We start from the raw sequence: 57,036 nt of genomic DNA on the forward strand, positions 1-57,036 counted from the left end.
GTGAAACAACTTTGGTTAACGCACTATTCACCAGCCATGCCATTTCCGAAAATGTATGAAGATGAGTTGAAAGCAATTTATTCGAATGTAAAAATAAGTGGGGATGGACAAAATTGTATCCTTAGATTTGAGGAGGAATAGGCTTTGTGTATTATGTGATTGTAAATCCCGGTTCAGGATCGTACCGAAATAAAACATGGCTGTATGTAGAAAATGAATTTCAGAAAAGAGGTATTTTATATCAAGTGTTCTTTTCGACGAAAAACCATGATGTCAACGATATTTTAAAAGGTTTACAGCATGGACAAGTGATGGATGTCATTATTATTGGTGGGGATGGTTCGATGAATTTAGCGGTCAATGCCATTCGCGATTTCACAAAGGTTCGTTTGGGGTATATACCAAGTGGATCGGGAAATGATTTTGGTCGGGGAATGAATATTACGCGTGATGCACAAGTGGCTTTAGAGGCTATTTTGAAAGAGGGATATCGGCAAGTGGATGTTCCGGAAATTCAAATTTTACAAGGGGATTATCCACAAAGACGTCGTTTCTTGATTTCTTGTGGAATTGGCTATGATGCTTTGGCTTGTTACCATGTATCCAAAAGTCATTGGAAAACGCGATTGAATAAGATTGGTATGGGACATTTGGTTTATCTTGCCTATGGTGCTTTATCCATGTTTGAATATAAACCATTTTCTTTAAGCGATGAAAAGGAAGAAATTGCCTTTATTGCGGTGATGAATCAACGCTATGAGGGTGGTGGTTTCTTATTTAGTCCTAACGCTAGTGCGGAAGATGGTTTATTGGATTTTGTTAAAATTTCTAAGATTAAGCGTTTTCGTATGGTGAGCTTGATACCAAGTGCTAGGGATGGTAAGCATGTGAATACACCCTATGTACATATTGAACAAAAAGATCAGGAACACTTTAAGTTTAATCAGCCTGTTTATATTCATGTGGATGGGGAAACCTTAGGTAAAGCAATTGAAGTAAAATTTTTGTTTTCATCAGGAAAACTTATTTTATTGAATAATTAACTACACAAAAAAGCTTGTTGAAATCCGTATAAAATACAATCAACAAGCTTTTCTAGTGTGCTCGATGAGATTCGAACTCATAACCTTTTGATTCGGAATCAAATGCGCTGTCCACTTGCGCCACGAGCACATACCTTCACCATATTATATCATGATTTGTTAGGTTCATAACAAAGATTCAATATAAAATTTATGTGCTGAGACAAGATTAAAGTTTATATCAAAATCCTAAAAGTGCTTTGTTTTAAAGGATGAATTCATACCATTCATCCTCTGTTTTTTGAAAACCAAGAATTTGAAAGAGGTATTGACTTTGTCTGTTGAAAGAATAGATATTGGCAATAACTTTATACATACCTTTTTCCTTCGCTAGTTTTATTATTTCTAACAAGCATTTTCTACCAATGTGTTTTCCTTGATATGGTTTGGATATAACAATGGCTATTTCGGAATTATCTCGCAAAGAAATATCACCTATTAAAACACCTTTGTATTCAATGTAGTAGCATTCACCATGTGTGTTTAGGTAATTGTACATACGATGTAAGCTTTCTAAATCATATGGTTTATTTCGGTTATCAACTTGTTTACAGATATCTAAATCTTGATACCAAGCAAGGGATACTTCATCATTTTGGTAATAAGGTATTAGTTTAAGGTCTTGATGAATAATCCTTTCTTTCATGAAATCACCCCTTGGAAAATATAGCAGATTTAAAAAGAATTGTAACTGTTTTTTGACTTTAGTACAATGATTGTAGGAAAAGTAAGGGGATAGAAATATCTAGTTCATTTATCGATAATGCGAAAGTGATGGTAAAGGGATAAGTTATCACAAAAATTGGTATATTCTTTCGTGGTGAATCAGAGGATTATTCAAAAGAAGACCTTACTTACTATTGGTCGGATGCAGAGGAAGACATCGTCTAAATAAAACCCGTTCATCTTTTGAAATGAATGGGTTTATTTTTGTTTATCCCGATGTATCTTTTCTTGATAAGAATAGACGCAACCGCAATAATCTTGGCGATAGATATGATATCTTTGAACAAGTTCATTCGCTTTTTTAGCGCCATCGGCTTTCTTGAAATCCGAGAAGAAATACTTAGTTTTAGAAAAACGCTCTTGTAAAGAAGCCCCAATTTGATTGATTTTTTGCGAGTTCTTTTGGCGTGAAAAGGTCATAACTGTTGTGAAATAATCAAAGCCATGTTCTTCACCATAAAGATAAGATTCACCCATACGATCCTCATAGCACATAAAACAACGTTTCCATCCTTCCGGATCACTTGCTCTAGGTCTTAATTTTTCAATAAATTCAGCTTGTCGATAAGGCAATTCAATGATTGGTATTTCGTCCTTGTAACGCTCATGAAGATACCGTTTAACTTCATTAAAACGTTTATGATATTCACTTTCAGGATAAATATTAGAATTATTGAATACAATCGTTACATTAAAGTGTTCACGAAGAAATTCCAAAGGCCAACAAGCACAAACAATACAACAAACATGCAAGAGTAAACTTGGTTTATGACCGGGTTTTTCTTTTTTATTCTTTTCAATCTCTTTTAAAGACTGTAAATAATAGTTGGTTTTAAAAGAATGGCGAATGCCTTGGATGTATTCGATATATTCTTTCTTTTCTTCTTCAGTCATTATCAATCAACATGCAATCGCCAAAAGAGAAGAAACGGTATTTTTCATCCACCGCATGGCGATAGGCTTCTTTCGTAAATTCATAGCCCATAAAAGAAGAAATCATCATTAACAAAGTGGACTTTGGTAAGTGAAAATTCGTTAGCATTACATCACAAGTGTGCCATTCATAACCAGGATAAATGAACAAAGTTGTTTCACCATGGCATTCTTGAAATTGACCAAAGCGATTCCAAACGGTTTCTAAAGTACGAACGGAAGTGGTTCCAATCGCAACAATACGTCTCTTTTCTTGTCTTGCTCGGTTTAAAATAGAAGCTGTTTCTTTAGACATTTCATAGACTTCTGAATGCATGACATGATCATGGACATCTTCAACATCCATTGGTCGAAAAGTACCTAAGCCAACATGAAGCGTCACTTCTACAATTGTGATTCCTTTAGCTTTTAATTGTTCATCCACTTCTTTGGTGAAGTGTAAGCCGGCGGTTGGAGCGGCGGCTGAGCCTTCTACTTTTGCGTACACGGTTTGGTAGCGCTCTGGATCAGCTAGTTTTTCCTTAATATAAGGTGGTAAAGGAACTTGTCCTAATTCATCCAGTATCTCTGTAAAAATACCTTCATAAATCATCTTCATTTGACGAAGTCCTTTTTCTTTGATAGAAAGACACTGTGCCTTTAAACATCCATCACCAAAAGAAACCATTGTGCCAACTTTAACCACTTTAGCATTACCGATTAAACATTCCCAAACGTCCTTTTCGTTTTGTTTCAATAATAATAATTCCACATGAGCACCGGTTTCTTCTTTAATACCAAATAAACGGGCTGGGATAACACGAGTGTTATTTCTCACAATGACATCCCCGGGTTTTAAAATATCCACAATATCATGGAAATGTTTGTCTTCATACTGTTGACTTTGCTTATGAATCCATAACATTTTAGAAGTTGCTCGGTCTTTTAAAGGACTTTGAGCAATGAGTTCATGGGGCAAATCATAATCAAAATCACCGGTTTTCCAATCTGTTTTCATCTAAAATCCTCTTTCATCAAAGCCCATATTGGCTAGGGTTTCATTCATAAAGTCCAAATAACGATCTTCTTTAATCGCCTTTCTTGCCTTTTCCATTAAACGAATTAAGAAACGAATATTATGAATCGACATTAAGCGAGTTCCAAAACCTTCTTTGGTTTTGAAAAGATGGTGAAGATAAGCACGACTATAATTTTCACAACAATAGCAATCACATTTCTTATCCAAAGGACGAAAGTCATCCTTGTAAATTGCTTTATGAATATTGATACGACCTTCACTGGTTAATAAAGTACCATGACGAGCAATACGAGTTGGTAGGACACAATCGCACATATCAATATTTCTTAAGACCGCTCCTAATAAATCATTCACCGCTCCAACCCCCATTAAATACCTTGGTTTATCTTCCGGCAGATAAGGGATACAATAATCCACCATACGCATCATCGTTTCTTTATCTTCACCAACGGAAGTACCACCAATCGCATAACCGGAAAAGTCCATTTCGACTAGTTTCTCAGCACAATAACGGCGTAAATCCTCATTATCCCCACCTTGAACAATACCAAATAAAGCTTGTTCATCAGGGCGCTCATTGGCTTTTTTACCGCGCGCCGCCCAACGAAGTGTTCTTTCCATGGACTTTTTAGCGTAATCATACGTGGCGGGGTAAGGGATACATTCATCAAAAGACATCATAATATCGGCACCGATTTTATTTTGGATTTGAATGGATTTTTCGGGAGATAAGAATAAAGAATCCCCATTGAAGATATTCTTGAAGTAAACACCTTCTTCAGCAATCTTTCTTGTATCCGAAAGAGAGAAAACCTGAAAGCCTCCTGAATCTGTCAACATGGGTCCTTTATAATTCATAAATTTTTGAACACCCCCAGCCCTAGCAATAATATCTTCACCGGGTCTTAGCCATAAATGATACGTATTGGCTAAAACAACACCGGTGTGCATCGCATAAAGTTCTTCCGGAGAAATGAATTTAACAGTAGCTAAAGTGCCGACAGGCATAAACATGGGCGTTTCCACATCACCATGAGGCGTATGAAGGATACCGGTTCTAGCTGCTGATTGTTTACAAATATGTGTAATTTCAAAATTGATAGGGCTTTTCATAGAACCTCTTTTCCAATTTAGTATTATAACAGGAAAATAGAAAGTGCTATAATATTTCCATGAAATCGCATGTGATAGCGGTGGCTAATTTGGATAGCCGACGATTGATTGAAAAACGTTTTTATGCTAAACCGAAATTTGTGCTATATATGGTATTATTTTTATCATTGGCTTTGTTTGCGGTAAATGTGGTCTGGGGATTGATGGGTCTTGTGATAGCGGCGTATTGTTTAATTTGTCTATTCCAGTTTCCTGATATTCCTTTACTAGAAGTAACGAAAGATTATTTGGTCTTATATCAAAAAAGAGAAGAAGTCTTTTTATTGTATTGGGATGAACTGTATCGTTGGTCCTATGAAAAAGATTGGGAACAAGATCGAATCCGTTTTGTGTTATGTGATGATTCCATTCAAGTGATACCATTTTATAATAAAAAAAGGATTCAAGTGTATATGGATAGATATGCGCTAAAGAAAGAAGGAAAAGCATGAGTATTGTAGACGAAAGAGCAGTTGCGAAAGCGAAGATGGCAATGATTACAGAGGAAGATATTGCCGGTATGTCGATGATTTTTTCAATGTTTGCGGATGGAACTCGTTTGAAAATTATGTCGGCCTTATTTGTTTCAGAGATGTGTGTGGGTGATTTAGCTATTTTATTGAATATGAGTACATCAGCCATTTCCCATCAGCTCGCTTCTTTAAAGAAAACAAAATTGGTGCGTATGCGTAAAGAAGGTAAGAATGTTTTTTATTCAATGGATGATGAACATATTGAAAAAATCTTCCAAGTCACGTATTTACATGTGAAGGAAGACCATGACTAGAGTTATTGCAGTGGATGTCGAAACCGCCAATTCTAATCATAAAAGTATGTGTGCAATTGGATTAAGTGTTTTAGAAGATGGGGTATTAGAAGAAACTTTTTATAGTTTGATTAAGCCGGCTAAAAACGCCAATCACTTTGAATACTTCAATATGAAGGTACATGGTATTCACCCTAAGGATGTACAGGATGCACCAACTTTGCCGGAGGTTTATCCAAAGATTAAAGACTTGTTGGAAAGTGGAATTGTCGTAGCCCATAATGCTTTGTTTGATATGTCGGTGATACGAGATTGTTGCTTGAATACAGGTTGTCCTTTACCAAAGGTAGTTTATTTTGATTCGGTTCCTTTATCCAAAAGAGCCTTTCCTTTATTGGTCAATCATAAATTAAATACCGTAGCACAGTATTTGGATGTTCCTTTGAATCATCATCATGCCGGTTCGGATGCTTATGCTTGTTTAGCGATTGTGGCAGCGGTAATGTCGAAATATGAAATCTATGATTGTGAAGCTATGTTGCAACATTTAAAAATCCCATTGAAACACATGTAAAAAGTTTCAAAATGTTTCGTAATTATTTACATTTTCTTTTGAAAATAGTAGAATGATAAAGATGTTCAAGGGGAATCGTATGGAACTACAAAACAGTGCTTATTTTTGGCAAAAGGTTGATACACTATTTTTATCAAGTGGATATACCATTCTAAGAAAAAAAGGGGAAAGACATCCCCAATTTCCAAATTTAATTTATCCGGCTGACTATGGTTATGTAAATGAAACTAAGAGTACCAATGGTAATGGTGCTAGTCTTTATGCCGGTAGTGAAAATCGGAATAAGATTACTTCTTTAGTGATAGCAGTTGATATTCTTAGTCGCGAAATGGATGTTAAGATTTTAGTGGGCTGTAGTCCTGAGGAAGAGGAAGCCATCCTTCGTTACCTCAATCAAACGGATTACCAAAAGACTATCTTAGTTCGTAAGGGTGAAGAATTGCCAAGCTGGGCACAAACAGACGATTAGTCGTTTGTGTCTTTTTTTATTGGTCGACCATTGAAGTCACAAAGCAAGTAAGGATCTAAATGTTCGTTCATAATCGAAGCTGCGACAACACATGCTTTACCATAAACTTCAGGATAACTTAGTTTACTGACACCCAATTCTGTTTGGATGGCTTCATGCTGTAAATTTAGAAAATCTAAAGCTGAGTCCTGTTTTAGCATCATCGAAGATATAAAGGGATTTAAGCCATAAAACTTTTCAATACGCCTTACCCATTTGAATTTGGTCGCATTTGGTTTTAAAAGCAGTAAACCAATCTCAAAGTCTGCCAAACAAGAAATAAGTTTCTTGACCTTTACATCCACATGAAAGATTTCTTTGAATAAACACTGATACATTGTAGCGACTAATTCTTTATTGACATGGTTTAGATGGACGTGTTTATGCACTCGATAATCTTGAATTTTCAATCCTTGTTGAGACAAAGACCAAGTATCAATCTGTGATTCAATTTCAATATGAGCATTCTTATGATTTAGCTCTTTCGCTTTGGCATCAATAAAGGGATGTGAGAAAGCGTCTAATACATAATGAGAAATAAAACCTGCTACATAGGGCTTTAAACGTGGATTTAGTTGCTGATACGATGTAAGAAATTCTAATGTTTCTTTTACTTTCTCCCGATGCAAACGCCTGCCTAATTGATTAAGTTGACCAAAAGAAGTGGAGGAGAAGAAAAGAAAGTCCGGACCTTGAGAGCCTAAAAGATAAAGCGCATTAAAAGGAATTTCTTGACGAACAGATGGTGAATATAAGCGATACACGGCCTTCGCAAAGATGTCATGAGTTGTAGCGGCTGGCATTATAATTCTCCTTGTATTTCTTTTAAGCGTTTGGCTAGACCATCTATTTTCACTAATGGTAAGGAACAAAGGGCAATACGAATTCCCTTTGGAACAAGAGCACAATAAATATGGTGCTTGATAAGAGCTTGATGATAAGCTTCTCGTTTTTCATCACAAACCAAGGTCAAGAAGAAACCTTCTTTAAAAGGATAATAGCGTAAACCACAAGCATCAGCTTGTTGCATAAATAAGTCAGCTCTTTTTTTCAATAATTGAACGGCTAAGTCTTTTTCTTTTAAATAAGCTTCCGGATGAATTAAGATGTTGGCAATATTTTCCATACCGGAATTGGATATATTTGACCACAAAGAACGTGCTTGTTTATCCATGACATGTAGCACAGCATCCACAACTTCTTGTTTTTGATGGAGCATAAGTAAAGCACCAAGACGCATACCGTAAGAGGTAAAGCTCTTAGAACAACTATAAGCAATCAAAGCTAAAATGTTATGATCTAATTCATTCCAAACTTCTAAGAAAGCACGACCATCACTATGGAAAGTATAATCCATATAAGCCACATCATTTAATAAAATGATGTGCTTATCTTTAGGTAAGCTATTTAGAAAAGAAACCAGTTCTTGCCATTCGGAAAGACTTAAGCTATAACCAGTTGGATTTTGACATGGATCATTGATGACAAGCAGGAATTTATCATTGGATGGAAGCTGTTCTAAAATAAGTTTTTTAAGACCATTTAAATTAAAATGATTTTCTTCAAATAAGGAATAACAAACAGCTTTTAAATTATGTTCACTAGCCATTAACTGATACACAGGCCAAGCAATCTCAGGGATTAAAACCGTTTGACCTGCTTCTAAGAAATTTGAAAAAGCTAGGGCGACAGCTCCTGTACCCCCCGGTGTCGCAATGACTTCTTTTTTAAGTTGAATTTTTTTATCTTGAAAAACCCATTTTAAAATGGCTTGACGATAATTTTCATTTCCTTTAAAGGCTGAAGCGTAAGCGGCTTTAACCGTATGGGGAATTTCATCATATGGCGCAAAGACGCTATCAAAAGCAAATAGTTGACCATTTTCATCATACAAAGTACCAATTGTCGCATTAACGGTTGTTGGATCGAAATCCTTCTTTGCTGTTTCGGATAACGAAAAAACCGTATCCACCAGTTCATCTGTATTTTTTGTTTTCTTTAAAAAGCTCATATACATAATCCTCTTTTCACCATTATACTCCAAAACAAAAGGCATTTTGAAAAGCCTAGAAACGCAATGGAAAGTCATTTTTGACTGTACGTAGATGTTTGGCATTAAGAATAGGAATTAAAGCATTGAATAATAGAAGGAGAAGAATAACTTCCAGTGGGAATAAACTTGTGTTTTTAATGGCTGAAGCAGTCATATAGCCCCAAAGTGTTTTTTTGGTATAAAGCATAGAGGACCAAAGACTGTTTAAGAAGATATTGGTAAAGATGGAGTTGCACATTTTAGCTAGAATTAAATGACGAACTTTAATTTGATTGCCATATAAGAAGATGCCGTAAAAGAAACTACCTAACATAGCGGTTAAGATATAGCCTGGAAAGTAAGTCCCATTTGGTTGCAACATAAAACCAAGGGTATCGGTAATAGCTGCTGACAGCATGCCGGCCACAGGACCTAAGATACTAGCTTCAACTGCCACTAAAACAAATCCAAATCCAGCTCTTAAATTATGGGATACAGTGATGTGAAGATAGTTGGTAGCGATAATTTTTAAAGCAATGAAAATAGCCATGATGGCAAGATAACGGACATCTTTTAAGTTTTTAGCACTGTTTGAAAATCGTTCTTTTAAATTCATCAAATTCTCTATCCTTTCTAAATTAGACCTATCTAAAATAGCATAGACCTAACCATAAGACAATTAAGAACAAGAGTATCGTATATCATCAAATGGATGGCTATCGTGTATAATGGTTCTATGACTTATTTATCCATCACAATAGACAACTTAGAAGATGTAGAAAGCTTTGAAAAGGCAGGGGCTGAAGAGTTTATCTTTGCTTTTCAAAATAGTTGCTTTAGTTCCGCTCACTCTTTTCTGAAAGAAGAGTTGATTCATTTAAAAAAAAGAATGATGAAAGAACGGAGAATGGCGGTTTTAATGAATCGCTTATTTTCCCAGTTTGAAATTAAACAAGCTCAAAAGGATTTACAGGATTTGTTAGAAGCGGGAATAGAAAGCATCTTGTTCGCTGATTTAGCTTTGTTACAGAAAGCAAAGGAATTAGGTAGAATGAAGCAATTGATTTATTCGCCGGAAACACTAGTTACTTCTTCTTTAGATGCTGAAATATGGATGAGCCTTGGTCTTCAAAGAGCCGTTATTTCACCTTTATTAACGGAAAGGGAAATCATGACAATTTCATCGATGGTTCCGCATCTTTCTTTACCCATTCATGGCTATCAGATGATGTCTGTTTCCAAGCGTCATTTGTTAAGTGCGTATCAAAATTACAGCCATTTAGAGCACAGCTTGGTCCGTAATCAAAAACTTTGGATTCAAGAAAGCCATCGCGATGGACATATGCCTATTTATGAGGATGAATTTGGAACCGTGATTTATACGGATTTTGTTTTACAAAGTTTTAAGTATATTCAAAAGTTTGTTGAAAGGGGAGTTGAACGCTTGGAAATGAATTCTCATTATTTAAGTAAAGAAGAAAATGAACAGGCTATTCAATCTTATAGTAAGATTTTAAATGGAGCCAACTATGAAGAAGAGGAAATGAAGTATAGAAAGGCATTTTCCAATCTGCCGTTGGAAGATGGTTATTATGGTCAAAAAACGATACGGTGAGGGTATGAAAAAACCGGAATTATTAGCGCCGGCCGGTGATTTAGCCAGAGCGAAAACAGCTATTCTATATGGGGCGGATGCCATCTTCCTAGGTGGACAGAATTTTTCATTGCGTTCTCGAGCTTCAAATTTCAGCTTAGAAGATATTCAAGAAGCTTGTGTTTTTGCGAAAGAACATGGTTCCAGAGTGCACGTGACGGTTAATGTGATACCGCATGAGGAAGATTTTGATGGTTTAAAAGAGTATTTGAAAAGGCTGGAGGACTTTGGTGTAACAGCGATTATCGTCGCTTCCCCGGCGATTATGCGTATTGCTAAAGAGGTGGCACCGAAACTAGAGCTACATTGTTCTACACAAATGTCGATTACTAATGTGGAAACAGCGAAATTCTTAGTGAATGAATTTCATTTAGACCGCGTTGTTTTAGCTAGGGAATGTTCTATTGAAGAAGTAAGAGCTATCACAAAAGAATGTCCGGTGGAAGTGGAAGCCTTTATTCATGGTGGTATGTGTGTAAATTATTCGGGGCGTTGTACTTTATCTAATCGTATGACTCTAAGAGATGCCAATCGTGGTGGATGCGCACAATCGTGTCGTTGGGAATATAAGTTGTTTGATGGAGATGAAGAATTAAGTCAGAGACAATTATTTACCATGAGTTCAAAGGATTTAATGGCAGCTGAATACATTCATGATTTAATGGCGGCGAATGTGTCTTCCTTTAAGATCGAAGGAAGAATGAAGACGGAATATTATGTAGCGAATGTGGTGCGTGCTTATCGTGAATTGATTGATGCAATTTGTTTGAAACAAGCACCATTAACGAAGGAAGAAATGGCAGTTCATTTAAAAGAGATTGCCCGTGTGGAAAATCGCGAAACAGCGAGCGGTTTGTATTCGGGTGAAAATGATATAGAAACAATTCTTTATCATCCAACGACCAATCATGATGTTAATCATGATTTCATTTCAACCATTATGGAATATAAAAATGGGACTGCTAAAATGCAGGTACGGAATGCGTTTTGCCTTGGGGAAACACTGGAAGTATTATCACCAGGCATGCCAAAGCGTTCTTTCGTGGTAAGCCATATTCAAAACATTGATGGTGAGGTTATGGAAAGAGCGAAAAGACCAATGGAAATTGTTGAAATTCCAGTTCCCTTTGCATTGAAGAAGGATGATATTATCCGTCGAGGTAGAGTATGATTTTAGAAGGAGCAACTTCCATCAAAGCGGCTTTGGAAGCCAAAAAAAGAGTTATCAAGGCTTTGTATGTGGATAAAAAGAAAAGAGACCGAAATTTAAATTATATTTTATTTAAAGCTCATGAAGCCGGTGTTCCTATTCATCGGGTTCAACGAGAAGAGATTGATGCTTTAGCATTGGGTAAAACCCATGGTGGTCTTTTAGCGGATGTCAGTGAAAGAAAAATGGATGAATTGGATATACAAAATAGCTCTTTTCTTTTAGTGGTAGAAGGAGTTGTGGATCCATTTAATTTTGGTTATATTGTTCGGACTGCCTATAGTGCCGGGGTGGATGGCATTTTAATGCCGGAGTATCATTGGCATGATTTAGAATCGGTTATTTTAAAGTCTTCGGCAGGAGCTTTTGACCATTGCCCCATCATTCAATCCAAAGATTTAGCTGGTGATTTAAAGCTTTTGAAACAAAAAGGCTTTACTGTTTATGCAGGCTATCGTCATCAGGCGATTGTGTATGATGAAGCCGATTACACAAAACCATCTATTCTATGCGTTGGTGGTGAACTAAGAGGTTTATCCAAACAGGTGTTGGAACAGGTGAATCAAGCGGTTTATATTCCTTATGCGAACGGCTTTAAGAATGCTTTAAATGCGGCGAGCGCTTGTTCGGTATTCTGCTTTGAAGTATTACGACAAAGGAGGCATCATTAATGGAAAGGATTACTTCTTTACAAAATAAGAAAGTAAAAATATGGACTTCTTTACAAACGAAAAAGGGTCGGGATGAACATCAGCTTTTCCTAGTTGAAACGGAACATTTGATAGAGGAAGCGAATAATGCTCATGTTTTAAAAGCCATTCTTTCGGATGAGGATGGGGATATTCTTGTCACAAAAGAAATCATCCGGAAATTAAAAACATCGCAATCCACCATTCATAAACTTGGTTTATGTGCAATACCTCATTTTGAAAAAAAGAGATATAAGAAAGTTATTTTGTTAGATGAAGTACAGGATCCAGGTAATCTTGGAACGATTATTCGAACGGCTAAATCGTTTGGCTTTGGAGCTATTTATTGTAGTGAGAATTGTTGCGATGCTTTTAATGCGAAGTGTGTGCAATCTTCACAAGGGGCTATTTTTTCAATGCCTATCTTTCGCCAGGATTTAAAGAGTGTGATTGCTTTTTTAAAGAAGCAAGGTTTAAAAGTTTTAGGCACCAGTCTAAAAAAATCCATTCCATTAAAAGAAGTTCAGAAAATAAATGACATCGCTATCCTTTTAGGTAATGAAGGACAAGGCGTTAAGGATGAATTATTGGCCTTATGTGATGAAATCACACGCATTGAAATGGATGGTTTTGAGAGTTTAAATGTGGCAATAGCGGGAGCTATTTTAATGTATACCTTGCAATAGGATAAAATGGGTGTCAATGTTCAGTGAAAATGTCCCAAAAAATTTGTAATATAAGCGGGGAATCTTGATGAAGTGCCCCCGAAAGTTAGACACCAATCCAACTTTTTGGAGTTATATTTTTTTATCCAAAAGAAAAAGTGGTATTGTTGAAATACCACTTTTTAGATTAGTGTTGATTGTAAGTGATTACTTCACCAGTATAAGCGGCCTTCATAATATCCATCATATCTTGAATCATAGGCACACGAGGATTTGCTGGTGAACATTGATCTTCATAAGCTAAGTAAGCAATCTTCTCACGGTTTTCATCCCAAGTCTTTTCATCAATTCCTTGTGACTTGAAATTCATTTCCATACCAACATCAATTCCTAAGTCATAAACAGCTTGGGCAAACTTTTGAACACCTTCTTGAACCGTATCAAACTTCAAACCAATGGCACGAGCTAATTCACAATAGCGTTCATCAGCATTGTAGTATTGATATTTAGGCCATAAACCTGGTTTTTCCGGCTTTGTGCCATTATAACGAATGACATAAGGTAAGAAAGTAGCACAAGTTCTACCGTGAACTGTATGGAATTCGGCTCCAACTTTATGGGATAGTGAGTGACACATACCCAAGTAAGCATTTGCGAAAGCCATACCAGCCATGGTGGACGCATTATGCATCTTTTCACGAGCTTCTTCATCTTTAGCGCCATTATGAACGGCACGAGATAGGTATTCAAAGACCATTGTAACGGCTTTAAGTGCTAAAGCATCGGTATAGTCCGTTGCCATGACAGATACGTAAGCTTCACAAGCGTGAGTTAAGACGTCCATGCCGGAGTCGGCAGTTACTTTAGATGGTAAGTTCATCACCAAGGCAGGGTCAACAATCGCAACGGTTGGGGTTAAGGAATAGTCAGCTAATGGATATTTTAAGTTTTTTTCTTTATCGGTAATAACAGCGAATGGAGAAACTTCAGATCCAGTACCGGAAGTGGTTGGGATACATACTAAGTTAGATTTCTTACCTAGTTCAGGATATTGGAAAGCACGTTTACGAACGTCCATGAATTTCTGTTTCAAGTCAGCGAAATCAACTTCTGGATGTTCATAGAATAACCACATTCCCTTAGCGGCATCCATGGCGGATCCACCCCCTAAAGCAATGATAGTATCCGGTTTAAAGGATTGCATCAATTCCCAACCTTTTTTAACCGTTTGTAAGCTTGGATCAGGCTCAACATCACAGAATAATTGCACTTGGACAGGATTTAAACGAGCCGTTAATTGTTCACGAATGCGTTGTACATAGCCCAAGTCAACCATGGTACGATCGGTTACGATGAAGGCACGAGTGATTTCACGCATATCGCGTAGGTAAGTAATGGAGTTTTGTTCGATGTAAATCTTGCTTGGAATCTTGAACCATTGCATAGTATTTCTTCTCTTTCCTATCTTTTTGACATTGATTAAATTGATTGGACCAACATTACCGGATACAGAGTTATGTCCATATGATCCACAACCTAATGTTAAGGATGGAATAAAGGAATTATAGATATTACCAATACCACCAAAGGTTGTAGGGGAGTTCCAAATCAAACGACAAGCTTTCATACGCTTACCAAAATCTTTTGCGAGCTTTTCATTTCTAGTATGAATGGCGGCAGTATGACCAATCCCATTTAACATAACCGTCGCTTCTGCTTTATCAAAGCCATCCGCAATACTATCTGCTTTTTCCATAGCTAGAACAGGGGATAGTTTTTCACGAGATAATGGTTCTTTCACACCCGGTTCTTTTACTTCAGCAATTAAGATAGAAGTCTTAGGATCCACTGTAAAGCCTGCTTGTTCAGCTATCCAAGCCGCCGCTTTACCAGCAACAGCGCTATTTAATCTTGCTTGTTCAACATTCTTGTCGTTGGCTTCACAACCAAACATGTATTTTTCCAATAGCTTCTTTTCTTTAGCGTTACAGAAGTGTACATTGTAATGCTTGAATTCTTCTTTGACATCGTTGTAAATTTCTTTATCCACAATAACCGTTTGTTCTGAAGCACAAATCATACCATTATCAAAGGCTTTGGACATAGCAATATCATTAACAGCTTGTTTGATGTTGGCGGTTGCTTCAATATAAGCGGGAGCGTTACCAGCCCCTACTCCCAAGGCAGGTTTTCCGCAACTATAGGCTGCTTTGACCATCGCATTACCACCGGTGGCTAAGATGGTTGAAACACCAGGATGGTTCATTAAAGCTGTTGTAGCATCCATGGATGGATGTTCAATCCATTGAATACAGTTCTTAGGAGCACCAGCCTTTAGAGCCGCCTCATAAACAATGCGAGCAGCTTCAGCAGAAGACTTTTGTGCATTTGGATGGAATGCAAAGATAATTGGATTTCTTGTCTTTAAGGAAATAAGACTCTTAAAGATAGCGGTTGAAGTGGGGTTGGTTACCGGGGTTAATCCAGCTACCACGCCAACCGGCTCGGCAACTTCGGTAATACCTGTTACTGAATCTTCACTGATGACACCAACTGTCTTTAGGTTACGCATGTAGTTCACCATGTATTCACAAGCAAATAGGTTCTTTGTGGCTTTATCTTCAAAGACCCCACGACCTGTTTCTTCTACGGCTAAACGAGCTAAGGTACCATGTTGATCCAAAGCGGCAACAGTAGCTTTCGCTACAATGTAGTCGATTTTTTCTTGATTGTAGCCAGCGTAATCATCTAAAGCAATTAAGGCTTTTTCAACCAATTCGTTGACTTCTTCTTGTGGACTTAAATTTTTTTCAGACATAACTTTCTCCTTCGTTATTGTTTTCACAAGTTCTATTCTACCTGCTTAAAAGGGGATTGCAATAGTATTTATTATTTTTTTCACATGTAAGCGATTTCAAATTGTTTTTTGATTCACAAATTCATTTTTAAGAAGAAATTGAAAATAATATGGTGACACTTACAGAAGTTCCAATATATGAATCTCCGTGTTTTTGGGCATTATTAACATTGACACGAACATAAGCAAAAAAAGTAGTGACAACGGTTATGAAGAATTAAAGTCAGAAATTGAACGATATATAAGGTACTACAATGAACAACGAATTAAAGAAAAACTAGGATGGATGCCACCTGTACAATACAGGATAGCATCCATGTGTTCCGCCTAGTTTATAAATATGTGTCCGGGATTCCGGGTACATATCAAAGTCTAACTTTTAGGGGTCGGTACACTTCCAGCAACCAAGAGAGATTAATAATAGGAAAACTTTTTCTCATTAGGAACTAAGTCAACTTCTTTGACTTGATAATCTTTAACTTGAATAAAACGACCATCCCCCTGTTGAATTTGATCTAAGAAAACCATTAGTCTTGTTTCGTCACCTTGCACATAAAATTCCACATTTCCATTATCTAAATTTCTAACTAAGCCAGTCAAACCTAAACGTAGGGCATTAGATTGACAAAAATAACGAAAGCCGACGCCCTGCACACGACCACTTACAACTCCATAATAACGTTTCATACTACAAACATTATGAATTAAAAGTTATACTAGTGGCAAGGAGTTCTTATGAAACAAATCATTTTATCCACTGCTTCTTTGGCTCAATCTTGGCTAGCCGATGACCTTTTGCCTCTTCTTCATAGTGAAAGTCGAGTTCTTATCCTAACCTGTATTCGAGAAGAATTTCATGTGATTGGTGAAAGCTTAGAAGCTTCAACTCAAAAAGAAATTGCTCGTTCACTTTTTTATTATGGTGTCCCAAAAAACCAAATGTGTTTTTGCCGTTTGTTTGAACAGAATATTTCTAAAATCCGTCATGCTTTGGAGAATTGTGATGTAGTTATCTTTGTCGGTAATGATGCCTTATTGGCACATCATCGTCTACTGGATTTTGATTTAATGGCAGATATTCAACGATATAAAGGGACAGAAATTTTAATTGGACCAATGGCTTATTTGTTTATTGGGAATAGTCAATTTTATCCTCTCAAAAGTGACATTCAGAATATATCCGGTTTGGATGTATTGTTTCATTATGTGGAAAGTGAAGAAAGTTTACGGGCTATTTTAAATGTATTAGAGGATCAAGCCTATGCAGTCATTGCTTTGAAGGAAAGTGCCGGTTTTATATATGAAGAAGGAGAGCTTATTCCGTTAGGGGATGCCTATTTATTTCAACCGAGTCAAATAGATGAGCTTTATGAAGCTTATTTGACTTATCAAGAGAATTAAATAATGGCGTTACAACTTTTTCTTGAATTCAGAACTATACTTAGCCATAAAATACCAACCTCCAATCGTTAGATTTTTAGTCTAACGCCATTGTGATATTGCTTCTAATTTTATGTTTCGCATTAAATATCAGAAGAGATATAAAGAAGTAAAAAATCTAATTTATGTTATTTGCGTAAATTGCAATAATAAGTTGAACATTGACAGTTAAGAAAACCGTCGTATTGAAAAGGACTAAACACTTGAAAATAAGCGTGTTTATCTCTATAATTTAAACAATACGATGATAAAAGAGTAGTAACTTTCACTTGTATTAGGTAGAGAGATTCCGGTAGCTGAAAAGGAATTCTAATCAAGAAAGCGAATTCACTTTTGGAGTGAGATTAACCCTCTCCGCTAACGCCCGTTAAGCGTAATCAAGTTGCGTATGAAATACATGCGAAACAGGATGGTACCGCGTATATTTACGTTCCTGCAATTGTCAGGAACGTTTTTTATTGCAAGAAAGGAAGATTATGAACGAATCCATTAAACATTTACAAGAAAAAGCTTTGCAAGTTATTCAAGAGGCTAAAGATTTAGATATTTTAAATCAACTAAGAATTGATTATTTAGGAAAGAAAGGTTCTATCCAAGCATTAATGAGCCAAATGAAAGACTTACCAAAAGAAGAAAAGCCGGCTTTTGGTCAAGAAGTCAATGCCTTAAAACAAAGTGTTACGAAGGCTATCGAACAAGTTCAAAAGATTCTTGAAGAGCAACAACTCTTCGCCCGTTTAGAAAAAGAAAAAATTGATATTAGTTTAAATGGTCACCAAAGAAAGTTGGGAACAAAGCATCCACTATTAGCCATTCAAGATGATATTGAAGAACTATTCTTAGGTATGGGCTATACCATTGCGGATGGACCGGAGGTCGAACTAGACCATTACAATTTTGAGCTGGCGAACATCCCTAAGGACCATCCAGCTAGGGACATGCAGGATACCTTCTATATTGATCCAAACACCTTATTAAGAACACACACCACTGCTATGCAGATGAGAGAATTAGAAAAAGCTAATGGTCAAGGAACGATTAAGTTAATTTGTCCGGGAAAGGTGTATCGTCGTGATGATGATGATGCGACACACTCTCATCAATTTATGCAATGCGAAGGATTGGTTGTGGGTGAAGATATCCGTTTATCCGATTTAAAGGGTACTTTATTAGCCTTGGCAAACACTATGTTTGGTAAAGGTAGACAAATTCGTTTCCGTCCTTCCTATTTTCCTTTTACAGAGCCTTCAGTAGAAGTGGATGTGTCTTGTCCGTTTTGCGAAGGAAGTGGTTGTCATGTTTGTAAGCAATCCGGCTGGATTGAAATTTTAGGAGCTGGTATGGTGCATCCGAAAGTTTTAGAGATGAGCGGCTTTGATTCTAAAAAATACAACGGCTTTGCGTTTGGGGTTGGTTTGGAAAGAGTAGCTATGTTGAAGTATGGTATTGATGATATCCGTCATTTCTATACCAATGACACCCGTTTCTTAGACCAATTTCAAGAACTGGACTAGGAGGGAAGAAAGATGAAATTAAGTTATAAATGGTTATCACAATATGTGGATTTAAAGGGTATTTCAGCCCAAGAATTAGCTCAATCTTTAACCCGTTCCGGTCATGAAGTTGAAGGACTAGAAACCTTAGCAAGTGCAACAGGCTTGGTGATTGGTGAAATCATTGAATCAGAGCCTATTCCAAAAACCCATTTGAATAAAGTTCAAGTACGTATTTCCGATACAGATATTAAACAAATTATTTGCGGAGCTCCAAATTGTCGAACAGGACTAAAAGTAATCGTCGCTTTACCGGGAGCTAAGTTACCAATGGGTGAAATCAGTGCCAAACCAGTTCATAATTTAGAATCGAATGGTATGTTATGTAGCTTAAAGGAATTAGGTGTTGATACCAAATTACTCAGGGATAAACAAATCAATGGTATTGAAGAATTAAATCAGGATGCTCCAGTTGGTGAAACGAATGTGTTAGCCTATCTTGGTTTAGATGATACGATTTTAGATATTTCTTTAACTGCTAACCGTTCGGACTGTTTATCAATGTGGGCAATGGCTAGAGAAGTAGCGGCGATTGTAAATAGAAAGGTAACACTGCCAACATTACAAGAACATAGGGAAGTGCCATCTTCCTTTCAAATTCACTTAAAGACTGAAAAAGCATCGTATTATTTAGGAAAAGTAATTGGTAGAGTGAAAGTTGGTCCTAGTCCAAAGTGGTTAAAGGAAGCCCTTATTTCTTCCGGCATCAACAGTATTAATAATGTTGTCGATATTTCCAATTATGTTATGTTAGAAACAGGTCAACCCCTTCATTTTTATCAACTTAGTAAATTAAAAAACCATTCCATTGAAGTGGTAGATGGTCATCAAGAAAAAATTAGAGCCTTAGATGGTGTGGAATTCCAATTAGAACCAGAAGATATTGTTATTGAAACAAGTGGTCATTTTGCGGGCATTGCCGGTGTAATGGGCGGAGAAGAGTCCATGATTGATGATGAAACAACTTCGATTTTCATGGAAGCGGCACATTTCTCAACTGTACAAATTCGTCATACCGCAACGCGCTTGAATTTAATGACAGAGGCGGCTTCTCGTTTCATAAAGGGAATGGATCCATTAGCGGCTCAACAAGCTATTCAAAGGGCAACGGATCTTCTGGTTGAACTAGCAGAAGGTGCTGAGATTGAAGAAACGGTTGAAGCAGGACAGGATGGCTATACCGCTATTGAAATCAAAGAGACACTAAGTCATTTAAATCAAGTTTTAGGCACTAAATTCACCTTAGAACAAGTTTCTTCCATTCTCGAAAGATTGAATTTTACACCATTGGTGCAAGGAGATGAAATCACTTGTTATATTCCAAGCTATAGAAGAGATATGGAATTAGATGCGGATGTACAAGAAGAAGTGATTCGTTTGTTAGGATACGATGATTTAGATACAACCCTACCACGCATGGAAGCAACCGTCGGGGAAAGAAACGAACGCCAAATAGCCAAGCGTAAGACAAGAGAAACACTTATCTCTTTTGGTTTACAAGAGATTGTGACTTATACGTTACAATCCAAAGAAGAAAGTGAAAAAGCTTTATGGCCTTTGGGAGAAGCGATTTCTTTATCCATGCCGATGTCAGAGGCGAGAAGCCATTTGCGTACTTCTTTAATGACATCTGTATTAGCCAGTGTTCAATACAACATAGCCCATAAGAATTATCCATTAGCTTTCTATGAAATTTCAAAAGTGTATGCGAAGGGATTGGAACAAGAACGCTTATCCATTTTCTTAGAAGGAAATTATCAAGAGGATAAGTTATTTGGTTTAGAAGAAAAAAGTGATTTCTATACCTTAAAAGGTATTTTAATGGCTTGGTTAAAGAAATTTGGTATTCAGCAAGATCACATTGAAATCAAGGAAAACAATGAATATATAAGCCACTTTCATCCATACCGTTCGGCTTTGGTTTACTTGAATCATCAACTCTTAGCTATTTTTGGTGAAGTTCATCCAACGCTTCAAAAACAATATTCCTTAAAAGAAGCTTTCTATGCGGAAGTAAACTTAGAAGTTTTCTATCAAGTGAAAAGAAAGCGTCTTCACTTTAAGGAATTAGACCGCTATCCTTCAGTGGATCGTGACATTGCCTTGGTTGTTAAGAAGGAAATACCCGCGCAAAAGATTGTTGATACCATTCGTCAAAATGGGAAGCAGTTAGTTCGTCAAGTGGATATTTTTGATGTTTATGAAGGAAAACACGTTGCTAAAGAAGACAAGTCCATTGCTTTAAGAATTCGTTATCAAGATAGTGAACATACATTACAAGAAAGTGAAGTTAATGAGATTCATGAAAGTATTTTGCATGAATTAAAAGAAAAGTGTCAAGCGGTTTTACGTTCGTAAAAAGAAAAGGAAATATTTTTGGAATTTTCCTTATTCTTGAATTGTCAAGCTGAGTGCAACACAGTTGAATAATAGGCTTCATAGGGTGTTTTGAAACCAAGTCATCCCGTCGTGCTTTTTAGTTTGAGTGTGGTGTATAGCTTGATGATGTCTTATTTTTAATTCTTAGAACAAAGCAGTATCAAAGGTTTATATCAAGCCACAACGATGCGTGCTTGTGTCTTTATTCTGCTTTAAAGTGTTTTATAAATACTTATAGTGAATGAATTGACAGGGAAAGATATTGTGCTAAACTACTAATTAGCACATAACAGGCAAGAGTGCTAAAGGAGGTAATTATGTTAAAACCATTGCGAGATTATGTTGTGTTGGAAAAAGTAAAGGAAGAAACCGTTACGGCATCCGGAATCGTTTTGAAGACAAAAGAAGCTGGCGATGAACCAAGTCATGCGTTAGTCTTAGCGGTTGGTCCGGGTTTAACCGAAAATGGAAACTTAATTCCAATTGATTTAAAAAAAGGTCAACATGTCATCTATAAGAAGTATAGTGGTACAGAAGTAAAAGATAATGACGAAGAATATTTATTGATTAAGGCTGAAGATATTTTAGCCATTGTTGAATAGGAGGTTTTTATGGCAAAAGAATTAAAATATGCAAAAGAAGCACGTGATTTAATGGTAGAGGGAGTCAATCAATTAGCCGATGCAGTTAAGATTACTCTTGGTCCAAAGGGAAGAAATGTGGTGTTGGAAAAGTCATTTGGTTCACCGGTGATTACCAATGATGGTGTCACCATTGCCAAAGAAGTGGAATTAGAGGATAAGTTTCAAAATATGGGGGCGAAGTTGGTTTATGAAGCGGCGAATAACACCAATGAAGTAGCAGGAGATGGAACCACCACTGCCACTATCTTGACACAAGCCATGATTAACGCTGGCTTAAAGGCAGTGGATAAAGGAGCTAATCCGGTTTTAATGAGAGAAGGAATGGAAAAAGCGGCTAAGGAAGCAGCGAAGGCTTTATTAAATTCTTCTAAACAAATCACCACTAATGAAGATATTAAAAACATTGCGACGATTTCTTCGGGAAGTGAAGAAGTAGGTGAAATCATTGCTCAAGCGATGTCTAAAGTTGGTAATGATGGTGTTATCAATGTGGATGAATCTCGTTCTTTTGAAACAGTATTAGAAATGACGGAAGGTATGCAGTACGATAAGGGATATGTTTCTCCATATATGGTTTCTGATCGCGATAAGATGGAAGTTTCTTTAGATAGCCCTTATATTTTAGTGACAGATCAAAAGATTAACACCATTCAAGAAATTCTTCCTTTGCTAGAAGAAGTAGTGAAAGTGAATAAGCCATTGGTCTTGATTGCGGAAGATTATGATAATGAAGTGATGAGTACTTTAATTATCAATAAGCTAAGAGGAACCTTTAATGTGGTCGCAACGAAGGCGCCGGGTTTTGGTGATAACTCGAAGAACCAATTAGCAGACATTGCCGTTATGACTGGTGCTTCTTTCTGCTCAAAGGATTTAAATCAAAATTTAGCAGACTTAACTTTAGCTGATCTTGGTTCAGCGAAGAAGGTGGTTGTATCGAAAGATAAGACAACGATTATTGATGGTGCTGGTGATAAAGAAGAAGTTTCAAATCGTGTTTCGGAAATTAAGAAGACGATTGAAAATACAACATCTGATTATGATAAGAAAAAACTTCAAGAACGCTTAGGTAAGCTAACCAATGGTGTTGCTTTGATTAAGGTTGGAGCAACCACAGAAACAGAATTAAAAGAAAAGAAATTGAGAATCGAAGATGCCTTGAATGCAACGAAAGCCGCTGTTGAAGAAGGTGTTGTGTCTGGCGGCGGCTTAGCGTTGATTGAAGCTTATAAGGAAGTGAAGTCTAGTCTTAAGGAAGATGTAGTGGATGTACAACGTGGTGTAAATGTTGTGCTAGAAGCTTTAAAAACGCCAATTTGTCAGATTGCTGAAAACGCCGGTTTTGATGGCAATGAAATTCTTGAAAGACAATTAGCGGAAAATAAGGGGATTGGTTTTAATGCTAAGAAAGGTGAATGGGTAAATCTCTCTAAGACAGGTATTATTGATCCAACTAAGGTGACTCGTTCAGCTTTACTCAATGCGGCCAGTATCTCTGGTTTATTCTTGACAACGGAAGCGGCGATTGCGGATTTACCAAGTAAAGAAGCTCCTGTTCCACAAATGCCTCAATATTAAAAACATAGAGTAACGAAGTAAAGCCAATTTCAAATTAATATATAAGGATTGATTTCTGTATTCTACAGGGGTTAATCCTTTTAATTTTGTGGTAATTCTTTGATCATTATCAACATCAATACACTCTTCCATCCCCTTTTGTAATTCATCTAATGAACGAAATGTATATTCAACTCCATAAAACAGTATTATTCCGATAAGATGGTATAATGATGTGACCCCAAAAAGTTAGACTTTTGTTTTTGGACAAGAAAAGAAAAGTCCATTAAAATAGTAAAGGTGAATGGGAGACTAGTATGGTACTAGGAATTTTAGTAAGCGTTGCGTCTGTTGTCTTATGGGAAGCCTTAGGACACTGGGTTCAACATGTGCTTCATTTTAGTAAAAATAAAGAATATGGCTTTCCACTAGGAATTGTGGCTAGCTTTGGTATATTGGAATTTCTTTTCTTAATTGGTATCGGACTTCACTTCGGTCGTGGTTGGTTTGTGTTTTGGACCATTGTTCTAATTGCTTTTATGTTGTTTACGCTATGGTCACAACATACTAAGACATTTCATTCTTTGTTTCGTTGGCAATCCTTGGTTGTCTTGGGTAGTTGTATCTTAGGTTTTTTTCTTGTGAAACAATACGCTAGTTTGGATATCAATTTCGTTGATGGTTCTTTACTACAAGGCTTTCCTCTTTGGCAACAAGCTCTGCAATATTGTTTGCGTTATTTTCAAATTTCCTTTGGCTTATGGATTATTGTTATGAGTCTTTGGTTTTTAGGATCTTTGACCTTTAATATCGTGGATAGTTTTCACTTAAAAAATCCATGGTTTTGTTTCTGCGTGTTGTTAGCGGGTATTTTTTTCAGTTCCTTCCGTAGTCATCAATTGATTCAACTTGGTTCGATGAATTATTGGCGAATGCTGTTAGCGTCGTATTTGTTGTTTGTGTTGTATCGTCTTTTCTCTGAAAAAGAAGAAGTGGTTCATGTTTCTTTTATTCCCATGACAATTTTAGCCGGCTTATTTGTATCAGATGGCTTTGTTTTAATTAGTGTGGAATTATTGTTAGCTTATTTTATCTTTTGTTTGTCACGAAAAGAAATCCGTATTTTATATTGTTTGATTTTCTTGAATTTTCCATTAGTTCTTTATTTTGCCAGCTATTTGGGACAAAAAAATGTCTTTGCTTTTTTGCTGGTAGCTATTGGGTATGGCTTTTTACTAAAGATTAGAGATAATCAAAAAGTTTATGTGTATTTAATTGATGCGGAAATGTTTTTCTTGGATTACTATAAGATGATTTTTTTTGTAATTTGTCCAATTATATTGGTGTTAGTAACCTTATTTCTTCGTTTTGCGATGCCCGATAATTTTATTACTTACCATTCCTTTTTGAACTACATAAAGGCGCAACCGGTGAATTATTATTTCTTTATTCGTAGCAATTGGCTGGAAATTATTTTAAGTACAATTCGTTGGATTGGCGTGATTATCTTCTTATGGCAATCACATAAACGAGAAGAGGATAGGTGGGTTCGTACTTTATTAGTTATGATGGTACTTTGGTTCGTTAATCCACTAACAATGGGTTTATTGGTTAAGATGAGTGGCTTAAATGCATTGACACTAGGTTTTGAAATTCTTTTTAATCCATTAACAGATTTATTATCTTTTATTGCTATCTATGAAATGTTCCAATGGACAGTTATTGGACAATGGGTATTGGAGTTAGTATTGGTTCTTGCTACTTTATTTGGTCACACATTTTCTTATTTACATGTACCGGCTGGACTGTATACCAATCTAATTGATGGCACAATGGAGGTCAAGAAATGAATGTCTATGATTGGGATAAGACTATTTATGATGGTGATTCTACTTTTAGTTTTATTCGCTATTTATTTTGCCATTATCCAAAGACTTTACTTAATTTACCAAGAATCATCTTTTTTGGGATTGGTTATGGCTTACAGCTTGTTTCAAAACAAAGCTTCAAGGAAAACCTGTTTCATTTGTTTGTGTATGTGAAAGATATGCCTCTTGCAACAAAACGGTTCTGTGAAAGTCATTTAGACCATGTAAAATCCTTTTATCAACAAAAAGAAGATGATGTGATAATTTCTGCTTCCCCTGAATTTTTAATTCAAGAATTTGGTCGTTTACTACACATCCAATGCATTATAGCGTCACCTGTTGAACAAAAAACAGGTCATTATATGGGTCTAAATTGTCATGGAGAAGAGAAGGTAAAACGTTTTTACAAACGTTTTCCAAAGGGAGAAATTCATGAATTTTACTCGGATTCATTAAGTGATACACCTTTGGCGCAACTAGCAAAAAAAGCCTTTTTAGTAAAAAAGGAGAAAGTGTTAGATTGGCCAAAATAAAAAGAGGATTAGATACAACTTACTCTGTACCTAATCTTCTTTTTTGTTTGATTATTTTTGTTGAGCTTGAACAGCAGTTAATGCGACAACACCAACAATATCTTCCCAAGAACAACCACGGGACAAATCATTCACCGGTTTCGCAATTCCTTGTAACATAGGACCATAGGCTTCCGCATTACCTAAGCGTTGAACTAATTTATAACCAATATTACCAGCATCTAGGTTAGGGAATACCAAGACATTGGCATGTCCTGCTACAGTGGAGTTTGCTGCCTTTAAGGCGGCAACTTCCGGAATAATAGCTGCATCCAATTGCAATTCACCATCGGATTTCAAATCACTATAGTCACGAGCGGTGATTTCAGCCGCTTCTCTTACTTTATCCACTAAAGCATGTTTAGCACTACCTTTTGTGGAATGACTTAAGAAAGCTACTTTCGCTTCGCCACCAACAAGATACTCAAAACTTTTCGCCGAATCAGCCCCAATTGAAGCTAATTGTTCAGCTGTCGGATCTTGATTTAAACCACAGTCAGCGAAAATGAAGGTACCATTTTCACCTAAATCCTTATTCACCGTACTCATCACAAAGAAAGCAGAAACTAACTTAGCGTTTGCTGCCGTCTTTAAGATTTGTAAAGCAGGGCGTAGGGTATTGGCGGTTGAGTGACAAGCACCTGATACCAACCCATCTGCTTCGTCTAACTTCACCATCATAACACCAAAAGTCGTGTTATCTTCACTCAAAGTCTTACGAGCTAATTCTTCACTCATCCCTTTTGCTTTACGAAGTTCAGTTAAAGTTGTTACATAGGTATCTAACTTATCACTTGTTTTTGGATTGATGATGGTTGCTTGGTCAATATTCACAACCAATTTTTCAGCATCATCTTTCACTTTTTCTTTATCCCCCAATAAAATTAAATTTGCTAAATCTTCTTCTAAAATTTTAGCCGCGGCACGGAGGGTTCTTTCATCTTCCGCTTCAGGCAAAACAATCGTTTTTTTATCCGCTTTCGCTTTTTCCTTAATGGAATCAATAAATGCCATACTGTTTTATTTCTCCTTTTAACCATCTTATTATAAACCAACTTTTATCTTTATGCTTAGTTCAGGAAAGAGTATACTAACAAAGGGGTGAATATGAGTACATATACAATTGAAAATCAATGGGTTTTGGTTCAAGTTGATGAACAAGCCGCTGAAATTCATCATTTCCAATCCAAAGAAAATGGTTTGGAATATATGTGGCAAGGTAATCCGAAGTATTGGTCCGGTAGAAATCCAACACTTTTTCCTATGGTTGGAAAAAGTAAGAGTGGCTATTTAACCATCAAAGGGAAGACTTATCAGATGGGTAACCACGGCTTTACAAGAAATAGCTTATTTCATTGCATACACCACGATGAAAATACCATTACGATGGTTTTAGAGGATAGTGAAGACACATTAAAGCAATATCCATACCACTTTCGCTTAGTGATTGACTACATATTAGTTGCTAAAAAGTTAGTGATTCATTATTCCATTGAAAATAAGAATGAAGAAGTGATGCCCTTTCATTTTGGCTTGCATCCGGCTTTCAATTGTCCTTTAGAAAAAGGAAAGCATCAACAAGACTATCACATTGAACTTGCACAAGAAGAACTAGTGAATGGTGTTTTAACAAGCAAGATTGATTTAGATCCAGTGGAATTGCGAAAAACCATCATTTTAGAAAAGCCAAGTAGTCGATGGTCAAAATTAAGCGATGGAAAACATTTTGTAAAAGTTTTTCATGATGGCTATCCTTGGCTTGCTTATTGGTCACCGGAAGCGCCTTTTGTTTGCATAGAACCGTGGTATTCTCATACCGATTTTACAGAAAATCATTTGGACTATGAGGAAAGAGAAGGATGTATTAAAATAGAACCTAAGGGAGTATGGCAGTGTTCCTATTCCATTGAAATTGATTAAGGAGAAAAGTATGTTTAAAATCATGGTTAAGAAAAATTATGAGGAAGTTTCAGAAGCTGCTTTTGAAGCATTCCGTCCGGTGATGGATAAAGAAAATTGTGTATTAGGTTTGGCGACCGGTTCTAGTCCGCTTGGCTTATACAAGAAAATGATTGAAGACCATCAAAAAAATGGTACATCCTATGCTAAGGCAATTAGCTTTAATTTAGATGAATACGTTGGTTTACCAAGAAATCACAAAGAAAGCTATTATACTTTTATGCATGAAAATTTATTTAATCATATTGATATTAAAGAAGAAAATACGCATGTTCCAAATGGTGAAACCGGCAATCCTGAACAAGAATGCAAAGATTATGAAACTGCTTTAAAGAAGGTATCCGTGGATGTACAAATCTTAGGTATTGGGTCCGATGGTCATATTGCCTTTAATGAACCGGGGGCTTCTTTTGAAAGTGAAACACATGTTATGGAATTAACGGAACAAACACGTCAAGATAATGCTCGTTTCTTTGCGGGGGACATAAACCAAGTGCCTACCTTAGCTATTACGCAAGGTTTGGCTTCTATTATGCGCGCTAAGAAAATTATCTTAATTGCGACTGGTGCCAATAAAGCCCAAGCGGTTAAGAATATGTTAGAAGGGGAGAAGAGTGTGGATTGTCCAGCTTCTATTCTTCAAGACCATGCGGATGTGACAGTTATCTTAGATGAGATGGCAGCTTCTTCTTTGAGCAAATAAATTGTCATAAAAATTGTTTCTGTCATACTAAGAGCATAGAGAAAAGGAGAACTTAAAATGAATGTAATTAAAAATATAGCTGAATACGATGCAATCCTAAAAGACAATGAAAAAGTCTTTGTGGATTTCTATGCGGATTGGTGTGGTCCATGTAAGATGGTTGGTCCATTAGTGGAACAATTATCCAATGAAATTAGTGACGTAACTTTTGTGAAAGTGAATGTGGATGAACAGCCAGAAATTGCTCAACGTTATGGTATTATGTCTATTCCAACATTGATTGCTTTCAAGAATGGTCAAGCTGTTACAACAACGGTTGGTTTCAAACCGAAGGAAGAATTAGAACAAGTTATCAAGGCTTTATAAAAACTGGGTTTCCATCCAGTTTTTCTTTTGTTTATAATTTATAAACTTTTTGTTTAAAAATATTGAATATTAGTTAAAAGATTGGTATCATCACTTTGGTATTGCCAATCTTTTTGTTTGGTAATACAAAACAAAGGAAAAAGTATGATTGATATTGGTGCAAGAATAAAACAATTAAGATTAAAAAATGATCTCACATTAGAGGAATTGGCTTCAAGAACGGAATTAACCAAGGGTTTTTTATCCCAATTAGAACGAAATCTGACTTCGCCATCCATTCAAAGTTTGGCTGATGTGGCAGAAGCCTTAGGGGTAAATTTAAGTGGTTTTTTTCAAGAAGATGTTGAGGAACAAATTGTCTTTCAAGCAGAAGATGCTTTTGTGGATGAACAAGAGGGTGTCAAAACCTTTTGGATTGTCCCCAATGCGCAGAAAAATAGAATGGAACCCATTCGTTTGGTTATTGAACCAAATCATCAATCAAAAGTCTTAGAGCCCCATGAGGGTGAAGAATTCGGTTATGTGTTAAGTGGAAGAGTCCATGTGGTTACCCAATCCCATCCAAAAGGATATGTGGTTCGTAAGGGAGATAGCTTTTATCTAACTGGAAAAGAAATCCATTGGATTGAAAATAGAGCTAAAAAAATGGCGGAATTATTGTGGGTATCAACCCCACCAAAATTTTAGGGAGAGATTATGGCAAAAAGACTAATAGAAATCAAGAATGTAGTGAAAACTTTTGGTCAACAAGTGGTACTAAAAGGCATTAATTTAGATATTTATGAAAATGAATTCGTTACTTTATTGGGACCATCCGGTTGTGGTAAGACCACTTTATTACGTATTATTGCCGGTTTTTTAGAAACCGATGGTGGCTCCGTTTTGATGAACGGCGAGGATATTGCGACCTTACCGGCGTATAAACGAGATGTAAATACGGTCTTTCAGCATTACGCTTTATTCCCACACTTAAATGTCTATGACAACATCGCTTTTGGTTTGAAAATCAAGAAAGAACCAAAAGACATCATTAATCAAAAAGTAATGCGTATGTTAAGTCTGGTTGGTTTGGAAGGCTATGAAAAACGCGATGTGACCCGATTATCCGGTGGTCAACAACAACGGGTGGCGATTGCTCGAGCGCTGATTAATGAACCAAAAGTGCTATTGCTAGATGAATCATTGAGTGCCTTGGATAAGAATTTAAGAAAAGAAATGCAGTTGGAATTGAAGGAAATCCAACGTGAAGTTGGTATTACGTTTGTCTTTGTAACGCATGACCAAGAAGAAGCCCTTACGATGTCTGATAAGATTGTCATTATGCGTGAGGGGGAAATTGAACAGGTGGGCAGTCCTTTAGCGGTTTATAATGAACCGATTAATGAATATTGTGCTCGTTTTATTGGCGATTCCAATATTATTGATGGCACCATGGTAGCAGACCGTTTGGTTAGTTTTGATGAAAAAGAATACGTTTGTACAGATTATGGATTTGAAGCCAATCAAGAAGTGGACATTATGATTCGTCCGGAAGATATTGATATTGTTGCTAGAAATAAAGGCTTATTAAATGGCGAAGTGAAATCGGTTCTATTTAAGGGTGTTCATTATGAAGTGATTGTTGAAACCGCCAGTGGTACGGCTAAAACCATTACGATGCACGTCACTAAAGAACGTGATGTTGTCAATGAAGAATATGGTGAACGTATTTCTGCTTCAAACTTCTCGATGGACTTAGAAGATGTAGCGAATTTAAACGATGCTGAAGTTATTGCTCGTGCTAATGCTCAAGCTTGGCGTGAAGGGGAAGAAGAAAATATTTCTTTGACCGAAGTGCAATACCAAGTGGAAGAAAAGGTTGGTAGTTATGATTGTACCTTTGGAACGAGTAATGGTACTCGTATTACCATTCAAATTAAAGTGGTGGAGCCAAAAACAACTGAAAACCAAGCTAATCAAGAAGGAATTCAAGCCTTTGATTTCTATACAACTGTAGATGAGTTACAAGAATCCGTTGCTTTAGATACTGATTTAGTGCGTTGGGCAGATGCGTATGCTTGGGATATGGAAGATAATTCCAAGGTTGAAATTTGGGATGTGAAGTACGATTTTGATGTGGATGAAATCAAAGAAGGGGATTATAAGGTTACTTTCGCTACTCAAGGACGTGAATTAAAGCTAGAAACAACAGATGCGATTGCAGTGGGACAAAGAATTGGTTTGTCTTGGAAGCCAGAAGACATTCATGTCATGGAAAAGATGGTGTACTAATGAAGAGTTTTAAACGTTTGGTGTATCCATATGTAGTATGGATGACCATTATGATTGTGATTCCAATGTTGATGATTGTGTTCTATGCGTTCACAAAAAAGGGCAACTCGGTTTTAACCTTGCAGTTTACCTTGAATAACTTCATTCGTTTTTTCCAAGATCCAATCTTCCCGGCGGTTTTATGGCGTAGTTTAAAGATGGCATTTATCACAACGGTGATTTGTATTGTGACGGGTTATCCAACGGCCTATGCGATGGCGAAGCTAAAAGGAAATTCGCAAGCTTTGATTTTATTGTTAGTGACGTTGCCAATGTGGATTAATATGTTGGTGCGTACCTACGCATGGCGTGGCATTTTAGCCATATTGAATTTGAGTCCGGAACTAAGGGTGTATGTGGGCATGGTGTACAACTTCTTACCATTTATGATTCTACAAATTTACACTTCTTTATCGAAGATTGATCCAAGTTTGTTAATTGCCGCTCATGATTTAGGTGCTAATGAGGCTCAGACTTTCCGTCGTGTTGTCTTGCCTTTATCGCTTTCAGGAGTGATTTCAGGGATTACATTAGTTTTCTTACCGGCAGTCTCTAGTTTTTTTATTCCAAAGCTATTGGGTGGTGGACAGTATGTGCTAATTGGTAATTTGATTGAAGATTATTTTGTTAGTACAGGTGATTGGAACTTCGGCTCAGCGATTAGTTTAATCATGGCAATCGTGATTTTAATTTCGATGTTTATTACCCGTCGCTTAGATCGTGAAACAAAGGGGGAATAATGCAAGAGAAACAATCTATTTTTTCAAAGGTTTATCTATGGTTGGTGCTTGCCTTCTTCTATGCGCCAATTCTATATGTGCTAATCTTTAGTTTTAACTCATCCAAATCTTTATCCAAGTTTGAAGGATTTTCAATGAAATGGTATGCCAAGATGTTTGCGAATCGAACGATTATGGAAGCCATTTGGTACACAGTGATTATTGCCTTATTAGCAACACTGATTTCAACCATCGTGGGAACAATTACGGCGATAGGTTTAAGTAAATCGAATCGGGTCTTAAAAGAAATGGTATCCCAAGTGAATAATTTACCGATGTTAAATCCGGAAATTGTAACGGCGATAGGGTTGATGTTATTTTTTACAAGTTTGAACATTGCTACCGGGTTTATGACGATGTTATTGGCACATATTGCCTTTTGTATACCGTATGTGATTTTATCCATTATGCCACGTTTAAGAAGATTGGATCCAAACTTGGCTGATGCGGCTTTAGATCTTGGTTGCACACCAAACCAAGCCATGTGGAAAGTCATTATTCCACAAATTAAAGGAGGGATAATTGCTGGGGCTTTGGTTGCTTTTTCAATGTCTTTTGATGACTTTGTCATCTCCTTATTTACGACCGGTCCTGGTGTTTCCAATATTTCCATTTATGTGTATTCCAATGTAAAACGGGTGAATCCAACCATCAACGCTTTATCGAGTTTAATTGTCTATGTAATGACAATTGTCTTAATTTTAATCAATGTAGTACCAATGGTACAAAAATATAGGAGAGAAAAGAAAAATGAAAAAAATAGTGAAGTTTATTAGCGTAGCCTTAGCTTTATCTCTATTAACTGCTTGTGGGAATAAGAAGGTGGAAACCACACAAATTGACGCCAAACAGAAATATGGTTGTAACAAAATTAATGTTTATAATGCATCTGAATATATCGCGGATGATACAATTAAAAACTTTGAGAAGAAGTACAATGCCCATGTCCAATACGATCTCTTTGATTCTAATGAAATGTTGCACACAAAGTTATTGGGAGGTAGTTCTTACGATGTGATTGTGCCATCAGATTATATGGTTGAACAATTATTAAAAGAAGATTACTTACAAAAGTTAGATAAGTCTTTAATTCCAAATTTATCCAATGTCAATCCAAGTCTTCTTAAGAAACAAAAAGACTTTGATTCAAAACAAGAATATTCAGTTCCTTATTTCTGGGGTAATGTGGGTATTGTTTACAATAAGAAAAAAGTCAATCCGGCTGATGTTGAAAAGTTGGGTTGGAATGTTTTTCGTGATACTAAGTACAAAGGAAAGATTTTTTTCTACGATAGCCAACGCGATGGGTTTATGGTGGCTTTAAAGGCTTTAGGGTATTCTATGAATACCAAGGATGATGGTGAAATAAAAAAAGCGTATGCTTGGTTACAAGAAATGAATAAGACAATGGCACCGTCCTATGTAACGGATGAAGTCATTGATGATATGGTCAATAATAAAAAAGACATTGCAATGATGTATTCGGGTGATGCTTCTTATGTTTTATTGGAAAATGAAGAGTTGGATTATTTCCAACCAAAGCAAGGTACAAATATCTGGACGGATGCCATGGTTATTCCTAAAAATGCAAGTTGCCCGGCTTTAGCTCATGCTTTCATTAATGAAATGGTTTCTAAAGAAGTTCAAAAGAATAACTCTAAAGCTGTTGGTTATACAGCTGTTATTCAAGAAGTGGAAGAAGAAATTGCGAATAATGAGTACGACGGCATCGCTTCTTATCGTCCTAGAACAAATTACAATAAGGATGAAGTGTTCCACTATAATCCAGGTGTGAAAGAAAAACTATCTGATCTCTGGACAAAAGTAAAAGTGCAGAAATAACGGGGAATAACCTCGTTTTTTTGTTATAATCGGATTATGACCATCGAAGAACTTATGCAAGCCATGGATATTAGTATCCGCTTAAAAGATCGAACAAGGCATTGTTATACACAAGAAGGAAGGCATGAAAGTGTTGCCGAACATTGCTGGATGTTGACAATGATGGCTTTTCTTTTAAAAGAAGAGTATCCCGATGTGGATATGAATAAAGTGATTGAAATGTGCATTATTCATGATTTGGGTGAAATCTTTACCGGTGATATTCCCAGCTTTGTAAAAAAAGAGAAAGATACCACTAAAGAAAAAGAACTTTTATTGGAATGGTTAGATCAATTGTCACTTCCAACACAAGAAAGAATGAAGTCTTTGTATATTGAAATGGAAGAGCAGAAGAGTATGGAAGCGAAGATTTACAAGGCTTTGGATAAGATGGAAGCTGTTTTTCAACACAATCGTTCCAATATTCAAACTTGGCTTCCTTTGGAATATGATTTACAACTTACTTATGGTGAAAAAGAAGCTTCATTTTCAAGTTATTTAAAAGAATTAAGAGAAGCTATTCGTCAAGAAAGTCTTTTGAAAATTGAAAAAGAGACGTAAAAAGTATTTTCTTTTGAAAGGGCTTTATGTTATCATGAACTTGTAAAAAGCGTGTTACTGTAATGACAGGCATTAGCTCATTAGATTTTTTCTAATGAGCTTTTCTATATTAGGAGGGAAGAAGTATGGGTTTATTTTCAAAGAAGACGCAAGTGGTTGCTCCTTGTAATGGTCAGTTAAAACCACTAGAAAAAGTCAATGATCCGGTGTTTTCAAAAGGTTTAGCGGGAAAAGGCTTTGCGGTTATGCCAAGTGAAAATGAGATTGTTTCCTCGGTGGAGGGGGAAGTAACGATGGTTTTTCCGACTGGACATGCCTTTGGTGTAAAGGATAAAAAAGGTTGGGAATATTTAATTCATATGGGTTTAGATACAGTTACTTTAAAAGGTGAAGGCTTTGAAACCAAAGTAAAGGTTGGTCAGCATCTTAGAAAAGGGGATGTTGTTTCTTATATGGATTTAAATTTGATGAAAGAAAAAGGATTAGAAAGTGATGTTCTCGTTTTAGTTACCAATTCAGGCGATATGACAATGAAAGTATCTTATGGAAAAGTGGAAAAAGGACAAGTCGTTGCGGAAGTGAATCATGCTTAAAATTGAGAAAGTGTTAAATCACAATGTGGTTTTATGCCAAGATGATAAACAAAGAAATTTGATTGCTTTTGGGACTGGTCTTGGTTTTCAAAAGAAAGCCGGAGATAGTTTAGATGAAACGAAAATAGTGAATTTGTATGGGCTAAAGAATTTGGCTCGTTATGAAAAATTAATTAGTGAAACAGATAATCAAATTGTTTCTATATCGGAAGAAATCATTCGTGAATTAAAAGAATGCTTTTCACAAGATTTTGACCAAAACATCCATGTGTCTTTATTGGATCACTTACGCTTTAGTGTGAAACGCTATCATGAAAATATTGTTGTACAAAATGTGTTCGTAGATGAAACAGCTTATTTTTATCCCAAGGAATTTGCGTTTGCGAAAAAAGCTTTGCGTATGGTGAATGAAAGTTTAAAAATCAATCTTCCTTTAGCAGAAGCAGGTTTTCTTTGTATGCATATTCATGCGGCTTTGCACCATGAGGATTTAAGTTTTACAAACTTGAACTTCCAAGTAATGAGTGATGTGCTTAGTCTGATTGAAAAGAACTTAGGCGTTGATTTAAGACAATACGAAGATGCTCGCCAACGCTTGATGACACATATTCGTTTTGCGGTAAGGAGATTTTTAGATCATAGTGAAATTCAAAATGATTTAAAGGAAGTCATTCAAGAACGTTATGCAAAAGCCTTCGCACTTGCGAAAAAGATTTCTGAAGTCATTGAAGAAAAATATGGTTTATTGCTAAATGAAGCGGAAATGGCTTATTTGAGTGTTCATTTAGAAAATATTATTCGTAGTATTCCCTTGGTCTAAACATAAGAATTCTTGTGTTCATACATAGAAAGAAAGGAGAGAATGTATGTTTAAGACATTACAAAAAATTGGTAAATCATTCATGTTGCCAATTGCTATTTTGCCGGCGGCCGGTTTACTTCTAGGTATCGGTGGTGCTTTATCTAACCCGACAACGGTAGCGGCTTATCCGGTTTTAGCGAATCCTGTTTTACAAGGGATTTTCCAAGTTATGTCGGCGGCAGGAAATGCGGTCTTCACAAATTTGGCTTTACTATTATGCATTGGTTTGTGCGTTGGTCTAGCAAAGAGGGATAAAGGAACAGCTGCTTTAGCAGGGGTTGTTGGTTATTTGGTGATGACGGCTACGATTTCTGCTTTATTAGCCATCTTTAATCCTAAAGGAAATACGATTGATACAGGTGTGATTGGAGCTGTTGTGATTGGTATGATTGCCCTCACCTTACATAATAAGTACCAAAATATTCAATTGCCTCAGGTATTAGGCTTCTTTGGCGGTTCTCGTTTTGTGCCGATTGTAACCAGTTTTGCGGCAATTGGTGTTGGTGCAATTTTCTTTGTGGTATGGCCTCCATTCCAAAACTTATTGGTGACTTCCGGTCAATACATTGCTAAGGCTGGTCCAATTGGAACATTCTTGTATGGTTTCTTAATGCGTTTATGTGGTGCAGTTGGTCTTCATCATATGGTTTATCCCATGTTCTGGTACACCGAACTTGGTGGTGTTGAAACGGTTGCAGGTGTTTCCGTGGCTGGTGCTCAGAAGATTTTCTTTGCTCAACTAGCCAATCCGAACCATGTTGGTTTATTTACCGAAGGAACGCGTTTCTTTGCTGGTCGTTTCTCAACAATGATGTTCGGTTTGCCGGCGGCTTGTCTGGCGATGTATCATTGCGTACCAAAAGAACGTCGTTCAAAGTACAAAGGCTTATTCATTGGTGTGGCTTTAACTTCCTTTATCACCGGAATTACGGAACCAATCGAATTTATGTTCTTGTTTGTTAATCCGTTGTTATATATTATTCATGCTTTCTTTGATGGTGTTAGTTTCTTGATTGCGGATGTATTGAATATTTCGATTGGTAACACTTTCTCTGGTGGGGTAATTGACTTCACATTGTTCGGTATCTTACAAGGAAATGAACATACAAATTGGGTATTACAAATTCCATTTGGGCTAGCGTGGTCTGTACTTTACTATTTCTTCTTTCGATTCTACATCACTAAGTTTAATGTGATGACACCTGGTCGAAGTGAAGAAGAGGAAGAAGAAATTAAGGTGGAATCGAAGTCTTCAATAAAGGAGGAATCAGTAGAAATTATTACGGCTTTAGGTGGCTCTGAAAATATTGAAGATGTGGATGCTTGTATCACTCGTTTGCGAGTGAATGTTAAGGATTCTTCAAAGGTAGATAAGGCAAAACTAAAGAAGATTGGCGCAACAGATGTATTGGATGTAGATGGTGGTATTCAAGCTATTTATGGAGCGAAAGCGGTTCTCTACAAGAATAATATGATTGAGATTTTAGATTTAGATGAATGAGAGATAGCCCTGAGATTGTACCGACCCCTAAAAGTTAGACCAAAATCTAACGATTGGAGGTCGGTATTTTTATGGCAAAATATTCATATGAGTTTAAGAAACAAATCGTTATGGAGTATCTGGAAGGAAATGGTGGTTTTCAATCCAAAGGCGAAAAAAGAGTTAAAAAAAGCTCTTGTCAAAAGGGTTAGGCAATGGTAATATAAATGGGCACTGAAAAATAGTTATGCGCCGATAGCTCAACTGGATAGAGTATTTGACTACGAATCAAAAGGTTGCGGGTTCGACTCCTGCTCGGCGCGCTTTCGGGATGTAGCACAGCTTGGTAGTGCACTTGATTTGGGATCAAGGGGTCACAGGTTCGAATCCTGCCATCCCGACCATTTGGCGAGATAGCTCAGTTGGCTAGAGCAATCGGTTCATACCCGGTAGGTCGTGAGTTCGAATCTCACTCTCGCTACCATTTGTTTTTTAACAAGAGTGTTACCACATGAGGACCCTTAGCTCAGTTGGTCAGAGCTATCGGCTCATAACCGATTGGTCGAAGGTTCGAGTCCTTCAGGGTCCACTATTGGAGGAATACCCAAGTGGTTGAAGGGTCCGGTCTTGAAAACCGGTAGGTCGAGAAATCGGCGCCTGGGTTCGAATCCCAGTTCCTCCGCCATTATTAACACTCAAACACATCGCGAGGTAGAGCAGTCCGGTTAGCTCGTCGGGCCCATAACCCGGAGGTCGTTGGTTCAAATCCTTCCCTCGCAACCATTGGCTCTGTAGCTCAGTCGGTAGAGCAAAGGACTGAAAATCCTTGTGTCGGCGGTTCGATTCCGCCTGGAGCCACCTTGTGGAAAACCCCAATGAAATTGGGGCTTTTTATTTGTTATAATGGTCATATGAAAAAAACACTTATTATTGGTACTGTACAAGCCGAATGGCTTGAATATGTTAAAGAATTACCTAAAGGGAATGAAGATTATGAAGTTCTTTCTTCTCATTTGCAACTAAGTGGTTCAGCTTTAAAAGCGGCCACTGTTTATCAACAATTTGGCTTTCCCTATGAAGTGATTGCTCCTGTGGGAGAGGGGAGCGTTGGTGATGAACTAGGTAATTATTTATCTGAGAAACAAATTGATGTGCAACATATTGAAGGCATTCATGGTTCATCGACTTTGCTTATTGATACAAAGAATCGTTCTAATCGCATTTATGCTCCAGGAGTTGAATTTAATATTTCAAATAATTTATTTACAACGATTGAGCCAAAAGACTTTGAACGTGTTTTGGTATTTGGGGATGCTTTGATTAGTGAAAATGCGAAAGATGTGCTTGGTTTATTAGAAGAAATCGGACAAGAAGTTTATTTCGCACCAGGTTCTTATTTCCAAGCCATTGAGGATGAACTATTAGATGCTATGTTGGATTTGCATCCAATTATGGTTTTAGAAGATACGGATTTATTATTAGAAAATTTTGATTATTTAGAAACGATGATTTCCGGTTTACAAGAAGAGAGCCAAAATACCATTTTATTCTTAGCTCAATTTCAAGCTTTATATGGCTTTGAATTAAAGCAAAAGTTCTTATTAGAAAATAGTGCATTTGCAGATGAAGAGTACATTGCAATTGCTTATTCACTGGCAAAGTTAGCTAATATTGACGCAAAGAATGCACTATTATTTGCCCAAGAAATGGGGGTGGCTGCCAAAAACCATCAAACGCTTTCTTCTCAACAAATTACATTATTCAAACAACGATTAAAAGGAATGATTTTGCATGCATCATAAAACAAAAGATACTTTTTGGAAAGACCTCTTTTTAGAACATATTTTTACGTATTTCAATTTTTTGAATGTACTTCTTTTTGTTTGGGTTGCCAGCATTGGGCGAATAGAAAATGGTCTTTTTATGGGCGCATGTTTGTTTGCGGTTGTCACAAGTGTGTACCACTCCGTTAAAGCAAGACACCAACTTAAAAAGATGGAATTATTTGTGCAAGAAAAATACCATGTTTATAAACAAGATAAACTTTTATTGCGAGATGAAATTGAAGTGGGTGATCAAATTGAAATATCCGTTGGTCAACAAATTCCGGTAGACGCTATTTTGCTAGAAGGAAATTTAGAAGTCAATGAGGCTTTATTAACCGGGGAAGAGCAGGAAGTCATTAAAAATCCGGGAAGTGCTTTAATTGGAGGAAGCTATGTGCTTTCAGGACAAGCTATCTTAAAAGCAAACACAATAGCCCAAGAGAGTAAAGCCGAACAAATGATTCAAGAAGCTCGTAAAGTGAAAAAAGGAAAGATGGGTCTAGTGAAAGAGTTGGATCAATTCTTATGGTTGATTTCTATTTTATTAGCACCACTTGGCATTGCTTTATATCTTGTTCAAATTTCTAAGATTGGCTATGAAGCAACCGTTTTAGCAACAGTGGCCGCTTTGATTGGTATGATACCGGAAGGTCTGTTGGTATTGACCAGTATGTCTACGATGATTGGTGCTCTTCGTTTGAGCAAAAGGTATGTCCTAACCCAAAACTTGAATGCTTTAGAAAATTTAGCGAGAGTAGATACCATTTGTTTGGATAAAACAGGAACTCTAACAACCGGTCAATTAAAAGTTAAAGAAGTGACTTGGTTAGAAACTTCTTATGAAAGACAATTAAAATTGCACATCAGTCAAGAAACAACGAATAACCCAACGCAACTTGCATTACAGAAATATTTTGGTAAACAAGAGGAGCGTTTAGAGGAGTATTTATCTTTTTCTTCTAAGCGAAAGTACAGTGCTTCTAAAATGAAGGATGGTTCTATTTTTTTGGTTGGCTCGATGGAATCGTTTGGTGGTGAATTACCGGAAAAGCTAATTTGGGAACAAGAAGCCGGGAATCGTGTGATTACTTTAGCTCGAGGAAAAGGAAAGTTAGATCAAATCGAAGGAGTAAAAGCAATCGGCTATGTGGTTTTAGAGGATGAATTGAAGAATCATATTCAAGAAACATTAGCCTATTTACAAAATGAACATGTAAACCTACGCATTATCTCTGGTGACCATGAAAGAACGGTCGCTTCAATTGCTCGTAAGGCTGGTTATCAAAATCTAACAAGAAGTGCTAATGTGAATGAAAAATTGGATTATTCTTTACAAGTGTTCGGTCGTACGCTTCCAGAACAGAAAAAGGATATTATTAAGCATCTTCAACAAGAAGGGCATATTGTTGCGATGGTTGGTGATGGGGTGAATGATGTATCGGCTTTAAAACAGGCGGATGTGTCAATTAGTTTTGAAAGAGCTCATGCAGCTGCTAAGAATGTGAGTGATATTGTCTTAGTTCATAATGATTTTGCGCAAGTCCCAAAGGCGATTGAAGAGGGGAGGAGAATTATTTTTAATATCTCCAATAGTGCTTCTTTGTATTTTATGAAGACTATTTATTCCTTCGTCTTTACGATTTTGTTGTTGGTTTTAAAATATAGTTATCCTTTTTTGCCTATTCATTTAACCGTTTTATCTGCCTTTGGTGTGGGTATACCTACTTTCTTATTACAATGGGAAAGTCATCCGGATCCAATTCAAAAAGATTATTTAAAAAGGGCTATTTTAAAGGCCGTTCCGTGTGCTTTTCAATTATTACTTGGTATCATCGTTCTTCGTTATTTACAATTGTCAAGATGGATTCTGCTTTGGTCAGCCATGAGTTATATTGTTGCTTTATTGGTGATATATCCACCAATTACTAAGATGAGAAAAATAGTCATTATTTCTATGGCATTAGCGTATAGTCTTATCTTTTTATGGTTAATGCTTCATCAATCTATGGATGTATCAAGTTTACAGTCCTTACAGGATATAGGAATATTGCTGGCACTCATCTTTGCCCAAAGTTTCTTCTACTTTGTCTTAATTGGATTAAAAAGGAAGAACTAGCACTTTGTTTTATCATAGAGTAAAATGGAATAGCCTTTAGGAAGGCTATTATAGGCGGTCATGGTGGAATGGTAGACACGCTGATCTCAGACGTCAGTGAGGAAACTCATGCAGGTTCAAGTCCTGTTGACCGCATTTGTAAAAGGAATATTCTCTTAGCTTAAGGAGATAAGGCAATTATTCGTCTAATCTTCAAATAGTATTCTTTGGATTAATCAACCTTTATGTAAAAAACAAGGCGTTTTTTCATATTTTAATAGTAATTATTCCAAATAAATTCTAAATCTAGTAAAAAATAGTGGTATTTTTTGTATAAATTCGTGTAGAATAAAACTATATATAAGAAAGCTTATAGCAGAGAAGGAGATTTTTATGAGAAAAGTACATAATGGAAAAGTTTATGATACAGAAACTTCTGTGTTTGTGATGTCGTTGAATATAGAAGGATTGAAGCGCGATCTTTATCAAAAATCAACAGGGGAGTTCTTCTTGTATGACGAAAATTCGGAAAGAATGCGTCCACTTCGTTTTAAAGAGGCTCAGCACTATGTATTTGAACAAGGCACAAAAGAAATCCAAAATAAATTCTTTGGTGCGATTGAAACGAATCATGAAAAGATTTTAATTTCAGCCTATATTACAAAAGCTCAAAAAGCTCATTTAAAGAGAGCGGCCGCTATTCACGGCAGTTCCATTTCAGCCTTGATTGGTCAATGGGCGGACTCTTTGGATTATTTCGATAAATAAGGAGACGAAAGTCTTCTTTTTTTATACAATAAGGGTATGAATTTATTCCAAGAAGAAAATGATGAATTGAAAGAACCGTTGGCACACCGTATGCGACCTAGGACATTAGAAGAAGTGGTTGGTCAGTCACATATTTTAGCAAAAGATAAATTGTTATATCGAGCTATCCAAGCCGACCGTTTGTCTTCGCTTATTTTAACGGGACCAACAGGAACAGGAAAAACAAGTTTAGCAATGGTGATTGCTCATAGTACAAAATCTAATTTTGAACAAGTCAATGCGACCATAGCGGGTAAAAAGGATTTAGAAAAAATTGTTGAAGAAGCTAGAAACTATAAGGAACAATATGGTAAAAAGACGATCTTGTTTATTGATGAAATTCATCGTTTCAATAAAGCCCAACAAGATTACTTACTACCTTTTGTTGAAGAAGGATTAGTCACTTTAATTGGGGCAACCACTGAAAATCCTTATTTTGAAGTCAATCGAGCTTTATTATCAAGAAGCACGGTCTTTCAATTAAAACCACTTTCTAAAGAAGATATTGTGCAGCTTTTAAAAAGAGCTTGTGCTGACCATAAACGAGGAATGGCTGTCTTTATGCCCCTAGTTCAAGAAGATGTTTATAGCTTTTTGGCTCAAGCTAGTGATGGTGATGCAAGAGTAGCTCTTAATGCTCTTGAATTAGCGATATTAACAACCGATGCGAATGAGGAAGGTTATCGTGAAATCACATTAGAAATAGCGAGTGAATGTATTCAAAGAAAAGTACTTCGTTATGATAAGGATGGGGATAATCACTACGATACTATTTCTGCTTTTATTAAAAGTATGCGCGGTTCTGATCCCGATGCGACCATTTATTATCTGGCTAGGATGTTAGAGGCAGGGGAGGATGAACGTTTCATTGCTCGTCGTATTATGATTTGTGCTAGTGAAGATGTTGGTAACGCTGATCCTAGAGCGATTGAAATTGCGACAAGCTGTGCTTTGGCAATGGAAAGAGTCGGTTTACCGGAGGCGACGATTATTCTAGCTCAAGCTTGTACCTATGTGGCTTGTGCACCAAAATCAAATGCAAGCTACTTGGCACTTCATAAAGCTCAAGAGGCAGTTAAAAAGTATGGTAATCTTCCGATACCGGCCTATTTAAAGAATATCGTGATTGAGGGTGAAGAGAATATTGGTAAAGAAAAAGGCTACCAATACGCTCATGATTATCCTCATCATTATGTGGAGCAACAGTATTTGCCCGATGCGATTAGAAAAGAAGTCTTCTATCGTTTTAGTGATAATGCTTATGAAGCAAAATTGAAAAAATATTTTGCATATATCGGTAAAAAGAAAATTGGGAAAGAATGAGCGTAATATTAGCACTCATTCTTTTTAAGTGCTAAAATAATAGTCATAAAAGAAAGGTAACTAAACTATGGCAGAAATCGTTCCTATTTATAACGTTGTTATTCTTCCTCATTCCACAGTTTTCCTAACGAGTGAATCTTTTAAAGAAGCCACCGGCAAAGAAGCGAAAGTGGGTGAAAAAATATATTTTGCGTTAGAGAAGAAAGCATTGAATGAAGAAAATTTTCTTCCTGAAAACTTTTATAGCTTAGGTGTATCGGGAACTGTTACCGAAGTACATAACGATGGTTTTTTAATTGTTAAAACACACAATCGCATTGAGTTTGAAGATTTGTATTTAAATGCGAATCGTACTTTAGGGGTTACCAGTGTCATCAACAATCCTGAAAAAGAAGATGTGGAGGAAGAAAATTACCAAAGCCGTATTCAAGGTCTAAAGAATAGTTTAATTCAATTCACATCGCAATATCGTTGGGCATTAGGAGCAAAATCCTATATCCAACAGATGACTACAGCGGAAGAAATTATGACAGGCATGTCGCAACTCATCAGTATTAGCGCTGAGGATAAATATGCGTTGCTAGTTGAAGATTCGCAAGAAAAACGTTTATCGATGATTGAAAAATATGTTTTGGAATATACAGAGATGAGCAATGTATCCAAAGCGGCCAGTTCAGCTCAAGAGGAAGACAATCAGAAAGCTTATCGCGAAATGGCAATTAAGAAACAAATTGAATTCTTGCAAAAAGAGTTGGATGAGATGCATCCGGAAAATGTAAGTGATATTCGTAAACTGGAAAAAAGAATTCAAGAATCCGGGATGAACGAAACAGCTCTAAAAGAAGCTGAAAAAATTCTTTCTCGTATGAAACAAGAAGGTTCTAATTCACCGGAATATGGGAATCTTTATAACTATTTAGATTTTTTAACTTCATTATCTTGGCAAGTTCCTTTGGCTGAAAAAATTGATATTCATAAGGCGGAGGAAATCTTGGATGAAAATCACTATGGTTTAAGGAAAGTGAAAAAGCGTATTTTGGAACAAATTGCCGTGATGGATTTAAACCACCAACAAACCGGCTCTATTCTTTTGTTCGTGGGAGCTCCAGGAACCGGTAAGACCTCCGTTGGTAAATCCATTGCTCGTGCTTTAAAGCGTGAATATGTCCGTGTGGCTTTGGGTGGTGTTCGTGATAGTTCAGATATTCGTGGTCATCGTCGCACTTATATTGGTGCCATGCCTGGTCGTATTATGAATGGTATTCAGAAGTCCGGTTCTTCTAATCCGGTAATGGTGCTGGATGAAATTGATAAATTATCAGCTTCGTACAACGGGGATCCGGCTTCGGCTTTATTGGAAGTGTTGGACCCTGAACAAAATAACACCTTCACGGATCATTACATGAATGTACCTTATGATTTATCGAATGTTTTATTTATTTGTACAGCGAATAGCTTGGATTCTATTCCGGAGCCATTATTAAATCGTATGGAAGTGATTGAATTTCAAGGCTATACGGAAAGTGAAAAGTTCCAAATCGCTAAGCGTCATTTATTGCCAAAATCCATGGCAAAGATGGGTATTTCTAAATCCATGTTAACGGTCAGCGATGATAGTATTCGAGCTATCATTTCGGGTTACACGATGGAAGGCGGTGTGCGTGGCTTAAAAAAGAGGATGGACCAAATTTGTCGTTATACAGCGGTATTAGTTTCTCGAGGTCGCGCATCAAAATTCCGTGTCAGTCGAAAAAACTTATCAGAAGTATTGGATATGGATCCAATTGAACATGCTAAAATTCAAAGAAATGCCAAGGTCGGTATTGTGACCGGTTTAGCTTGGACAGCGGCCGGTGGTGAGATTCTCTTTATTGAAAGTCTAATGAGCGAGGGTAAAGGGAATATTAAGATGACGGGGCAACTTGGTTCAGTGATGCAAGAATCAGTGCAGATTGCTTTATCTCTAGTGAAGACGATATTTCCAAAAGAAGCGAAACAATTGGAAAACCATGATATTCATATTCACTTCCCATCTGGTGCTGTTAAGAAAGATGGTCCAAGTGCCGGCATAACGATTACGACGGCACTAGCTTCTTTGTTGACGAATCAAAAAGTTCATCCAAGTTTAGCAATGACAGGTGAGGTTTCACTTCGTGGCGGTGTGCTGGCGATTGGTGGTTTGCCTGAAAAGTTAATGGCGGCGCTTCGATCGGGGGTAAAAACAGTTTTAATTCCAAAGGATAATGAAAAGAATTTAAAGGATGTCCCACAAGAAGTAAAAGATCAGTTGAAGATTGTTCCCGTTGCAACAATTGAAGAGGTTCTATCGATTGCTGGAATTAAGAAGCAAAATAGTGTCATTCGGTAAATCTATAGACAGTTATCTATAACTAACTTATACTAAATAAAAAGGAGAGGAAATGGTATGAAAATTGAGTTAAAAGAAATTGAAAGACTAGAGAAAAAATATAGTAAGAATGAGAAAGCGACGGTATTACGTCATGCTTTAAGTACGCATCCATTAAATGATGTTGTCCACAATGAAATGGCAGACCGAGATAACCAAAACATGTTCTCCTTAGATTTAGAAACAATGCCGGTGACGAACCAACTTCAATCAGGACGTTGTTGGATTTTCTCGGCATTAAATGTTTTAAGAGAAGCGGCAGCTAAGAAATATAACGTAGAAGAATTGGAATTCTCACAAAATTATGTAGCATTTTACGATAAATTAGAAAAAGCCAACTGGTTTATGACCTGTGCCATTCAAGAAATTGGGGCTGGATTAGATTCTGAAAAAATGCGTTTCTTACTCAAAGAAGTTGTTGGCGATGGTGGTCAATGGAACATGTTAGTGAGCTTGATTCGCAAGTATGGAATTGTTGTAAAGTCCGCAATGCCGGAAACTTACCAATCATCCCATACAAACTCCAATATTTTATTAAATCGTCGTCTACGCCGTTTTGTTTTGGATATTCAAGGCAAGAATGAAACGCAAATTGCTCAGTTGCATAAAGAGGCCTTAGAAGAAATTTATGGTTTATTAGCTTCTTGTTTCGGTTTACCACCCAAAACATTCACTTGGGAATATCGTGATAAAGACAAAAAATTCCATCGCTTAGAAAACCTAAATCCAGTGAAATTTTATGAAGATTTAGGTATTGCTTTAGAAGATTATATCTATATTATCAATGGACCAACCGCAGACAAGAAATTCTATCAAACATATTCGGTTGAATTATTGGGAAATGTAGTAGATGGTGAGGATATCTGTATGTTAAATCTACCAATGGATGAGCTGAAAGAAGCTGTTATTGCCCAAATGAAAGATGGTATGCCAACATGGTTCGGTTGTGATTGCTTACAGTTTGCTAATCGTACAACAGGGGCGTGGGATGATCAACAATATGCTTATGCTTCTAGCTTTGATATGAAATTAGAAATGAGTAAAGCAGAACTGTTGGATAGTCATGAATCCATGATGAATCACGCCATGGTTTTGACAGGTGTTAATTTAGTAAATAATCAACCAAATCGTTGGAAGATTGAGAATTCTTGGGGCGATACGATTGCTCATAAAGGCTATTTCGTTGCTTCGGATACATGGTTTGATCAATATGTTTATGTAGCAGCGGTCAATAAGAAGTATTTAAGTAAGAAAGCCTTGAACGCTTTAAAGAAACCATCAAAGGTCTTAAAACCTTGGGATCCGTTTGGAACGCTAGCAAGCACAAAATAAAGATGAGAGAAATCTCATCTTTTTCTTTGTATAATAGAGATGATGTTAGGAGATAAATGATGAAAACATATATTGGAATTGATTTAGGTGGAACGAATGTGCGAGTGGCTAAGGTCAGTGAAACAGGGGAAATATTAGCTAGTATAAAAAGCGCTTCTTATGGAAATGAAGGCGTTGAAAAGGTGTTATCTAATTTGAAATCTTTGGTTCGTGAAATTCCTAATTGGAAAAATTGTATAGCAATCGGTATTGGTGTTCCAGGTCCTGTCAACACCAAGACAGGAGCGATGAATTTAGAAACAAATTTACCGGGTTTTCAAGGCTATCCTTTAGCCGGTGAATTAAAGAAAGAATTTGGGATGCCTGTCTTTATTGATAATGATGCGAATGTGGCAGGTTTAGCAGAAGCGATGGTTGGTGCCGGAAAAGATTTTTCCAGTATTTACTACGTAACAATTTCAACGGGTATTGGTGGTGCTTTCGTTTGGCATAAACAAGTGATTTCGGGAAGTCATGGTTTTGGTGGAGAAATTGCGAATATTATCATTGATCGTAATCGTGAGAAGATTAATTATTTAAATGTTGGGGCGATTGAAAATGAAGACAGTGGTACAGCGATTGTTCGAAAAGGAAAAGCTTTATTCCCTCAAGAAGATATTCAACACGCCGGTCAAGTATTCCAATTAGCGAAACAAGCTAATCCAGACGCCTTGAAATTAAAAGCAGAAATCGTCCGTGATTTAGGACAATTGTTTGCGACAATCTCTTGTGTTGTGGATCCTGAAGCTTTTGTGTTGGGCGGTGGCGTTATGAAATCAGCTGACTTGTTCTTTAGTGAAGTGATTGAATCCTTTAAAACACAATCGCATACCTTTGTTGGTGATACACCATTTTTAATGGCAGAATGTGATGAGCCGGGGGTTATTGGGGCGGCAATGTTGCCAATGTCACAAGGATTATGATTTTTCATATGGCGGATGATCGTCTTTATCGTTATTGGGTTTGTTTATTCTAATATAGGTTTAAAGAAGAAAAAAGTGGACTTCGATGAGAAGAGAAAGCTTCAGTGTGAGATTAGGGAAGATAGTTTAAGGTTTATTTACCTTCATGAAAAGTATCTCTTGGTTGATGACACTCACGAAATGAAAATGCTAAAATAAAGGTAGAAAAGGGAAGAACCTTTTTCTATAGGAGGTATCATATGCGTTTTGAAATTGTTGGTAAGAATGTGGAAATCACAAAGGCTATGCGTAGCCAAATTGAAGACAAGCTAACCGGCTTAGAAAAGTATCTCTTAGTGGAGGATGATACAATAGCTCGTGTTGTGGCTCGTGTGTATCCAAAATCACAAAAGGTGGAAATTACCATTCCAACCAAGATTGGCACGGTTCGTGCTGAAGTTGTTCAAGAGGATTTCTACGCGGCTCTTGATTTGGCGATTGACAAGCTGGAGGATCAAATTCGTCGCCAAAAAACGCGTCTTTCGAAGCGCCATCGTGAACATTTAGCGAAAGCTTTCATTGATGAAAGCGCAAAAGCAGAGGAGAAAGAAGTTCCGGTTCGTACAAAAATTATTCAAGCGGATAAGATGTCCCTTGATGAAGCCATTCTTCAAATGGAATTATTGGGACATAGTTTCTATGTCTATACGGATGAGGAAACGAATAAAAAAGCCATTGTTTATCAACGTGATTTAGGTGGTTACGGTTTACTTGAGGTACAAGAATAAAAGGCACTAGTTGCCTTTTTTAGTGGTAAAATTCAATTTAAATTGGTGTAACAATAGTTTATATAGAGGATTTATGATTTTAAGGGAATTTCACGTAGATTGGTAATACGTGGTTGAAAGGAATATAAGATGTGTATCCAGTGTTACCAAGATCAGCAAAGAATTCTGATGTACGTCGGTCAAGCTTACCAATGTTGTAAAAAGAAATTTCAACGAAGTGCATACGATGAACAATTTTTGAACTTGATCGAAAAGGCACTGATGACCTGTTCAACAGAAACAAATTGGATTATTCGTTATGATTATTTAGAAAAGAAGAAAAACAATTGGTACATGGAATATTTTGCTAAATCTTCTTATTATCGTTTAAAAAAAGTAGCGATTGTCGAATTCTTAAATTGCCTAGAACTCTCTTGAATGATAAAATTAGTAAAGCTTTTCCAAGGGGAATATAGGAGGACAAGTATGAAAGGTATTGCGGCATCGCAAGGTATTGCTATTGCGAAGGTTTATAAGCTAGAACAACCGGTTGTGGAAATTGGTGCAGAAGTAAAATCAGTGAATGAAGAAATGGCTATTTTAGATAAAGCCATGGCAAAGACTATTTCAGATATTGAAGCGATTAAGGAAGTAGCTTCTAAGAGTTTAAAGGCAGAAGAATTAGAAATCTTCGATGCTCATTTAATGATGGCAAATGATCCGGAATATCGCTCCTCCATTGAAAGTTCTATTCAAAATGATGGGGTTAGTGCCGCTAGTGCCGCTAAGAGTGTATCGGATAGGATGGTTGGCATGTTTGAAAGCATGGATGATGAATATATGAAAGCTCGTGCAACGGACATTAAGGATGTTTCATTCCGCCTTTTATGCAATATTTTAGGTAAAGAGATTCCAAATCTTGTGACTTTAAAGGAACCGGTTGTGATTGTAGCGAAAGATTTAACACCATCGGATACAGGTTCTTTAAATAAAGAATACGCAAAGGGCTTTGTGACTGAAATGGGTGGTCGTACTTCTCATTCGGCTATTATGGCTCGTTCTTTAGAGATTCCGGCTATTGTTGGTTGTGGTGATTTACTAAGCCAAGTTAAGAATGGTGATGAAATTATTTTAGATGCGATTGCAGGAGAAATCATTTTAAATCCAAGTTCTGAGCAAGTTGTATCTTATCAAGAAAAATGGCTGGATTTCCAAAAAGAAAAAGAGGAATTAAGGAGCTTAAAGGATAAAGGTTCCATGACCTTGGATGGTCATAAAGTGGATTTAGTCGGTAACATCGGATCACCGGCAGATGTACAAGCTGTTTTGGATAATGGTGGTGAGGGTGTTGGTTTATTCCGTACTGAATTTTTATATATGAAGAGTGAGGAAGATTTCCCTAGTGAAGAGGTTCAATTTTCTGCTTATAAGCAAGTGTTAGAAGCGATGGAAGGTCGTCAAGTGGTTATTCGTACTTTGGATATTGGTGGCGATAAGAAATTAAAGTACTACCAATTTGAAGAAGAAATGAATCCCTTCTTGGGAGTTCGTGCGGTTCGTTTCTGCTTAATGAGAAAAGATGTTTTTCGTACTCAATTGCGAGCCCTATTAAAAGCTTCTGCTTATGGTAAGTTAGCGATTATGTTTCCAATGATTGCGACTGTGAATGAATTCCGTGAGGCTAAGGGATTGTATGATGAAGTTCGTGCTGAATTAGAAAAAGAAGGCGTGAAGATGGCTAAAGTTCAAGTTGGTATTATGATTGAAATTCCGGCAGCTGCGGTTAATGCAGACCAATTAGCGAAAGAAGCGGATTTCTTCTCTATTGGTACAAATGATTTAATCCAATACACCATGGCAGCTGACCGTATGAGTCAAAATGTTTCTTATCTATATCAACCATTCAATCCATCCGTTCTCCGTTTAATTAAGATGGCGATTGATGGCGCTCATTCACAGGGTAAATGGTGTGGTATGTGTGGTGAAATGGCTGGTGATGCTCAAGCTTCTCCTATTTTATTGGGACTAGGATTGGATGAATTCTCTATGTCAGCAGTTTCTATTTTGCCAGCACGTAAGGTAATCAATTCTTTGAGTTATGAAGAGATGAAGAAACTAGCGGATGAATGTGTTCAATTGGCAACAGCAGAAGAAGTGAAAGCTCATATCGAAGAAGTATTAGGAAAATAAAAAAGAGGCTAAGACTTTAGTTGTGCAAGAATCTTTGCATAGAAGAAGTCTGCCTCTTTTCTTGTTGTTCTCTTTAGAGGGTTGAGCACGCAAAACATGCGAAATAATAAACCATGATGTTTGGTGGTGGAGGTGCTATTAGAAAAGCTTTAATAAGGTAAAAAATACCCCATAAGATGATTGATTATGTAGAGATAGATAAGTTTGCATACACTATTACCACTCAGCAAATGCGTATATCTAATTCAGGAATCATTGATTTAGGTAATGGCAATAAAAGAAGGAAAAGCTTGTAGTGAAGAGGTGTTTGAATAGATAAGCAAAGAAAAGGTACAATATCATCAATATTGTATAAAAAGCCATTCATCATGGCTTAAATTGTTTGGATGGTACTGAAAATTCTTGTTGATCATCTAATCTTAAACAAAGAAGACAACGACCAAAGACACAACCGCCATCAATATGAAAGACATCGTGGTCGGTATGAATGATATGGTTTTCATATTGTTTCCCATAAATGAAGGTTGGAACATGACCGACGATTAAAGTGCTATTAGAAAGAGAATTGGCAGTTAAATCCTCTTCACACCAAACCAATGTGTTTTCTTTAAGTGAAGGAATTAAATGGTAATCTTTTATTTCTTTTCCTAAACCAGCGTGCACAAGGGAGTATGGATGATTTTGTACTTTTAGGTTTTGATAAGGATTTAAACTTTCTAAGTAACATTTAATGTCATAGCATTCGGGATTAGATAAAGATAAAAATTGATCAATGGTCGAGGCACCACCATTGGCTTCCATCCACAAACGAAGTTCATAACAAGCCGGTTCTTTTTGGCGATTGTTTTTTAAATCAATTAAGTAATCTGCATAATCTCTTAACCAAACATCATGATTACCTAAAATGACAGTCATATTTGACTGAGCCATAATAAATTGTAATAAAGGAATAGATTTAGGACCACGATCACAAATATCACCGTTGATGTACAGATGGTCATATTGATTGAAATGAATTTTATCTAACATTTCTAAAAATTCATCATAACAGCCGTGCAAATCACTCATAACATAGGTAGACATATTTCTATTCTAACACAAGCCATTTATCTATACAGAACGAAGGCTTTTTGATATAATGGCGTCGTTTACGAAAAGAAAGAAGGTATATCGATGGGAAGAGCACATGAAGTACGAGCTGCTTCGATGGCAAAAACAGCTGCCATGAAATCAAAATTATATTCGCGTTTCGGAAAGGAAATCTTTATTGCGGCGAAGTCTGGTGTTCCTGATCCTGAAATGAACTTAAATTTAAAACGAAAGATTGCGGAAGCTAAGAGCAATCAGGTTCCTGCCGATGTTATTAAGCGTGCCATTGAAAAGGCAAAAGGTGGCGATGCAGACAATTATTCAGCAGCTCGCTATGAAGGCTTTGGTCCTGCTGGAGCAACGGTTATTGTGGATTGCTTAACGGATAACACCAATCGCTCAATTACAGATGTTAAAACCTGTTTTAACAAGTGTAAAGGATTTAAGATGGTTAATGCCGGTAGTGCTTCTTATACTTATGAAAGTGTGGGATTATTTGTATTCCCATTTGAAGATGAAGAAGCCATGTTGGATGCCATGATGGAAGGCGATGTGGATGTTTTAGATATGAATGTTGAAGATGGCGTGATGACGGTTAAAACTTCTTTTACTGATTTTGGCAAGGCGCATGAAGTTTTTGAAGAAAAGTTCCCAAATTTAACATTTGAAACTTGCGAAGCCACTTGGTTGCCAAGTGAATATGTGACATTAACTGAACAGGAAGACATTGATGCTTATCACAAGTTAATGGATATGTTGAATGAAGTGGATGATGTGGATAAAGTCTACTCAAATGTTTTAATTCAATCAAAATAACAAAAGAAGGACCTAGGGCAATATGTACCGACCCCCAAAAGTCTACTGATTGGAGGTCACCTCAATAAATATAGGTCCTTTTACTTCGCGTTCGATGAGCTCTTGTTCGTGATGAACAAGGGCATAGCTGTAGGTGGTTCTTAATTCTATTTGACGAAGCTTTTCATCTAGCTTAGAGAATTTCACAACAGCGGGGAGCTTTTTATTTTCTTTTAACCATTTTCGCCCAATCGTATTGAAACCAAGAATACGAAATTGATGAAGTGGTTTTAGGGATTGAACATCTTCTTTTTTAATATGATTTAGGATTTGTAGACAAGTTCTTTGAATACGAGCTTGGGTGTAACGATAATTCACCGCCATATTGATGAATTTTTCAAAGTTTTCACATTCCTTAGCACAGTTGATTAAATGTTTCTCAATGCCTTCTTGGACTAGGAAAAAGGATTGTAACTCTTTTCTTGTGCTAGATAGAAGTTGGAAGCGAAGGAAAGGGTAATACTCGTTCCAATGATGAAATTGTTTGCCTTGAAAGGATAGCGGTGTCGCTTTGGAAACATCTTGTTTGTGTCTTAAAGCATAACGGATGCCTTGGGCAGAGGCTAATTCTTTATTTTCTAAGCTATGATACGCTTCTCCTTGGCGTTGAATCAAATAAGGCTGGATGGAGGAGTTCTCTAAGGCTTTTAAGTAACTAACCGCTAGAATGTCATTTGGTAACATGGCTCCAGTTAATAAAGAATAAGCTTTTGGAAAGGAACTACCATCCCGCATTGCTTCGTGTAAATAATCGGGATTGACGGGAGTTTGGGCAATTTCTTTTAGATTTTCCAGATTACCACATTCACTACCAAAACAAACATAGTCCACTTGTGCTAACTGAAGGATTTTAATCGCAGCTTTGGCGAATTGAGAAGCACTTTGACTAGCATAAATATAAGGTAATTCAATGACCACATCCACACCTTGTTTCAAAACGTCTTCGGTCCTAGTCCATTTATCTAAGAGGGCCGGCTCTCCTCGTTGGACAAAATTACCAGATATCACAACAATGATAGCGTCTACTTGAAGCTCTTTTTTTATCTTTTGAATTTGGTAAAGATGACCAAAGTGAAAGGGATTGTATTCCACAACAATACCACAGGTTTTCATCTATTTTCTCCTTCTACCATGCTAGAATAGCAGGAAACTAGAACTTTAAGCAATGTATCTGTGGGTTTGATTGACTTTAGGCTTCCCTTTGGTATAATAATTAGGCGTTATTAGGTAAGGAGAACGAAGTGAAGTGGACGAAGGCGCAGTTATTGCAAAATGACAACTTACATTTGGATCAAGATTTACAGTTTTCACAAGCTGATTTGGAACAAATGCCGGAGATTTTAGCGCTTGAGAATGTTCATCTAGTCGCCCATGGTTATCTGAATGAAGAAGAAACAGAAGTTTTAGTTCATTTAGACTTGGAAGGTGATATGGTACTTCCCGATTCCATTACGAACAAACCTCTTCGCTTACCATTTCAAACGGAAAGCGATGAAGTGTATAGCTTCGTTCCAAGTGAAGAAGATGGTGTTCGCCTAGTTGAAAATGGTGTTGTGGATTTGCATAAAGCAATCTTAGATGTCATTCAATTAGAAGTTCCTCTACAAGTAACACAAGCAGCCGATGATGAGTATCCCGAAGGGGATGGCTGGAAGGTCTATAGTGAAGCTGCCTATCAACAAAGTCAAGCTAAGGAAATGGATTCTCGTTTGGCAAAGTTGAAAGAATTTAAAGAACAAGATTAGGAGGTGCAATAAGATGGCTGTTCAACAAAGAAGAAATTCAAAAACACGCAAGAACAAGAGAAGAACGCACTACAAATTAGCCGCTGCCACATTCGTGAAGTGCCCTAATTGTGGCGCTTACAAGCTTCCTCACCACGCATGCCCAAGCTGTGGTAGCACAGGTAAAGAAAGTTCTGCAGTAAATGCTTAAGACTGATCCTTTTGGAAAAGTCTTTTTATTTTTTAAAGAAGAAGAGAAGTTCTTTTCTTCTTTTTTTGTGTCTTATTAGAAGCTGTTTTCAACGATAAAACACTTGAAAAAGGATAATTTTTTGATAAAATGTGGTAGAAAGTGGTAAGAAGTGGGAAGGAGTCATGAAATGAGAATGTTTACAGGTGAATATCGCCATAACTTAGATGCTAAAAACCGTTTGATGATTCCTGCTAAATACCGTGACCAATTAACCCTCAAGATTTATGTGACCGAATGGCTGGATGGATGTTTAGCCGCCTTTGCACAAGAAGAATGGGAAACTTTGGTGCAAAAGCTCAACAGCTTACCAATAACCAATGCTAAGGCAAGAGCCTTTGTTCGTCGTATCACCGGAAAGGCGGATGAATGTGCTTTAGATAAACAAGGTCGTATTCTTCTTCCTCAATTCCAATTAAGTGATGAAGGGTTTGAAAAGGCTTGTGTGGTAGTTGGTGCTTCCAATCACTTTGAAATATGGCCAGAAAAGAAATACGACGAGTATAGCAAAATTGGTGGTGACAACTTTGAAAACTTTGCGGAAGACTTAACGGAGATGCTTCTATGAGTGAACACATTTCGGTTTTGTTAGAAGAAAGTATGGAAGCCTTAAATCTCCATCCGGATGGTATTTATGTGGATGCAACTTTAGGTCGAGCCGGGCATAGTACAGAGATTTTAAAGCAATTAAGCACCGGTCATTTATATGCTTTTGATAAAGATGAACAAGCTATTGAAGAGTGCTCTTTAAAACTTAAAGATTACGAAAAGAAAGTAACTTTAATTCATGCAGATTTTTCTCGAATGGTTGAAAAGCTTCATGCGTTAGGAGTTGAAAAAGTCGATGGTATTTTTTTTGACCTTGGTGTTAGTTCACCACAGTTTGATCAAGGTGAAAGAGGCTTTAGCTATCGATTTGAGGCACGCTTGGATATGCGCATGGATCAAAAGCAGGATTTGGATGCTTATCAAGTGGTCAACAATTATAGTGCTAAAGAGTTAACCGATATTTTCTTCAAGTATTCAGAAGAACGCTATGCACCTAAGATTGCTAGTAAGATTTGTGAAGTTCGTGCAATCCAACCAATTGAAACCACTTTTGAACTAGTAAACATCATTAAATCTTGTCTACCAGCAAAGGAGTTAAGAAAAAAGAAACATCCAGCAAAACAGGTGTTCCAAGCCATTCGTATGGAAGTTAATGATGAATTAGGATCGCTGGAACAAGCTTTAAATCAAGCTTGTTCATTATTGGAGGAAGGTGGTCGCTTGGCGGTCATTAGTTTCCACTCGATTGAGGATCGCATGGTCAAACATATTTTAAAGAAACATTGTGAAGTTGAACAACCGGACACAAGACTTCCAATTAAATCCAGGGATATAAAGCAAGCTGACTTTCGATTGGTGCATAAGAAACCAATCCTAGCAAAAGAAACAGAGCTAGAAATCAATCGTCGATCGCATAGTGCGAAGTTAAGAGTAATAGAGAGAAGGATAAAGGAATATGGCACGTCTTGTTAAGAAAACAAAAAAAGTGAAAAGAAATTTAGATGGTATTTATATGATGACATTTATTTTAGCGTTTATACTATATTTGGTATCATCTTTGTTCATTAGCAATTTGAATAACTCTTTAGCAACTCAAGTGCAAAAAGTGAAATCAGAAACAGCGACATTAGAGTTACAAAACAACGCTATTGCGGTTGAAACACAAAAGTTATTGGTTTCTGATCGCATTAATAAAATTGCAAATAAAAAAGGTTTAACTCGTAATCAAGCTAATATCACAACCGTTCAAACTCCTGATACCAAAATGGGTGAGTAAGTATGGCAAAAAAGAGAGTGATAGCAGAAAGTGGAAAAATATTAGTGGTTTCATCACTGGTTTTTTTCCTTTTGATCTATTCTGTCTTTCAGGTAAGCATTGGGAAATACCATATGCGTTCAAAGACGGATTTAAAACCATATATTGATAAAGCAAATGTAGTCACAAAAACTGAACAAGCTCTTCGGGGTGTGATTTATGATCGCAATGGTAATGTCTTAGCCCAAGATAA

General features: G+C 36.8%; 60 protein-coding genes, 9 tRNA genes and 1 other annotated feature (2 of these 70 running past the window's edge). Of the genes, 55 read left to right on the top strand and 14 right to left on the bottom strand.

What is annotated here, in order from left to right:
* Together K7I92_RS02310 and K7I92_RS07625 are read left to right on the top strand one after the other, a co-directional pair.
* A protein-coding gene (locus K7I92_RS02310; RefSeq protein ID WP_220281892.1) for a ribonuclease Z crosses the window boundary here: on the top strand, positions 1-141 show its end. The gene continues 768 nt to the left of window position 1, outside the view; only the last 141 of its 909 coding nucleotides appear in the window; its start codon lies beyond the left edge, outside the window; its stop codon occupies positions 139-141.
* A gap of 5 nt (positions 142-146) precedes the next feature.
* Positions 147-1,043, top strand: a complete 897-nt coding sequence (locus K7I92_RS07625; protein WP_220281893.1) for a diacylglycerol kinase family protein — start codon at positions 147-149, stop codon at positions 1,041-1,043.
* A gap of 56 nt (positions 1,044-1,099) precedes the next feature.
* Here K7I92_RS07625 and K7I92_RS02320 read toward each other — a convergent pair.
* The 5 genes from K7I92_RS02320 to tgt all read right to left on the bottom strand — a co-directional run bounded on the left by K7I92_RS02320 (position 1,100) and on the right by tgt (position 4,872).
* Positions 1,100-1,173: transfer RNA gene (locus K7I92_RS02320), tRNA-Arg, on the bottom strand.
* A gap of 114 nt (positions 1,174-1,287) precedes the next feature.
* A complete protein-coding gene (locus K7I92_RS02325; protein WP_220281894.1) occupies positions 1,288-1,728 on the bottom strand; it encodes a GNAT family N-acetyltransferase in 441 nt (146 codons plus the stop codon).
* Positions 1,729-2,006: 278 nt separating this feature from the next.
* A complete protein-coding gene (locus tag K7I92_RS02330; protein WP_220281895.1) occupies positions 2,007-2,702 on the bottom strand; it encodes an epoxyqueuosine reductase QueH in 696 nt (231 codons plus the stop codon).
* Positions 2,695-3,738 (bottom strand): tRNA preQ1(34) S-adenosylmethionine ribosyltransferase-isomerase QueA, encoded by a 1,044-nt coding sequence (gene queA, locus K7I92_RS02335; protein ID WP_220281896.1) that lies wholly within the window; start codon positions 3,736-3,738, stop codon positions 2,695-2,697. Before queA ends, K7I92_RS02330 begins: the two co-directional genes overlap by 8 nt.
* Entirely contained in the window at positions 3,739-4,872 is a 1,134-nt protein-coding gene (tgt, locus tag K7I92_RS02340) for a tRNA guanosine(34) transglycosylase Tgt (RefSeq protein WP_220281897.1), read from the bottom strand.
* Positions 4,873-4,931: 59 nt separating this feature from the next.
* On the opposite strand from tgt, the gene K7I92_RS02345 reads away from it, so the two are divergent.
* The 4 genes from K7I92_RS02345 (at position 4,932) to K7I92_RS02360 (ending at position 6,720) form a co-directional block, all read left to right on the top strand.
* Entirely contained in the window at positions 4,932-5,363 is a 432-nt protein-coding gene (locus K7I92_RS02345; protein ID WP_220281899.1) for a hypothetical protein, read from the top strand.
* Positions 5,360-5,698 (top strand): metalloregulator ArsR/SmtB family transcription factor, encoded by a 339-nt coding sequence (locus K7I92_RS02350; protein WP_006627100.1) that lies wholly within the window; start codon positions 5,360-5,362, stop codon positions 5,696-5,698. Before K7I92_RS02345 ends, K7I92_RS02350 begins: the two co-directional genes overlap by 4 nt.
* Positions 5,691-6,251, top strand: coding sequence for a 3'-5' exonuclease (locus tag K7I92_RS02355; protein ID WP_203244518.1), 561 nt, complete (start codon positions 5,691-5,693; stop codon positions 6,249-6,251). Before K7I92_RS02350 ends, K7I92_RS02355 begins: the two co-directional genes overlap by 8 nt.
* Positions 6,252-6,330: 79 nt before the next feature.
* Positions 6,331-6,720, top strand: a complete 390-nt coding sequence (locus tag K7I92_RS02360; protein WP_203244517.1) for an Inorganic pyrophosphatase — start codon at positions 6,331-6,333, stop codon at positions 6,718-6,720.
* On the opposite strand, the gene K7I92_RS02365 is transcribed toward K7I92_RS02360, so the two are convergent.
* The 3 genes from K7I92_RS02365 to K7I92_RS02375 are packed head-to-tail and all read right to left on the bottom strand — an operon-like array spanning position 6,717 to position 9,407.
* Positions 6,717-7,562, bottom strand: coding sequence for a zinc dependent phospholipase C family protein (locus tag K7I92_RS02365; protein WP_220281900.1), 846 nt, complete (start codon positions 7,560-7,562; stop codon positions 6,717-6,719). The genes K7I92_RS02360 and K7I92_RS02365 overlap by 4 nt on opposite strands.
* Positions 7,562-8,770, bottom strand: coding sequence for a pyridoxal phosphate-dependent aminotransferase (locus K7I92_RS02370; protein WP_220281901.1), 1,209 nt, complete (start codon positions 8,768-8,770; stop codon positions 7,562-7,564). The genes K7I92_RS02365 and K7I92_RS02370 overlap by 1 nt, the downstream gene beginning before the upstream one ends.
* A 55-nt stretch (positions 8,771-8,825) precedes the next feature.
* Entirely contained in the window at positions 8,826-9,407 is a 582-nt protein-coding gene (locus tag K7I92_RS02375; RefSeq protein WP_203244514.1) for a folate family ECF transporter S component, read from the bottom strand.
* 96 nt (positions 9,408-9,503) lie between these two features.
* Here K7I92_RS02375 and K7I92_RS02380 point away from each other — a divergent pair, with 96 nt between their 5' ends.
* From K7I92_RS02380 to K7I92_RS02395, 4 genes are read left to right on the top strand one after another with little or no spacing between them, the layout of a single operon-like run.
* A complete protein-coding gene (locus K7I92_RS02380) occupies positions 9,504-10,406 on the top strand; it encodes a U32 family peptidase (RefSeq protein ID WP_220281902.1) in 903 nt (300 codons plus the stop codon).
* Positions 10,384-11,616: a U32 family peptidase gene (locus K7I92_RS02385; protein WP_220281903.1), complete on the top strand. Its 1,233-nt coding sequence runs from the start codon at positions 10,384-10,386 to the stop codon at positions 11,614-11,616. The genes K7I92_RS02380 and K7I92_RS02385 overlap by 23 nt, the downstream gene beginning before the upstream one ends.
* Positions 11,613-12,326 carry an RNA methyltransferase gene (locus K7I92_RS02390; RefSeq protein WP_220281904.1) on the top strand — a complete coding sequence of 238 codons (714 nt, stop codon included), beginning with the start codon at positions 11,613-11,615 and terminating at the stop codon, positions 12,324-12,326. Before K7I92_RS02385 ends, K7I92_RS02390 begins: the two co-directional genes overlap by 4 nt.
* Positions 12,326-13,030, top strand: a complete 705-nt coding sequence (locus K7I92_RS02395; RefSeq protein WP_220281905.1) for an RNA methyltransferase — start codon at positions 12,326-12,328, stop codon at positions 13,028-13,030. The genes K7I92_RS02390 and K7I92_RS02395 overlap by 1 nt, the downstream gene beginning before the upstream one ends.
* 166 nt (positions 13,031-13,196) lie before the next feature.
* Here K7I92_RS02395 and adhE read toward each other — a convergent pair whose 3' ends face one another.
* Positions 13,197-15,854 carry a bifunctional acetaldehyde-CoA/alcohol dehydrogenase gene (adhE, locus tag K7I92_RS02400; RefSeq protein ID WP_370627432.1) on the bottom strand — a complete coding sequence of 886 codons (2,658 nt, stop codon included), beginning with the start codon at positions 15,852-15,854 and terminating at the stop codon, positions 13,197-13,199.
* Positions 15,855-16,014: 160 nt separating this feature from the next.
* Here adhE and K7I92_RS02405 point away from each other — a divergent pair, with 160 nt between their 5' ends.
* Entirely contained in the window at positions 16,015-16,197 is a 183-nt protein-coding gene (locus K7I92_RS02405) for an IS3 family transposase (protein ID WP_370541390.1), read from the top strand.
* An 83-nt stretch (positions 16,198-16,280) separates the two neighbouring features.
* Here the strand turns inward: K7I92_RS02405 and K7I92_RS02410 are convergent, their stop codons facing one another.
* On the bottom strand, positions 16,281-16,553 hold the full coding sequence (locus K7I92_RS02410; protein ID WP_203244508.1) for an acylphosphatase: 273 nt from the start codon (positions 16,551-16,553) through the stop codon (positions 16,281-16,283).
* A 48-nt stretch (positions 16,554-16,601) separates the two neighbouring features.
* On the opposite strand from K7I92_RS02410, the gene K7I92_RS02415 reads away from it, so the two are divergent.
* From K7I92_RS02415 to groL, 5 genes are all read left to right on the top strand, one after another.
* Positions 16,602-17,267 (top strand): hypothetical protein, encoded by a 666-nt coding sequence (locus tag K7I92_RS02415; RefSeq protein WP_220281907.1) that lies wholly within the window; start codon positions 16,602-16,604, stop codon positions 17,265-17,267.
* A gap of 274 nt (positions 17,268-17,541) precedes the next feature.
* Positions 17,542-17,744, top strand: a binding site (T-box leader).
* 38 nt (positions 17,745-17,782) lie between these two features.
* Positions 17,783-18,820: a phenylalanine--tRNA ligase subunit alpha gene (pheS, locus tag K7I92_RS02420; protein ID WP_220281908.1), complete on the top strand. Its 1,038-nt coding sequence runs from the start codon at positions 17,783-17,785 to the stop codon at positions 18,818-18,820.
* Positions 18,821-18,832: 12 nt separating this feature from the next.
* The gene (pheT, locus tag K7I92_RS02425; RefSeq protein WP_220281910.1) at positions 18,833-21,217 is read left to right on the top strand and encodes a phenylalanine--tRNA ligase subunit beta; all 2,385 of its coding nucleotides are present in this window, start codon (positions 18,833-18,835) and stop codon (positions 21,215-21,217) included.
* A 338-nt stretch (positions 21,218-21,555) separates the two neighbouring features.
* Positions 21,556-21,840: a co-chaperone GroES gene (locus K7I92_RS02430; protein ID WP_203244504.1), complete on the top strand. Its 285-nt coding sequence runs from the start codon at positions 21,556-21,558 to the stop codon at positions 21,838-21,840.
* Between the two features lie 9 nt (positions 21,841-21,849).
* A complete protein-coding gene (gene groL / locus K7I92_RS02435; protein ID WP_203244503.1) occupies positions 21,850-23,460 on the top strand; it encodes a chaperonin GroEL in 1,611 nt (536 codons plus the stop codon).
* Here groL and K7I92_RS07630 read toward each other — a convergent pair.
* Positions 23,416-23,658, bottom strand: coding sequence for an IS3 family transposase (locus tag K7I92_RS07630; RefSeq protein WP_220282037.1), 243 nt, complete (start codon positions 23,656-23,658; stop codon positions 23,416-23,418). The genes groL and K7I92_RS07630 overlap by 45 nt on opposite strands.
* A 98-nt stretch (positions 23,659-23,756) precedes the next feature.
* Between K7I92_RS07630 and K7I92_RS02445 the strand changes: the two genes are divergently transcribed.
* Both K7I92_RS02445 and K7I92_RS02450 read left to right on the top strand, forming a co-directional pair.
* The gene (locus K7I92_RS02445) at positions 23,757-25,289 is read left to right on the top strand and encodes a hypothetical protein (RefSeq protein WP_220281911.1); all 1,533 of its coding nucleotides are present in this window, start codon (positions 23,757-23,759) and stop codon (positions 25,287-25,289) included.
* Positions 25,286-25,840 carry an HAD-IB family phosphatase gene (locus K7I92_RS02450; protein WP_220281912.1) on the top strand — a complete coding sequence of 185 codons (555 nt, stop codon included), beginning with the start codon at positions 25,286-25,288 and terminating at the stop codon, positions 25,838-25,840. Before K7I92_RS02445 ends, K7I92_RS02450 begins: the two co-directional genes overlap by 4 nt.
* A 51-nt stretch (positions 25,841-25,891) precedes the next feature.
* Here the strand turns inward: K7I92_RS02450 and pta are convergent, their stop codons facing one another.
* Positions 25,892-26,893, bottom strand: a complete 1,002-nt coding sequence (gene pta / locus K7I92_RS02455) for a phosphate acetyltransferase (RefSeq protein WP_220281913.1) — start codon at positions 26,891-26,893, stop codon at positions 25,892-25,894.
* Between the two features lie 93 nt (positions 26,894-26,986).
* Here pta and K7I92_RS02460 point away from each other — a divergent pair, with 93 nt between their 5' ends.
* The 30 genes from K7I92_RS02460 (at position 26,987) to ptsP (ending at position 51,061) form a co-directional block, all read left to right on the top strand.
* Positions 26,987-27,799 carry an aldose 1-epimerase family protein gene (locus K7I92_RS02460; protein ID WP_220281914.1) on the top strand — a complete coding sequence of 271 codons (813 nt, stop codon included), beginning with the start codon at positions 26,987-26,989 and terminating at the stop codon, positions 27,797-27,799.
* Positions 27,800-27,809: 10 nt separating this feature from the next.
* Entirely contained in the window at positions 27,810-28,541 is a 732-nt protein-coding gene (nagB, locus tag K7I92_RS02465; protein ID WP_203244498.1) for a glucosamine-6-phosphate deaminase, read from the top strand.
* Between the two features lie 57 nt (positions 28,542-28,598).
* Positions 28,599-28,907 (top strand): thioredoxin, encoded by a 309-nt coding sequence (gene trxA / locus K7I92_RS02470; RefSeq protein WP_220281915.1) that lies wholly within the window; start codon positions 28,599-28,601, stop codon positions 28,905-28,907.
* Positions 28,908-29,054: 147 nt separating this feature from the next.
* On the top strand, positions 29,055-29,594 hold the full coding sequence (locus tag K7I92_RS02475; protein WP_203245784.1) for a helix-turn-helix domain-containing protein: 540 nt from the start codon (positions 29,055-29,057) through the stop codon (positions 29,592-29,594).
* Positions 29,595-29,603: 9 nt separating this feature from the next.
* Complete coding sequence (locus tag K7I92_RS02480; RefSeq protein ID WP_203244496.1) at positions 29,604-31,178, top strand: ABC transporter ATP-binding protein; 1,575 nt, start codon at positions 29,604-29,606, stop codon at positions 31,176-31,178.
* The gene (locus tag K7I92_RS02485; protein ID WP_203244495.1) at positions 31,178-31,957 is read left to right on the top strand and encodes an ABC transporter permease; all 780 of its coding nucleotides are present in this window, start codon (positions 31,178-31,180) and stop codon (positions 31,955-31,957) included. Before K7I92_RS02480 ends, K7I92_RS02485 begins: the two co-directional genes overlap by 1 nt.
* Entirely contained in the window at positions 31,957-32,772 is an 816-nt protein-coding gene (locus K7I92_RS07445; RefSeq protein WP_220281916.1) for an ABC transporter permease, read from the top strand. Before K7I92_RS02485 ends, K7I92_RS07445 begins: the two co-directional genes overlap by 1 nt.
* Positions 32,747-33,838 carry an ABC transporter substrate-binding protein gene (locus K7I92_RS07450; protein ID WP_220281917.1) on the top strand — a complete coding sequence of 364 codons (1,092 nt, stop codon included), beginning with the start codon at positions 32,747-32,749 and terminating at the stop codon, positions 33,836-33,838. The genes K7I92_RS07445 and K7I92_RS07450 overlap by 26 nt, the downstream gene beginning before the upstream one ends.
* Before the next feature lie 36 nt (positions 33,839-33,874).
* Positions 33,875-34,438, top strand: coding sequence for an HD family hydrolase (locus K7I92_RS02495; RefSeq protein ID WP_203244492.1), 564 nt, complete (start codon positions 33,875-33,877; stop codon positions 34,436-34,438).
* Between the two features lie 125 nt (positions 34,439-34,563).
* The gene (locus K7I92_RS02500) at positions 34,564-35,031 is read left to right on the top strand and encodes a PTS glucose transporter subunit IIA (protein ID WP_203244491.1); all 468 of its coding nucleotides are present in this window, start codon (positions 34,564-34,566) and stop codon (positions 35,029-35,031) included.
* Positions 35,024-35,851 carry a PRD domain-containing protein gene (locus K7I92_RS02505; protein WP_220281918.1) on the top strand — a complete coding sequence of 276 codons (828 nt, stop codon included), beginning with the start codon at positions 35,024-35,026 and terminating at the stop codon, positions 35,849-35,851. Before K7I92_RS02500 ends, K7I92_RS02505 begins: the two co-directional genes overlap by 8 nt.
* Positions 35,852-35,897: 46 nt before the next feature.
* Entirely contained in the window at positions 35,898-37,394 is a 1,497-nt protein-coding gene (locus K7I92_RS02510; RefSeq protein ID WP_220281919.1) for a PTS transporter subunit EIIC, read from the top strand.
* Between the two features lie 228 nt (positions 37,395-37,622).
* Positions 37,623-37,696, top strand: a tRNA-Arg gene (locus K7I92_RS02515).
* 4 nt (positions 37,697-37,700) lie between these two features.
* Positions 37,701-37,777: transfer RNA gene (locus K7I92_RS02520), tRNA-Pro, on the top strand.
* A 3-nt stretch (positions 37,778-37,780) separates the two neighbouring features.
* Positions 37,781-37,857, top strand: a tRNA-Met gene (locus K7I92_RS02525).
* Between the two features lie 31 nt (positions 37,858-37,888).
* Positions 37,889-37,962: transfer RNA gene (locus K7I92_RS02530), tRNA-Ile, on the top strand.
* A 5-nt stretch (positions 37,963-37,967) separates the two neighbouring features.
* Positions 37,968-38,058: transfer RNA gene (locus K7I92_RS02535), tRNA-Ser, on the top strand.
* A gap of 20 nt (positions 38,059-38,078) precedes the next feature.
* Positions 38,079-38,156, top strand: a tRNA-Met gene (locus K7I92_RS02540).
* 2 nt (positions 38,157-38,158) lie between these two features.
* Positions 38,159-38,231 (top strand) — tRNA-Phe (locus tag K7I92_RS02545).
* 53 nt (positions 38,232-38,284) lie between these two features.
* The gene (locus tag K7I92_RS02550; protein WP_220281921.1) at positions 38,285-39,175 is read left to right on the top strand and encodes a hypothetical protein; all 891 of its coding nucleotides are present in this window, start codon (positions 38,285-38,287) and stop codon (positions 39,173-39,175) included.
* Between the two features lie 121 nt (positions 39,176-39,296).
* Positions 39,297-41,315 (top strand): HAD-IC family P-type ATPase, encoded by a 2,019-nt coding sequence (locus tag K7I92_RS02555; RefSeq protein ID WP_220281922.1) that lies wholly within the window; start codon positions 39,297-39,299, stop codon positions 41,313-41,315.
* Positions 41,316-41,369: 54 nt separating this feature from the next.
* Positions 41,370-41,450: transfer RNA gene (locus K7I92_RS02560), tRNA-Leu, on the top strand.
* 237 nt (positions 41,451-41,687) lie between these two features.
* A complete protein-coding gene (locus K7I92_RS02565) occupies positions 41,688-42,062 on the top strand; it encodes a hypothetical protein (RefSeq protein WP_203244486.1) in 375 nt (124 codons plus the stop codon).
* 36 nt (positions 42,063-42,098) lie between these two features.
* Positions 42,099-43,424 carry a replication-associated recombination protein A gene (locus K7I92_RS02570; RefSeq protein ID WP_203244485.1) on the top strand — a complete coding sequence of 442 codons (1,326 nt, stop codon included), beginning with the start codon at positions 42,099-42,101 and terminating at the stop codon, positions 43,422-43,424.
* Positions 43,425-43,491: 67 nt separating this feature from the next.
* Positions 43,492-45,792, top strand: a complete 2,301-nt coding sequence (gene lon / locus K7I92_RS02575; RefSeq protein ID WP_220281923.1) for an endopeptidase La — start codon at positions 43,492-43,494, stop codon at positions 45,790-45,792.
* Between the two features lie 57 nt (positions 45,793-45,849).
* Positions 45,850-47,163 carry a C1 family peptidase gene (locus tag K7I92_RS02580; protein WP_220281924.1) on the top strand — a complete coding sequence of 438 codons (1,314 nt, stop codon included), beginning with the start codon at positions 45,850-45,852 and terminating at the stop codon, positions 47,161-47,163.
* Between the two features lie 59 nt (positions 47,164-47,222).
* Positions 47,223-48,125, top strand: coding sequence for an ROK family protein (locus K7I92_RS02585; RefSeq protein ID WP_220281925.1), 903 nt, complete (start codon positions 47,223-47,225; stop codon positions 48,123-48,125).
* A 239-nt stretch (positions 48,126-48,364) separates the two neighbouring features.
* The gene (hpf, locus tag K7I92_RS02590) at positions 48,365-48,892 is read left to right on the top strand and encodes a ribosome hibernation-promoting factor, HPF/YfiA family (protein WP_203244482.1); all 528 of its coding nucleotides are present in this window, start codon (positions 48,365-48,367) and stop codon (positions 48,890-48,892) included.
* 129 nt (positions 48,893-49,021) lie between these two features.
* Positions 49,022-49,309, top strand: coding sequence for an MG284/MPN403 family protein (locus tag K7I92_RS02595; protein ID WP_203244481.1), 288 nt, complete (start codon positions 49,022-49,024; stop codon positions 49,307-49,309).
* Between the two features lie 48 nt (positions 49,310-49,357).
* Positions 49,358-51,061, top strand: a complete 1,704-nt coding sequence (ptsP, locus tag K7I92_RS02600; protein WP_220281927.1) for a phosphoenolpyruvate--protein phosphotransferase — start codon at positions 49,358-49,360, stop codon at positions 51,059-51,061.
* Positions 51,062-51,427: 366 nt separating this feature from the next.
* Here the strand turns inward: ptsP and K7I92_RS02605 are convergent, their stop codons facing one another.
* Positions 51,428-52,144: a metallophosphoesterase gene (locus K7I92_RS02605; protein ID WP_220281929.1), complete on the bottom strand. Its 717-nt coding sequence runs from the start codon at positions 52,142-52,144 to the stop codon at positions 51,428-51,430.
* Between the two features lie 90 nt (positions 52,145-52,234).
* Between K7I92_RS02605 and K7I92_RS02610 the strand changes: the two genes are divergently transcribed.
* Positions 52,235-52,966 (top strand): YebC/PmpR family DNA-binding transcriptional regulator, encoded by a 732-nt coding sequence (locus K7I92_RS02610; protein WP_203244478.1) that lies wholly within the window; start codon positions 52,235-52,237, stop codon positions 52,964-52,966.
* A gap of 42 nt (positions 52,967-53,008) precedes the next feature.
* Here the strand turns inward: K7I92_RS02610 and K7I92_RS02615 are convergent, their stop codons facing one another.
* A complete protein-coding gene (locus K7I92_RS02615) occupies positions 53,009-54,118 on the bottom strand; it encodes a nucleotidyltransferase family protein (protein WP_220281931.1) in 1,110 nt (369 codons plus the stop codon).
* A gap of 128 nt (positions 54,119-54,246) precedes the next feature.
* Here K7I92_RS02615 and K7I92_RS02620 point away from each other — a divergent pair, with 128 nt between their 5' ends.
* The 6 genes from K7I92_RS02620 to K7I92_RS02645 all read left to right on the top strand — a co-directional run.
* On the top strand, positions 54,247-54,750 hold the full coding sequence (locus tag K7I92_RS02620; protein WP_203244476.1) for a DUF177 domain-containing protein: 504 nt from the start codon (positions 54,247-54,249) through the stop codon (positions 54,748-54,750).
* 13 nt (positions 54,751-54,763) lie between these two features.
* Positions 54,764-54,940, top strand: coding sequence for a 50S ribosomal protein L32 (rpmF, locus tag K7I92_RS02625; RefSeq protein ID WP_203244475.1), 177 nt, complete (start codon positions 54,764-54,766; stop codon positions 54,938-54,940).
* 169 nt (positions 54,941-55,109) lie between these two features.
* Positions 55,110-55,547, top strand: a complete 438-nt coding sequence (gene mraZ / locus K7I92_RS02630) for a division/cell wall cluster transcriptional repressor MraZ (protein ID WP_203244474.1) — start codon at positions 55,110-55,112, stop codon at positions 55,545-55,547.
* The gene (gene rsmH / locus K7I92_RS02635) at positions 55,544-56,500 is read left to right on the top strand and encodes a 16S rRNA (cytosine(1402)-N(4))-methyltransferase RsmH (protein WP_220281932.1); all 957 of its coding nucleotides are present in this window, start codon (positions 55,544-55,546) and stop codon (positions 56,498-56,500) included. The genes mraZ and rsmH overlap by 4 nt, the downstream gene beginning before the upstream one ends.
* A complete protein-coding gene (locus K7I92_RS02640; RefSeq protein WP_203244472.1) occupies positions 56,484-56,804 on the top strand; it encodes a hypothetical protein in 321 nt (106 codons plus the stop codon). The genes rsmH and K7I92_RS02640 overlap by 17 nt, the downstream gene beginning before the upstream one ends.
* A 2-nt stretch (positions 56,805-56,806) precedes the next feature.
* Positions 56,807-57,036 carry the 5' end (the start) of a penicillin-binding protein gene (locus K7I92_RS02645; RefSeq protein WP_220281933.1) on the top strand. It continues 1,945 nt past the right edge of the window, so only the first 230 of its 2,175 coding nucleotides appear in the window; it begins with the start codon at positions 56,807-56,809; its stop codon lies off the right edge, out of view.

It is taken from the genome of Bulleidia sp. zg-1013 (genome assembly GCF_019798045.1).
In the GTDB taxonomy this organism is placed as follows: domain Bacteria; phylum Bacillota_I; class Bacilli_A; order Erysipelotrichales; family Erysipelotrichaceae; genus Bulleidia.

Excerpts from the sequence above, each read along its gene's own strand:
- K7I92_RS02325 (WP_220281894.1), bottom strand. The coding sequence starts at position 1,728 with ATGAAAGAAAGGATTATTCATCAAGACCTTAAACTAATACCTTATTAC.
- K7I92_RS02330 (WP_220281895.1), bottom strand. The coding sequence starts at position 2,702 with ATGACTGAAGAAGAAAAGAAAGAATATATCGAATACATCCAAGGCATT.
- queA (WP_220281896.1), bottom strand. The coding sequence starts at position 3,738 with ATGAAAACAGATTGGAAAACCGGTGATTTTGATTATGATTTGCCCCAT.
- tgt (WP_220281897.1), bottom strand. The coding sequence starts at position 4,872 with ATGAAAAGCCCTATCAATTTTGAAATTACACATATTTGTAAACAATCA.
- K7I92_RS02345 (WP_220281899.1), top strand. The coding sequence starts at position 4,932 with ATGAAATCGCATGTGATAGCGGTGGCTAATTTGGATAGCCGACGATTG.
- K7I92_RS02350 (WP_006627100.1), top strand. The coding sequence starts at position 5,360 with ATGAGTATTGTAGACGAAAGAGCAGTTGCGAAAGCGAAGATGGCAATG.
- K7I92_RS02355 (WP_203244518.1), top strand. The coding sequence starts at position 5,691 with ATGACTAGAGTTATTGCAGTGGATGTCGAAACCGCCAATTCTAATCAT.
- K7I92_RS02360 (WP_203244517.1), top strand. The coding sequence starts at position 6,331 with ATGGAACTACAAAACAGTGCTTATTTTTGGCAAAAGGTTGATACACTA.
- K7I92_RS02365 (WP_220281900.1), bottom strand. The coding sequence starts at position 7,562 with ATGCCAGCCGCTACAACTCATGACATCTTTGCGAAGGCCGTGTATCGC.
- K7I92_RS02370 (WP_220281901.1), bottom strand. The coding sequence starts at position 8,770 with ATGAGCTTTTTAAAGAAAACAAAAAATACAGATGAACTGGTGGATACG.
- K7I92_RS02375 (WP_203244514.1), bottom strand. The coding sequence starts at position 9,407 with ATGAATTTAAAAGAACGATTTTCAAACAGTGCTAAAAACTTAAAAGAT.
- K7I92_RS02380 (WP_220281902.1), top strand. The coding sequence starts at position 9,504 with ATGGCTATCGTGTATAATGGTTCTATGACTTATTTATCCATCACAATA.
- K7I92_RS02385 (WP_220281903.1), top strand. The coding sequence starts at position 10,384 with ATGGTCAAAAAACGATACGGTGAGGGTATGAAAAAACCGGAATTATTA.
- K7I92_RS02390 (WP_220281904.1), top strand. The coding sequence starts at position 11,613 with ATGATTTTAGAAGGAGCAACTTCCATCAAAGCGGCTTTGGAAGCCAAA.
- K7I92_RS02395 (WP_220281905.1), top strand. The coding sequence starts at position 12,326 with ATGGAAAGGATTACTTCTTTACAAAATAAGAAAGTAAAAATATGGACT.
- K7I92_RS02410 (WP_203244508.1), bottom strand. The coding sequence starts at position 16,553 with ATGAAACGTTATTATGGAGTTGTAAGTGGTCGTGTGCAGGGCGTCGGC.
- K7I92_RS02415 (WP_220281907.1), top strand. The coding sequence starts at position 16,602 with ATGAAACAAATCATTTTATCCACTGCTTCTTTGGCTCAATCTTGGCTA.
- pheS (WP_220281908.1), top strand. The coding sequence starts at position 17,783 with ATGAACGAATCCATTAAACATTTACAAGAAAAAGCTTTGCAAGTTATT.
- pheT (WP_220281910.1), top strand. The coding sequence starts at position 18,833 with ATGAAATTAAGTTATAAATGGTTATCACAATATGTGGATTTAAAGGGT.
- K7I92_RS02430 (WP_203244504.1), top strand. The coding sequence starts at position 21,556 with ATGTTAAAACCATTGCGAGATTATGTTGTGTTGGAAAAAGTAAAGGAA.
- groL (WP_203244503.1), top strand. The coding sequence starts at position 21,850 with ATGGCAAAAGAATTAAAATATGCAAAAGAAGCACGTGATTTAATGGTA.
- K7I92_RS02445 (WP_220281911.1), top strand. The coding sequence starts at position 23,757 with ATGGTACTAGGAATTTTAGTAAGCGTTGCGTCTGTTGTCTTATGGGAA.
- K7I92_RS02450 (WP_220281912.1), top strand. The coding sequence starts at position 25,286 with ATGAATGTCTATGATTGGGATAAGACTATTTATGATGGTGATTCTACT.
- pta (WP_220281913.1), bottom strand. The coding sequence starts at position 26,893 with ATGGCATTTATTGATTCCATTAAGGAAAAAGCGAAAGCGGATAAAAAA.
- K7I92_RS02460 (WP_220281914.1), top strand. The coding sequence starts at position 26,987 with ATGAGTACATATACAATTGAAAATCAATGGGTTTTGGTTCAAGTTGAT.
- nagB (WP_203244498.1), top strand. The coding sequence starts at position 27,810 with ATGTTTAAAATCATGGTTAAGAAAAATTATGAGGAAGTTTCAGAAGCT.
- trxA (WP_220281915.1), top strand. The coding sequence starts at position 28,599 with ATGAATGTAATTAAAAATATAGCTGAATACGATGCAATCCTAAAAGAC.
- K7I92_RS02480 (WP_203244496.1), top strand. The coding sequence starts at position 29,604 with ATGGCAAAAAGACTAATAGAAATCAAGAATGTAGTGAAAACTTTTGGT.
- K7I92_RS02485 (WP_203244495.1), top strand. The coding sequence starts at position 31,178 with ATGAAGAGTTTTAAACGTTTGGTGTATCCATATGTAGTATGGATGACC.
- K7I92_RS07445 (WP_220281916.1), top strand. The coding sequence starts at position 31,957 with ATGCAAGAGAAACAATCTATTTTTTCAAAGGTTTATCTATGGTTGGTG.
- K7I92_RS07450 (WP_220281917.1), top strand. The coding sequence starts at position 32,747 with ATGAAAAAAATAGTGAAGTTTATTAGCGTAGCCTTAGCTTTATCTCTA.
- K7I92_RS02495 (WP_203244492.1), top strand. The coding sequence starts at position 33,875 with ATGACCATCGAAGAACTTATGCAAGCCATGGATATTAGTATCCGCTTA.
- K7I92_RS02500 (WP_203244491.1), top strand. The coding sequence starts at position 34,564 with ATGGGTTTATTTTCAAAGAAGACGCAAGTGGTTGCTCCTTGTAATGGT.
- K7I92_RS02505 (WP_220281918.1), top strand. The coding sequence starts at position 35,024 with ATGCTTAAAATTGAGAAAGTGTTAAATCACAATGTGGTTTTATGCCAA.
- K7I92_RS02510 (WP_220281919.1), top strand. The coding sequence starts at position 35,898 with ATGTTTAAGACATTACAAAAAATTGGTAAATCATTCATGTTGCCAATT.
- K7I92_RS02550 (WP_220281921.1), top strand. The coding sequence starts at position 38,285 with ATGAAAAAAACACTTATTATTGGTACTGTACAAGCCGAATGGCTTGAA.
- K7I92_RS02555 (WP_220281922.1), top strand. The coding sequence starts at position 39,297 with ATGGGCGCATGTTTGTTTGCGGTTGTCACAAGTGTGTACCACTCCGTT.
- K7I92_RS02565 (WP_203244486.1), top strand. The coding sequence starts at position 41,688 with ATGAGAAAAGTACATAATGGAAAAGTTTATGATACAGAAACTTCTGTG.
- K7I92_RS02570 (WP_203244485.1), top strand. The coding sequence starts at position 42,099 with ATGAATTTATTCCAAGAAGAAAATGATGAATTGAAAGAACCGTTGGCA.
- lon (WP_220281923.1), top strand. The coding sequence starts at position 43,492 with ATGGCAGAAATCGTTCCTATTTATAACGTTGTTATTCTTCCTCATTCC.
- K7I92_RS02580 (WP_220281924.1), top strand. The coding sequence starts at position 45,850 with ATGAAAATTGAGTTAAAAGAAATTGAAAGACTAGAGAAAAAATATAGT.
- K7I92_RS02585 (WP_220281925.1), top strand. The coding sequence starts at position 47,223 with ATGAAAACATATATTGGAATTGATTTAGGTGGAACGAATGTGCGAGTG.
- hpf (WP_203244482.1), top strand. The coding sequence starts at position 48,365 with ATGCGTTTTGAAATTGTTGGTAAGAATGTGGAAATCACAAAGGCTATG.
- K7I92_RS02595 (WP_203244481.1), top strand. The coding sequence starts at position 49,022 with ATGTGTATCCAGTGTTACCAAGATCAGCAAAGAATTCTGATGTACGTC.
- ptsP (WP_220281927.1), top strand. The coding sequence starts at position 49,358 with ATGAAAGGTATTGCGGCATCGCAAGGTATTGCTATTGCGAAGGTTTAT.
- K7I92_RS02605 (WP_220281929.1), bottom strand. The coding sequence starts at position 52,144 with ATGTCTACCTATGTTATGAGTGATTTGCACGGCTGTTATGATGAATTT.
- K7I92_RS02610 (WP_203244478.1), top strand. The coding sequence starts at position 52,235 with ATGGGAAGAGCACATGAAGTACGAGCTGCTTCGATGGCAAAAACAGCT.
- K7I92_RS02615 (WP_220281931.1), bottom strand. The coding sequence starts at position 54,118 with ATGAAAACCTGTGGTATTGTTGTGGAATACAATCCCTTTCACTTTGGT.
- rpmF (WP_203244475.1), top strand. The coding sequence starts at position 54,764 with ATGGCTGTTCAACAAAGAAGAAATTCAAAAACACGCAAGAACAAGAGA.
- mraZ (WP_203244474.1), top strand. The coding sequence starts at position 55,110 with ATGAGAATGTTTACAGGTGAATATCGCCATAACTTAGATGCTAAAAAC.
- rsmH (WP_220281932.1), top strand. The coding sequence starts at position 55,544 with ATGAGTGAACACATTTCGGTTTTGTTAGAAGAAAGTATGGAAGCCTTA.
- K7I92_RS02640 (WP_203244472.1), top strand. The coding sequence starts at position 56,484 with ATGGCACGTCTTGTTAAGAAAACAAAAAAAGTGAAAAGAAATTTAGAT.